General features: G+C 66.1%; 56 protein-coding genes and 1 pseudogene (1 of these 57 cut by a window edge). 29 read left to right on the top strand and 28 right to left on the bottom strand.

The genetic code is table 11. The features are described 5' to 3' along the window. The 5 genes from GTK09_RS10405 to GTK09_RS10385 form a co-directional block, all read left to right on the top strand. Positions 1 to 544, top strand: partial view of an ABC transporter substrate-binding protein gene (locus GTK09_RS10405; protein WP_163463095.1) — the 3' portion only. It extends 398 nt beyond the left edge of the window; 544 of the gene's 942 nt are visible here — the last part of the coding sequence; its start codon lies off the left edge, out of view; its stop codon occupies positions 542 to 544. A gap of 91 nt (positions 545 to 635) precedes the next feature. After that, on the top strand, positions 636 to 1,412 hold the full coding sequence (locus tag GTK09_RS10400) for an ATP-binding cassette domain-containing protein (RefSeq protein WP_203560972.1): 777 nt from the start codon (positions 636 to 638) through the stop codon (positions 1,410 to 1,412). Beyond that, positions 1,409 to 2,422: a zinc-binding alcohol dehydrogenase family protein gene (locus GTK09_RS10395; protein ID WP_376767979.1), complete on the top strand. Its 1,014-nt coding sequence runs from the start codon at positions 1,409 to 1,411 to the stop codon at positions 2,420 to 2,422. The genes GTK09_RS10400 and GTK09_RS10395 overlap by 4 nt, the downstream gene beginning before the upstream one ends. A 14-nt stretch (positions 2,423 to 2,436) precedes the next feature. Then, the gene (locus GTK09_RS10390; protein ID WP_163463094.1) at positions 2,437 to 3,948 is read left to right on the top strand and encodes a D-arabinonate dehydratase; all 1,512 of its coding nucleotides are present in this window, start codon (positions 2,437 to 2,439) and stop codon (positions 3,946 to 3,948) included. A gap of 313 nt (positions 3,949 to 4,261) precedes the next feature. Beyond that, a complete protein-coding gene (locus tag GTK09_RS10385; protein WP_312869783.1) occupies positions 4,262 to 5,962 on the top strand; it encodes a mechanosensitive ion channel family protein in 1,701 nt (566 codons plus the stop codon). Positions 5,963 to 5,969: 7 nt separating this feature from the next. Here GTK09_RS10385 and GTK09_RS10380 read toward each other — a convergent pair whose 3' ends face one another. Next, on the bottom strand, positions 5,970 to 6,644 hold the full coding sequence (locus GTK09_RS10380; protein WP_163463093.1) for a YitT family protein: 675 nt from the start codon (positions 6,642 to 6,644) through the stop codon (positions 5,970 to 5,972). A gap of 135 nt (positions 6,645 to 6,779) precedes the next feature. Between GTK09_RS10380 and GTK09_RS10375 the strand changes: the two genes are divergently transcribed. The 3 genes from GTK09_RS10375 (at position 6,780) to GTK09_RS10365 (ending at position 9,057) form a co-directional block, all read left to right on the top strand. After that, on the top strand, positions 6,780 to 7,793 hold the full coding sequence (locus GTK09_RS10375) for a ligase-associated DNA damage response exonuclease (protein ID WP_163463092.1): 1,014 nt from the start codon (positions 6,780 to 6,782) through the stop codon (positions 7,791 to 7,793). A 153-nt stretch (positions 7,794 to 7,946) separates the two neighbouring features. Further along, positions 7,947 to 8,735 (top strand): SDR family NAD(P)-dependent oxidoreductase, encoded by a 789-nt coding sequence (locus GTK09_RS10370; protein WP_163463091.1) that lies wholly within the window; start codon positions 7,947 to 7,949, stop codon positions 8,733 to 8,735. Between the two features lie 121 nt (positions 8,736 to 8,856). Next, positions 8,857 to 9,057: a CsbD family protein gene (locus tag GTK09_RS10365; protein ID WP_163463090.1), complete on the top strand. Its 201-nt coding sequence runs from the start codon at positions 8,857 to 8,859 to the stop codon at positions 9,055 to 9,057. A 68-nt stretch (positions 9,058 to 9,125) separates the two neighbouring features. Here GTK09_RS10365 and GTK09_RS10360 read toward each other — a convergent pair whose 3' ends face one another. Further along, positions 9,126 to 9,812, bottom strand: a complete 687-nt coding sequence (locus GTK09_RS10360; protein ID WP_163463089.1) for a sel1 repeat family protein — start codon at positions 9,810 to 9,812, stop codon at positions 9,126 to 9,128. 163 nt (positions 9,813 to 9,975) lie between these two features. On the opposite strand from GTK09_RS10360, the gene GTK09_RS10355 reads away from it, so the two are divergent. Beyond that, on the top strand, positions 9,976 to 10,932 hold the full coding sequence (locus GTK09_RS10355) for a D-2-hydroxyacid dehydrogenase (protein WP_163463088.1): 957 nt from the start codon (positions 9,976 to 9,978) through the stop codon (positions 10,930 to 10,932). 51 nt (positions 10,933 to 10,983) lie between these two features. Here the strand turns inward: GTK09_RS10355 and GTK09_RS10350 are convergent, their stop codons facing one another. The 5 genes from GTK09_RS10350 to GTK09_RS10330 all read right to left on the bottom strand — a co-directional run bounded on the left by GTK09_RS10350 (position 10,984) and on the right by GTK09_RS10330 (position 14,743). Beyond that, a complete protein-coding gene (locus tag GTK09_RS10350) occupies positions 10,984 to 12,369 on the bottom strand; it encodes an ATP-binding protein (protein WP_163463250.1) in 1,386 nt (461 codons plus the stop codon). 166 nt (positions 12,370 to 12,535) lie between these two features. Beyond that, complete coding sequence (locus tag GTK09_RS10345; RefSeq protein WP_163463087.1) at positions 12,536 to 12,949, bottom strand: HEPN domain-containing protein; 414 nt, start codon at positions 12,947 to 12,949, stop codon at positions 12,536 to 12,538. Next, positions 12,946 to 13,335: a nucleotidyltransferase family protein gene (locus GTK09_RS10340; protein ID WP_163463086.1), complete on the bottom strand. Its 390-nt coding sequence runs from the start codon at positions 13,333 to 13,335 to the stop codon at positions 12,946 to 12,948. Before GTK09_RS10340 ends, GTK09_RS10345 begins: the two co-directional genes overlap by 4 nt. A gap of 125 nt (positions 13,336 to 13,460) precedes the next feature. Continuing rightward, positions 13,461 to 14,198 (bottom strand): response regulator, encoded by a 738-nt coding sequence (locus GTK09_RS10335; protein WP_163463085.1) that lies wholly within the window; start codon positions 14,196 to 14,198, stop codon positions 13,461 to 13,463. After that, positions 14,195 to 14,743, bottom strand: a complete 549-nt coding sequence (locus GTK09_RS10330; protein WP_163463249.1) for a MarR family winged helix-turn-helix transcriptional regulator — start codon at positions 14,741 to 14,743, stop codon at positions 14,195 to 14,197. Before GTK09_RS10330 ends, GTK09_RS10335 begins: the two co-directional genes overlap by 4 nt. A 210-nt stretch (positions 14,744 to 14,953) precedes the next feature. Between GTK09_RS10330 and GTK09_RS10325 the strand changes: the two genes are divergently transcribed. Beyond that, on the top strand, positions 14,954 to 15,844 hold the full coding sequence (locus GTK09_RS10325) for a branched-chain amino acid aminotransferase (protein ID WP_163463084.1): 891 nt from the start codon (positions 14,954 to 14,956) through the stop codon (positions 15,842 to 15,844). 139 nt (positions 15,845 to 15,983) lie between these two features. Here the strand turns inward: GTK09_RS10325 and GTK09_RS10320 are convergent, their stop codons facing one another. After that, entirely contained in the window at positions 15,984 to 16,910 is a 927-nt protein-coding gene (locus GTK09_RS10320) for a DMT family transporter (RefSeq protein WP_163463083.1), read from the bottom strand. A 324-nt stretch (positions 16,911 to 17,234) separates the two neighbouring features. Between GTK09_RS10320 and GTK09_RS10315 the strand changes: the two genes are divergently transcribed. The 3 genes from GTK09_RS10315 to GTK09_RS10305 all read left to right on the top strand — a co-directional run bounded on the left by GTK09_RS10315 (position 17,235) and on the right by GTK09_RS10305 (position 20,029). Continuing rightward, positions 17,235 to 17,906, top strand: coding sequence for a spermine/spermidine synthase domain-containing protein (locus tag GTK09_RS10315; protein ID WP_163463082.1), 672 nt, complete (start codon positions 17,235 to 17,237; stop codon positions 17,904 to 17,906). Between the two features lie 155 nt (positions 17,907 to 18,061). After that, positions 18,062 to 19,288, top strand: coding sequence for a hypothetical protein (locus GTK09_RS10310; protein ID WP_246217835.1), 1,227 nt, complete (start codon positions 18,062 to 18,064; stop codon positions 19,286 to 19,288). A gap of 99 nt (positions 19,289 to 19,387) precedes the next feature. Further along, positions 19,388 to 20,029 (top strand): MBL fold metallo-hydrolase, encoded by a 642-nt coding sequence (locus tag GTK09_RS10305; RefSeq protein WP_163463081.1) that lies wholly within the window; start codon positions 19,388 to 19,390, stop codon positions 20,027 to 20,029. Positions 20,030 to 20,101: 72 nt separating this feature from the next. Here the strand turns inward: GTK09_RS10305 and GTK09_RS10300 are convergent, their stop codons facing one another. The 13 genes from GTK09_RS10300 to phnK all read right to left on the bottom strand — a co-directional run bounded on the left by GTK09_RS10300 (position 20,102) and on the right by phnK (position 33,430). Further along, entirely contained in the window at positions 20,102 to 20,851 is a 750-nt protein-coding gene (locus tag GTK09_RS10300; RefSeq protein ID WP_163463080.1) for a hypothetical protein, read from the bottom strand. 236 nt (positions 20,852 to 21,087) lie between these two features. Beyond that, on the bottom strand, positions 21,088 to 22,212 hold the full coding sequence (locus tag GTK09_RS10295; RefSeq protein WP_163463079.1) for a DUF1513 domain-containing protein: 1,125 nt from the start codon (positions 22,210 to 22,212) through the stop codon (positions 21,088 to 21,090). Positions 22,213 to 22,240: 28 nt separating this feature from the next. Beyond that, positions 22,241 to 23,413 carry an imelysin family protein gene (locus GTK09_RS10290; protein WP_163463078.1) on the bottom strand — a complete coding sequence of 391 codons (1,173 nt, stop codon included), beginning with the start codon at positions 23,411 to 23,413 and terminating at the stop codon, positions 22,241 to 22,243. Continuing rightward, the gene (locus tag GTK09_RS10285; RefSeq protein WP_246217844.1) at positions 23,410 to 24,903 is read right to left on the bottom strand and encodes a di-heme oxidoreductase family protein; all 1,494 of its coding nucleotides are present in this window, start codon (positions 24,901 to 24,903) and stop codon (positions 23,410 to 23,412) included. Before GTK09_RS10285 ends, GTK09_RS10290 begins: the two co-directional genes overlap by 4 nt. A gap of 150 nt (positions 24,904 to 25,053) precedes the next feature. Beyond that, positions 25,054 to 26,337 (bottom strand): imelysin family protein, encoded by a 1,284-nt coding sequence (locus tag GTK09_RS10280; RefSeq protein ID WP_163463076.1) that lies wholly within the window; start codon positions 26,335 to 26,337, stop codon positions 25,054 to 25,056. 164 nt (positions 26,338 to 26,501) lie between these two features. After that, entirely contained in the window at positions 26,502 to 27,095 is a 594-nt protein-coding gene (gene phnN / locus GTK09_RS10275; protein WP_163463075.1) for a phosphonate metabolism protein/1,5-bisphosphokinase (PRPP-forming) PhnN, read from the bottom strand. Continuing rightward, on the bottom strand, positions 27,085 to 28,224 hold the full coding sequence (locus GTK09_RS10270) for an alpha-D-ribose 1-methylphosphonate 5-triphosphate diphosphatase (protein ID WP_163463074.1): 1,140 nt from the start codon (positions 28,222 to 28,224) through the stop codon (positions 27,085 to 27,087). The genes phnN and GTK09_RS10270 overlap by 11 nt, the downstream gene beginning before the upstream one ends. Before the next feature lie 60 nt (positions 28,225 to 28,284). Next, on the bottom strand, positions 28,285 to 29,127 hold the full coding sequence (phnE, locus tag GTK09_RS10265; protein ID WP_246217834.1) for a phosphonate ABC transporter, permease protein PhnE: 843 nt from the start codon (positions 29,125 to 29,127) through the stop codon (positions 28,285 to 28,287). A gap of 118 nt (positions 29,128 to 29,245) precedes the next feature. After that, the gene (gene phnD / locus GTK09_RS10260) at positions 29,246 to 30,256 is read right to left on the bottom strand and encodes a phosphonate ABC transporter substrate-binding protein (protein WP_163463073.1); all 1,011 of its coding nucleotides are present in this window, start codon (positions 30,254 to 30,256) and stop codon (positions 29,246 to 29,248) included. Between the two features lie 60 nt (positions 30,257 to 30,316). Then, positions 30,317 to 31,186, bottom strand: coding sequence for a phosphonate ABC transporter ATP-binding protein (phnC, locus tag GTK09_RS10255; RefSeq protein WP_163463072.1), 870 nt, complete (start codon positions 31,184 to 31,186; stop codon positions 30,317 to 30,319). A 121-nt stretch (positions 31,187 to 31,307) separates the two neighbouring features. Beyond that, positions 31,308 to 31,922, bottom strand: a complete 615-nt coding sequence (locus tag GTK09_RS10250) for a DapH/DapD/GlmU-related protein (protein WP_163463071.1) — start codon at positions 31,920 to 31,922, stop codon at positions 31,308 to 31,310. Beyond that, positions 31,922 to 32,650 carry a phosphonate C-P lyase system protein PhnL gene (gene phnL, locus GTK09_RS10245; RefSeq protein ID WP_163463070.1) on the bottom strand — a complete coding sequence of 243 codons (729 nt, stop codon included), beginning with the start codon at positions 32,648 to 32,650 and terminating at the stop codon, positions 31,922 to 31,924. The genes GTK09_RS10250 and phnL overlap by 1 nt, the downstream gene beginning before the upstream one ends. 3 nt (positions 32,651 to 32,653) lie before the next feature. Continuing rightward, on the bottom strand, positions 32,654 to 33,430 hold the full coding sequence (phnK, locus tag GTK09_RS10240; protein ID WP_163463069.1) for a phosphonate C-P lyase system protein PhnK: 777 nt from the start codon (positions 33,428 to 33,430) through the stop codon (positions 32,654 to 32,656). Between the two features lie 26 nt (positions 33,431 to 33,456). Here phnK and GTK09_RS10235 point away from each other — a divergent pair, with 26 nt between their 5' ends. Next, positions 33,457 to 33,804, top strand: coding sequence for a BrnT family toxin (locus GTK09_RS10235; protein ID WP_312869779.1), 348 nt, complete (start codon positions 33,457 to 33,459; stop codon positions 33,802 to 33,804). Next, positions 33,782 to 34,093, top strand: coding sequence for a BrnA antitoxin family protein (locus GTK09_RS10230; protein WP_312869778.1), 312 nt, complete (start codon positions 33,782 to 33,784; stop codon positions 34,091 to 34,093). The genes GTK09_RS10235 and GTK09_RS10230 overlap by 23 nt, the downstream gene beginning before the upstream one ends. A 52-nt stretch (positions 34,094 to 34,145) precedes the next feature. On the opposite strand, the gene GTK09_RS10225 is transcribed toward GTK09_RS10230, so the two are convergent. After that, the gene (locus tag GTK09_RS10225) at positions 34,146 to 35,024 is read right to left on the bottom strand and encodes an alpha-D-ribose 1-methylphosphonate 5-phosphate C-P-lyase PhnJ (RefSeq protein ID WP_163463066.1); all 879 of its coding nucleotides are present in this window, start codon (positions 35,022 to 35,024) and stop codon (positions 34,146 to 34,148) included. A gap of 56 nt (positions 35,025 to 35,080) precedes the next feature. Here GTK09_RS10225 and GTK09_RS10220 point away from each other — a divergent pair, with 56 nt between their 5' ends. After that, positions 35,081 to 35,251, top strand: a complete 171-nt coding sequence (locus GTK09_RS10220; protein ID WP_163463065.1) for a hypothetical protein — start codon at positions 35,081 to 35,083, stop codon at positions 35,249 to 35,251. A 14-nt stretch (positions 35,252 to 35,265) separates the two neighbouring features. Here GTK09_RS10220 and GTK09_RS10215 read toward each other — a convergent pair whose 3' ends face one another. Genes GTK09_RS10215 through phnG form a run of 3 tightly spaced genes read right to left on the bottom strand, consistent with a single transcriptional unit; the run spans position 35,266 to position 37,488 of the window. Next, complete coding sequence (locus GTK09_RS10215) at positions 35,266 to 36,405, bottom strand: carbon-phosphorus lyase complex subunit (RefSeq protein WP_163463064.1); 1,140 nt, start codon at positions 36,403 to 36,405, stop codon at positions 35,266 to 35,268. Between the two features lies 1 nt (position 36,406). Further along, positions 36,407 to 37,015: a phosphonate C-P lyase system protein PhnH gene (phnH, locus tag GTK09_RS10210; protein ID WP_163463063.1), complete on the bottom strand. Its 609-nt coding sequence runs from the start codon at positions 37,013 to 37,015 to the stop codon at positions 36,407 to 36,409. Further along, positions 37,015 to 37,488: a phosphonate C-P lyase system protein PhnG gene (gene phnG / locus GTK09_RS10205; protein ID WP_163463062.1), complete on the bottom strand. Its 474-nt coding sequence runs from the start codon at positions 37,486 to 37,488 to the stop codon at positions 37,015 to 37,017. The genes phnH and phnG overlap by 1 nt, the downstream gene beginning before the upstream one ends. 157 nt (positions 37,489 to 37,645) lie before the next feature. Here phnG and phnF point away from each other — a divergent pair, with 157 nt between their 5' ends. Further along, positions 37,646 to 38,395: a phosphonate metabolism transcriptional regulator PhnF gene (phnF, locus tag GTK09_RS10200; RefSeq protein WP_163463061.1), complete on the top strand. Its 750-nt coding sequence runs from the start codon at positions 37,646 to 37,648 to the stop codon at positions 38,393 to 38,395. A 48-nt stretch (positions 38,396 to 38,443) separates the two neighbouring features. On the opposite strand, the gene GTK09_RS10195 is transcribed toward phnF, so the two are convergent. Next, positions 38,444 to 39,376 (bottom strand): CehA/McbA family metallohydrolase, encoded by a 933-nt coding sequence (locus tag GTK09_RS10195; protein WP_246217833.1) that lies wholly within the window; start codon positions 39,374 to 39,376, stop codon positions 38,444 to 38,446. A 150-nt stretch (positions 39,377 to 39,526) separates the two neighbouring features. On the opposite strand from GTK09_RS10195, the gene GTK09_RS10190 reads away from it, so the two are divergent. The 6 genes from GTK09_RS10190 to GTK09_RS10165 all read left to right on the top strand — a co-directional run bounded on the left by GTK09_RS10190 (position 39,527) and on the right by GTK09_RS10165 (position 45,826). After that, complete coding sequence (locus tag GTK09_RS10190; RefSeq protein WP_163463060.1) at positions 39,527 to 40,675, top strand: extracellular solute-binding protein; 1,149 nt, start codon at positions 39,527 to 39,529, stop codon at positions 40,673 to 40,675. A 120-nt stretch (positions 40,676 to 40,795) separates the two neighbouring features. Beyond that, positions 40,796 to 41,734: a lysophospholipid acyltransferase family protein gene (locus tag GTK09_RS10185; RefSeq protein ID WP_163463059.1), complete on the top strand. Its 939-nt coding sequence runs from the start codon at positions 40,796 to 40,798 to the stop codon at positions 41,732 to 41,734. A gap of 61 nt (positions 41,735 to 41,795) precedes the next feature. Then, positions 41,796 to 42,899, top strand: coding sequence for an ABC transporter ATP-binding protein (locus GTK09_RS10180; RefSeq protein WP_163463058.1), 1,104 nt, complete (start codon positions 41,796 to 41,798; stop codon positions 42,897 to 42,899). A gap of 2 nt (positions 42,900 to 42,901) precedes the next feature. Continuing rightward, positions 42,902 to 44,164, top strand: a complete 1,263-nt coding sequence (locus tag GTK09_RS10175; RefSeq protein ID WP_163463057.1) for an ABC transporter permease — start codon at positions 42,902 to 42,904, stop codon at positions 44,162 to 44,164. Further along, the gene (locus GTK09_RS10170; RefSeq protein ID WP_246217832.1) at positions 44,161 to 45,039 is read left to right on the top strand and encodes an ABC transporter permease; all 879 of its coding nucleotides are present in this window, start codon (positions 44,161 to 44,163) and stop codon (positions 45,037 to 45,039) included. The genes GTK09_RS10175 and GTK09_RS10170 overlap by 4 nt, the downstream gene beginning before the upstream one ends. An 82-nt stretch (positions 45,040 to 45,121) precedes the next feature. Beyond that, entirely contained in the window at positions 45,122 to 45,826 is a 705-nt protein-coding gene (locus tag GTK09_RS10165; protein ID WP_163463056.1) for a hypothetical protein, read from the top strand. Here GTK09_RS10165 and GTK09_RS10160 read toward each other — a convergent pair. Further along, entirely contained in the window at positions 45,801 to 46,406 is a 606-nt protein-coding gene (locus tag GTK09_RS10160; RefSeq protein WP_163463055.1) for a tetratricopeptide repeat protein, read from the bottom strand. The two genes, GTK09_RS10165 and GTK09_RS10160, sit on opposite strands and share 26 nt — an antisense overlap. 230 nt (positions 46,407 to 46,636) lie before the next feature. On the opposite strand from GTK09_RS10160, the gene ccoG reads away from it, so the two are divergent. Genes ccoG through ccoS form a run of 4 tightly spaced genes read left to right on the top strand, consistent with a single transcriptional unit; the run spans position 46,637 to position 51,248 of the window. Next, the gene (gene ccoG / locus GTK09_RS10155) at positions 46,637 to 48,202 is read left to right on the top strand and encodes a cytochrome c oxidase accessory protein CcoG (protein ID WP_163463054.1); all 1,566 of its coding nucleotides are present in this window, start codon (positions 46,637 to 46,639) and stop codon (positions 48,200 to 48,202) included. Continuing rightward, positions 48,199 to 48,681 carry a FixH family protein gene (locus GTK09_RS10150; RefSeq protein ID WP_203560970.1) on the top strand — a complete coding sequence of 161 codons (483 nt, stop codon included), beginning with the start codon at positions 48,199 to 48,201 and terminating at the stop codon, positions 48,679 to 48,681. The genes ccoG and GTK09_RS10150 overlap by 4 nt, the downstream gene beginning before the upstream one ends. Before the next feature lie 12 nt (positions 48,682 to 48,693). After that, positions 48,694 to 51,084 carry a heavy metal translocating P-type ATPase gene (locus GTK09_RS10145; RefSeq protein ID WP_163463053.1) on the top strand — a complete coding sequence of 797 codons (2,391 nt, stop codon included), beginning with the start codon at positions 48,694 to 48,696 and terminating at the stop codon, positions 51,082 to 51,084. Then, positions 51,081 to 51,248 carry a cbb3-type cytochrome oxidase assembly protein CcoS gene (gene ccoS / locus GTK09_RS10140; RefSeq protein WP_163463052.1) on the top strand — a complete coding sequence of 56 codons (168 nt, stop codon included), beginning with the start codon at positions 51,081 to 51,083 and terminating at the stop codon, positions 51,246 to 51,248. The genes GTK09_RS10145 and ccoS overlap by 4 nt, the downstream gene beginning before the upstream one ends. A 314-nt stretch (positions 51,249 to 51,562) precedes the next feature. On the opposite strand, the gene GTK09_RS10135 is transcribed toward ccoS, so the two are convergent. Continuing rightward, positions 51,563 to 52,051, bottom strand: coding sequence for a YciE/YciF ferroxidase family protein (locus GTK09_RS10135; RefSeq protein ID WP_163463051.1), 489 nt, complete (start codon positions 52,049 to 52,051; stop codon positions 51,563 to 51,565). Between the two features lie 186 nt (positions 52,052 to 52,237). Here GTK09_RS10135 and guaA point away from each other — a divergent pair, with 186 nt between their 5' ends. Both guaA and GTK09_RS10125 read left to right on the top strand, forming a co-directional pair. Next, complete coding sequence (gene guaA, locus GTK09_RS10130) at positions 52,238 to 53,794, top strand: glutamine-hydrolyzing GMP synthase (RefSeq protein WP_163463050.1); 1,557 nt, start codon at positions 52,238 to 52,240, stop codon at positions 53,792 to 53,794. 293 nt (positions 53,795 to 54,087) lie between these two features. Then, a pseudogene (locus tag GTK09_RS10125) lies at positions 54,088 to 54,312 on the top strand (Arm DNA-binding domain-containing protein); the annotation flags it as partial. Between the last annotated feature and the right edge of the window lie 163 nt (positions 54,313 to 54,475).

Genomic DNA, 54,475 nt, shown 5'->3' with positions numbered 1-54,475 from the left:
CTGCGCCGCCGGCGAGGAGGTCGCCAAGCGCATGATCAAGGACGCCGGCGAGACCGGCAAGGTCGCGATCATGTCCTATGTCGCGGGCGTCGGTTCGGAGATCGGCCGGGTGGGTTGCTTCACCGACTATCTGAAGAAGAACTCGAAGCTCGAGATCGTCGGCCCGCTTTACTCCCAGAGCCAGATGGCGACGGCGCTGAACCAGACGACCGATGTCCTCTCGGCCAATCCCGATCTCGTCGGCATCTTCGGCGCCAACGAGCCGACCGCCGTCGGCATGGGCCGTGCCATCGTCCAGGCCGGCAAGGCCGGGCAGCTGACGGCGCTCGGCTTCGACGGCAATGCCGACCTGCAGCAGTTCGTCCGCGACGGCGTTCTCGAGGCGACGGCGGTGCAGGGCTCCTTCGCCATGGGCGAGAAGGGCGTTAAGACCGTCATCGACCTTCTCGCCGGCAAGACCGTCGAGGACTTCATCAACACCGGTGTGGTGCTGGTCGACAAGGAGAACATCGACTCCGACGAGGCCAAGAACGTCCTCTACTAATTGGCCGCCAAGGGCGGGTCGCTACTGATCGGCAGCCGGGGCGGATTTGCCTGTCCCAGCGCCACCAAAAGACTGAACGCAGGCGAAACCCATGTCTCAGACGCCGTTGGTCGAGATGATCGACATCGAGAAGCATTTCGGCGGCATTCGCGCCGTCGACCACGTGTCGGTCGATCTTCGCGAGGGCGAGGTCGTTGGGCTGCTCGGCCATAACGGCGCCGGCAAGTCCTGCCTCATGCGGATCCTGTCGGGCGCCATGGCGCCGAGCGGCGGGGAGATCCGCATCAGGGGCGAGGCGGTGCATTTTTCCGAGCCGAACGATGCCCGCGACATGGGGGTCGAGACGATCTATCAGACCCTGGCGCTGGCCGACCATCTCGACGCTCCCGCCAACCTCTTTCTCGGGCGGGAACTGAAGACGCGCTTCGGCAATCTCGACGACAAGGCGATGCTGAAGGCCGCGCGGGAAGTGCTCGCCCGGCTCAATCCCAACTTCAAGAACCTGCACGACCCGGTGTCGAGCCTGTCCGGCGGCCAGCGGCAGGTGATCGCGATCGCGCGGGCGATCTACTTCGACACCAAGGTGCTGATCATGGACGAGCCGACCGCCGCGCTCGGGCCCTCCGAGACGGCGATGGTGGCGGGTCTCATCAAGGAATTGCGCTCGGCGGGGATCGGGATCTTCCTCGTCAGCCACGACATCCACGACGTCTTCGATCTCTGCGACCGCGTCGTCGTCATGAACAAGGGCCGGCTCGTCGGCTCCCATCACATCGACGAGGTGTCGAAGGACGACGTCCTCAGCCTTATCGTCAAAGGCGAATTGCCGATGGACTGGTCGGCTCGCAATCTGAAGGCGGCGCAATGACGGGATCCGAAACGCCGATGATGGACTGCGGCCTCTGTGTCGAGCCGGGCTCCTTCGTGCTGCAGTCCCGCCCGCTGCCTGACACGGCGCCGGAGGGCTGGGTGCTGGTCGACATTGCCGCGATCGGCATCTGCGGCACCGACTACCACATCTTCGAGGGCAAGCATCCGTTTCTCGCCTATCCCCGGGTGATCGGCCACGAACTCTCCGGCCACATCGCGGCGGGGCCGGATGCGGGCCGGCTGGTGGTCATCAATCCCTATCTCTCCTGCGGTAAGTGTCGGGCCTGCCGGCGCGGCAAGCCCAACTGCTGCGCGGCGATCGAGGTCCTCGGCGTTCACCGCGACGGCGGCATGTGCAAGCGGATCGCCGTACCCCGGGACAACCTCTATTTCGCGGACGGGCTGGCGCCGTCCCAGGCGGCGATGGTGGAATTCCTCGCCATCGGCGCCCATGCGGTCGCGCGATCGGGGACGGGAGAAGGCGACGTCGTCCTCGTCACCGGCGCCGGGCCGATCGGCATCGGCACCGCCTTGTTCGCGCGGCTCGCCGGCGCAAAGGTTCATCTCCTCGACCAGAGTCGAAAGCGGCTCGATCTCGTCCGCGATCTCTTCGGCTTTGCCGACGTCCATCTCGTCGGCGACGGCGATCTCCTGACCGGCTCTAGGGCGGAAGGCTTCGACGTCGTTTTCGACGCGACCGGCAACGCCAAGGCGATCGAAGCGGGCTTCCCCCTGGTCGCCCATGGTGGGTCCACCGTCCTCGTCAGCGTCGTCAAGGACGACATCCGCTTCACCGACAGCGAGTTCCACAAGCGCGAGATGCGGATCATCGGCTCGCGCAACGCCTTGAAGGCGGATTTCGAGGCGGTGATGGCCGCGATCCGGGCCGGCGACATCCCGACGGACGCCATCGCGTCGGAGACCGTCGCCCTCGCCGATCTTCCCCTTCGTTTTCCGCAGCTTGTCGAAGACAGGGAAGCCGTGGTCAAAGTGCTCGTCACCCCATGAACGGCGAGACGAGCATGACCGTAACGACCCTGAAGCTCAACGAGCGCGACGACGTCGCCGTCGCCATCAAAGACGTCCCCGAAGGCTTCCAATTCGCCGAGGGTATGGCGACGATCGAGCGGATCCCGGCCGGGCACAAGCTCGCCCTTCGCCGGATCGGCGTCGGCGAACCGGTGGTCAAATACGGCCAGATCATCGGCGCGGCGACAACGGAGATCGCGCCCGGCGCCCATGTGCACGTCCACAATCTCGGCATGGGCACGCACAAGCAAGACTATGCGTTCGGCATGGGCGTAGAGCCGCTGCCGCCTGCGCCGGGCGAGGCGACGTTCCAGGGCTTCCACCGTGCGTCCGGCCGGGTGGGGACGCGCAACTATATCGGCATTCTCACCACGGTGAACTGCTCCGGCTCGGTCGCCCGCTTCGTCGCCGAAGAGGCAGCAAGGCGCTGCCTTCTCGACAATTTCCCCAATGTCGACGGGGTCGTGCCGATCGTCCATGGGTCCGGCTGCGGCATGTCGGGCAAGGGGGAGGGCTACGAGACTCTGTTCCGCACCCTCGCGGGCTACGGCCACAACCCGAATTTCGGCGCCATCCTGATGCTCGGGCTCGGCTGCGAGGTGATGCAGGTCGCCGATCTCGTCGGCCGGGACGTGCTGAAGGACAGCGCGCGGTTCCGCTACATGACCATTCAGGGAAGCGGCGGGACGAAGGCGACGATCGACAGCGCGCTCGGCGCGCTTCAGGAGCTTGCCGTCGAGGCCAACAAGGCGGTGCGCGCCGAGGCGCCGGCGTCGAAACTCGTCATGGGCATGCAATGCGGCGGCTCCGACGGCTATTCCGGCATCACCGCCAATCCGGCGCTCGGCGTCGCCTCGGATCTTCTGGTGCGCCATGGCGGCATTTCCATCCTCTCCGAAACATCGGAAATCTACGGCGCCGAGCACCTGCTCACCCGGCGCGCTGTCGACGAGCCGACCGGGCGCAAGCTGATCGACCTGATCGAGTGGTGGGAGGACTATACCGCCCGCAATCACGGCGAGATGGACAACAATCCGTCCCCCGGCAACAAGCGCGGCGGGCTGACCACCATCCTGGAAAAGAGCCTTGGGGCCGTCGCCAAAGCAGGCCACGCGCCGCTCTCCGGCGTCTACAAATATGGCGAGCCAATCGACAGCCCCGGCTTCGCCTTCATGGACAGCCCCGGCTACGACCCGTGCTCTGTCACCGGCCAGATCGCCTCGGGGGCGAACCTGATCACCTTTACGACCGGGCGCGGCAGCGTCTCCGGCTACATGCCGGTCCCCTGCATCAAGATCGCCTCCAATCCCGATCTCTGGCAGCGGATGGAGCCCGACATGGACGTCGACTGCGGCGCCATCCTCGGCGGCGCGACGCTGGAGGAAAAGGGCCAGGAGATCTTCGCGATGGTGCTGCGCGTCGCCTCGGGCGAACAGACCAAGAGCGAGGCCCAGGGCTTCGGCACGGTCGAATTCGTGCCCTGGCAGATCGGTGCGACGATGTGAGGCGTTCCGCGCCGCGCAGCCGGCGCGGCGCTGCGGCAACCGACGCGATCGGTTGGCGGTGCCGGCCGAGCCTCGACCGCAACGAGCCGGCGATGGCGTTTCGTCATGAGCCTCTGCGGCAGACGGTTCGAGACACCTCGTCCCTCCATGCCGAGCGCCTGAACGAAACGCATCGGACCGAAAATTCGCCGCTCTGAACGTAGACGACTGCGGATAGAGATTTTCCGCAACCGCATTCCGCGCTGTTCCTTGCCTGTCCGAGTTCTATGTCCGGTGTTGCGGCTCAACCGGATAGAAAAGGCAGCGCGATCACGTGAGAACTTGGCCGGCGATACTTCTTCATCTGGCAATCCTTCTGTCGCTCGGGTGCCCAGCCCTTGCTCAGGATTCCGCCTCGGGCCGCTATTTCAAGGTCGATGCCATTCATTCCGGGCTCGAACCGGCCAGCGGCTACGTCGATCTTGAGACGCCACAGTCGATGATGGAAACCTTCATCTTCGCCGCCCGGGGCGAGGACTGGAACACCGCCGCCTACACACTCGATCTCTCCAACGTTGATCCGGACATCCAGCCGAAGATGGGGCCGGTTCTCGCCAAACGGCTCTACGAGGTGATGGAACGGGCGATGTGGCTCGACTGGGGCAGCCTGCCGGACCGACCGGACGCGATGCTGGCCAACGCCTCCAGCAAGAATCCCATGGCCGGCGAGCCCCGCCGGGCCATCCGCCTGACGATCCTCGAACTCGACAGCCGTCCCGTCTCGATCCGCATCGCCCGGGTCAAGCCGGAGGGCGAGGATCCCGTCTGGGTGTTTCCCAGCCAGACGGTCGACAACATCCTGGCCATGCATGCGACTTACGGGCCGACCGGGTTCGAGCGCGCCCTGCCGGAGTTCCTGCAACAGCGGGCCTTCTGGACCCTCGCCGTGTGGGAGGTGATCGCCCTGCCGCTGATCCTGATCGGCGCGATCCTGGCGGCGGCGCTCGCCTATCGCGGCCTCGGCATGGTGCAGGCGAACCAGCCGACGCGGATCGGCACGCGGATCATCGACATGATCAAGGTGCCATTCGCCCTGATGGTCTGCGTCGGCACGTTCTCGCTGGTGAAGACCATGCTCTTCACCTTCTCCGGGGCCGTCAACATGTTCCTCGGGCCGCTGCAGTCGGCGCTTTTCGTCATCGCTCTGGCGCTGGTCGCGGTGAGGGTCGTCGATGCCATCCTCGACCGGGTGGTGCGGCAGAACATGGACCAACTGACCGAATCGGGCGCGGCGACGGAGCGCGATCTCTACACCAACATTTCGGCGGCCCGGCGGGTGACGATCGTCATCGCCTTCCTCCTCGGAACGGCGCTGGTCCTCATCCAGATCAACGCCTTCCAGACCCTCGGCTTCTCGCTGCTTGCCTCGGCCGGCGTCATCGGTCTGATCCTTGCCTTCGCCGCCCGCTCGATCCTCGCCAACATCATGGCCAGCCTGCAGATCGCGCTGGCCAAGACGGCCCGCATCGGCGACGCGGTGCTGTTCGACGACCAGTGGTGCTACGTCGAGAAGATCAACTTCACCTATGTGCAGCTGAGATCCTGGGACAATCGCCGGCTGATCGTGCCGGTCAGCGAATTCGTCTCGACGCCATTCGAGAACTGGACCAAGCAGGACGCCAAGCTGACCAAGACGGTCGAGCTGAAGCTCGATCACCGGGCAGACGTCGACAAGCTCAGGGCCGCTTTCGAGGCATTCGTCGATCAGGCCGAGGACGTCACGGACAAGGACCAGGCCAAGGTCCAGGTGATCGGCCAGGACGGTGCGGGAATGGTCGTCCGTTTCATGGCCGCGGCGGAGGATCCTTCGACGGGCTGGACGATGCAGTGCCGGCTGCGCGAAGAGATGCTGAAGGAGGTCGTCCGGCTCGAGGCGGAATACTCGCAGACGCCGGCCGAGAGGCCATCCTATCTGCCGCGCGAGCGCGAGATGATCGTCGGCGAGTTCGACGCCCGCAAGCAGGCGGCCGAATAGCGAGACGTCACGTCGCGATGTAGCGGTCCGGCCGGTGGTTGATGGCGAGGAAGCCGTTGAGCACCAGCGCGCCGACCAGCGAGAAGATCACCGCCGAAAGATCGACGACGAAGAGCGCGATGACGAGGATCGCCATGTCGAAGGCGAGCTGCACGAGACCGGCCCGGAAACCGAAGCGGTCTTGCAGATAGATCGCCAGGATCCCCGCCCCGCCGAGGCTTGCTCGGTGACGAAACAGCGCGAGCAAGGCAAAGCCGATGAGCAGCCCGCCGATGACGGCGCCGGCAAGCGGGTCGATATAGGCGATCGAAAAGACCAGCGGCAGCCAGTAGGAGACCAGGGACAGAAGCGCGATCGCGATGAAGGTCTTGATCGTGAAGGCGCGGCCCATCCGGCCGATGGCCAGCGCATAGAACGGGATGTTGATCAGGAAGAAGGCGAGGCCGACATTGATGCCGAAGACGTAGGAGACGATCAGCGCCAGCCCGGCGACGCCGCCCGTCAGGAACTCCAGATGGGCGAGAATCGACAGGCCGAGCGCGGCGAGGAGGACGCCCGTCAAAATCGCCTGGGCATCCTCGGCCGGCGTGTGATGGGTCGCCGTCGCGCTCCAATCGCCGAAGCGGGAGCGCCGCCGCGCGGTCGTCTCGGCGCTTTCGTTGGCTTCGGCGGATCGGCTCATGGGCGTATCCCAAGCGATGTTGCACTGCAAGATCGAGACGCTAGCGCGCCGGAGCCGCGAGGGGAAGTGCGCGAGCCTATGGGCAGGCTTGCAAATCGGCCTATCGGATGGCGCAAGCCGCACTAGCTTTGCCGCATGATCAGACCCGAAGACCTGCTGCGCCCGATGCCCGAGGGCCTCTACTGCCCGCCCGGCGATTTCTACATCGATCCCGTTCGCCCGGTCGAGCGGGCCCTCGTCACCCATGGCCATGCCGACCACGCGCGGCCCGGCAACGCCAGGGTGATGGCGACGGGTCAGACGCTCGACATCATGGCGCTGCGCTACGGGGAGGAGTTTTGCGCCGAACGGCAGGTGGCCGAACTCGGCGAGAAAATCCGGATCGGCGACGTCACGGTGTCGTTCCACCCGGCGGGCCACGTCCTCGGCTCGGCCCAGATCGCCGTGGATTGGAAGGGCACGCGCATCGTCGCCTCAGGCGACTACAAGCGCCGCGCCGACCCGACATGCCTCTCCTTCGAACCGGTCCCCTGCGATGTCTTCATCACCGAGGCGACCTTCGCGCTGCCGGTGTTCCGCCATCCCGATACGGTCGCAGAGATCGGCAAGCTGCTCGATTCGCTGAGGCACTTTCCCGAGCGGGCGCATCTCGTCGGCGCCTATGCGCTGGGCAAGGCGCAGCGGGTCATCAAGCACCTGCGGGATGCGGGCTACGACGAGCCGATCTACATCCACGGCGCCCTGAAGAAGCTCTGCGACTACTATCAGAGCCAAGGGATCGATCTCGGCGTCCTCAAACCGGCGACCGTCGAGGGTGGGAAGAAGGGCGATTTTTCCGGCGCGGTGATCGTCGGGCCGCCCTCGGCCTTTGCCGACAAATGGGCGCGGCGCTTCCCCGATCCGGTGGCGAGCTTTGCTTCCGGCTGGATGCGGGTGCGTCAGAGGGCCCGCCAGCGCGGCGTCGAGCTGCCGCTTATCATCTCCGACCATTGCGACTGGGACGAACTGACCGAGACGCTGGACGAACTGGCGCCGCGGGAGGTCTGGGTGACGCATGGCCGGGAGGAGGCGCTGCTGCGCTGGTGCGAGCTGCGCCAGATGCGGGCAAAACCGCTGCATCTCGTCGGCTACGAGGACGAGGCGGAGTAGGGCGGCCTCAGTGGCGGCGGGTTCACGGGAGTGAACGCGAGCCGCTCCACTTCCTTGATCGAGCCCTTGGCGGGAGAGTTCGCCGCTCCGCCGAATCGGATACCTTCCCGGTCCTCGACGATTTCGAAAAAAAACGCGCGGAGGAAACGCATCATGGATCTCGGATTGAAGGGCAAGGTCGCGGTCGTCACCGGCGGCTCGGTCGGCATCGGGCTGGCAGTGGCCGAAGGCTTGGCCGCGGAAGGTGCCGACGTCGTTCTCGCCGCGCGGGGCAAGGAGCGGGCCGAAGCGGAGGCCGCCCGGATCGCCGCCGCTCATGGCGTCCGTGCTCTCGGCGTCGCGGCGGACGTTGCGACCCTTGCCGGCACGGACGCGGTGATCGCCGCGGCGGGTGAGTTCGGCGGCGCGGACATTCTGATCAACAATGCCGGCACCGGCTCCAACGAGACGATCATGCAGGCGCCGGACGAGAAGTGGCAGGCCTATTGGGATCTCCACGTCATGGCGGCGGTGCGGCTGTCTCGCGGGCTCGTGCCGCAGATGCGGGCGAAGGGCGGCGGGGTGATCCTCAACAACGCCTCGATCTGCGCCGTCCAGCCCTTGTCCTACGAGCCGATCTACAACGTCACCAAGGCGGCGCTGATGATGTTTTCCAAGAACCTCGCGACCGAGGTGATCGGCGAGGGCATCCGGGTCAACTGCGTCAATCCCGGCTTGGTGCTGACGCCCGACTGGATGAAGACCGCCAAGCAGCTGACCGCCGATACCGGCGGCGACTGGGAAGGCCATCTTCAGGGCGTCGCGGAGGAATACGCCGACATCAAGCGCTTCGCCTCGCCCGAGGAGATGGCGCATTTCTTCGTCTTCCTGTGCTCGGACAAGGCCAGCTACTCTGTCGGCTCCACCTATTTCGTCGACGGTGGGATGCTGAAGACAGTCTGACCGGCTCATCGAGCGGCATTGCCGCGGGCTGTTCCGGTTGCCGAGATTTCACGGAACACTCCCGTGATCGCCGCGTTTGTCCTGCGAATGTCACCTCTCGAAAGACAAAGGAGACGACGCGATGAATTGGGATCAGATCCAGGGCCAGTGGAAGCAGTACAAGGGCTCCGCCAAACAGCAGTGGGGCAAGCTGACCGACGACGACATGGACAGGATCGACGGCAACAAGGACATCCTCGCCGGCCGTCTGCAGGAGCAGTACGGCATCGAGAAGGAAGAGGCCGAGCGCCAGATCGACGACTGGGTCAAAGGCCGCCAGTAGGCGCGGCCAAGCGCGGCGACGTCGCGCGAAGGCACATTCAAGGCCCCGCACCCGCTGCGGGGCCTTTTCTATTGCCCGTCGCTGTCGATCGGCGAAGACGGCGGCATGGAACCGGGCGATGCCACGCCCGGCTGGCCGACACCGGTCCTACGCAGCGCTGCGAGGTTGCTTGCGGCGAGTGCCAATCCGGCTTCGGCTGCCCGCCGGTAAAGGCTTTCGGCTCGGTCGAGGTCGCGGACAAGGCCGTCGCCGGTGGCAAGTCGGACCGCAAGATCGTTCATCGCAAAGGTGTTTCCCCTCGCCGCGGCTTCCTCGAGGGCGCTGAGCTGGTCGATTGCGACGACCGTCCTGCCATCGGCCGCGACGTTGAGCCCCCAGCCGCTGGCATCGACGACGACGTTGCGAAGGCCGGCGAGACGAGTCTCGGCTCCGTCGAACCGGATCCCCTCCGGCGAAACGACGATCCGATGATCGCCGATGGTGACGAGAATACCGTTGCCGGCCTTGTGGAGGCAGCCGGGTCCAGCACCGAGGAGCGCCACATGGACGCCCCCCGCCGTTGCTTCGACGCTGGCGCTGCGCGGAAGAGCAGGGACTGCTCCGGGCGGAAAGGCAAAAGCCGACAGCATGAAGAGACCGACGAAGCGGGCGCCGCGTGGGCTGATGATCCGCCGGGCGGGCATGGGGCGCGATGCCGGAGCGACCGGCACGGGGGCGCTCGCGTCTTGCCCGGCTCGTTCCCTCCTCTGCGTCATCTCCGCCCTCGCTCCCTCTCAGAGACTGTCCTCGAAATTCGTGAACACTGAGCTAAACGCCATCCTTGTCCCGGCACCGCCTCGTGCTCTTGCGATAGACAGGCTTCGAGTGATCCGGCACTACGGAGCCTGACAGCATCCATGAGACCGGAGGACGCGCCGCATGACCAAGATCGTCTTTCTCGACCGCCAGACCATCGGCCCCGACATTGCGCTGAACAAGCCGTCGGCCGAGCACGAGTGGGTCGAATATGCCGCGACTGGGCCCGAGGAGGTGGTCGAGCGGCTTGCCGGCGCGACGATCGCGGTGACCAACAAGGTGCCGATCCGTCGCGACGTCCTGGAAAAGCTGCCCGATCTGAAATTCGTCACCGTCGCGGCGACGGGCTACGACGTGATCGACGTCGAGGCCTGCCGCGAGCGGGGCATTCCGGTTTCCAACGTGCGCGGCTACGCCGAAAACACCGTGCCGGATCACGCGATGGCGCTGATCCTCGCCCTCTCGCGCTCGCTCCCCGGCTACAGGCAGGACGTGATCGACGGAGCCTGGCAGAAGGCCGGGCAGTTCTGCTTCTTCAACCACCCGATCTTCGATCTTGCCGGCCGCCGGATCGGCATCATCGGCGAGGGCGTCATCGGTCAGGGTGTGGCGAGGCGGGCGAGAGCCTTCGGCATGGAGGTGATGTTTGCCGCCCACAAGGGCGTTTCGGGGATGGGGCCGCTCTACACGCCCTTCGAGGAGGTGATCGAGACCGCCGACGTCATCACCCTCCACGCGCCCCTGACGCCGCACACGAAGGGGGCGATCGCCATGCCGGAGTTCCGGCTGATGAAGAAGAAGCCCCTGATCATCAACACCTCGCGCGGCGGTCTCGTCGACGAGGCGGATCTCGTCCAGGCGCTGGAGGCGGGGCTGATCGCCGGCTTCGGCTTCGACGTCCTCACCAAGGAACCGCCCGCCCCGGACAATCCGCTGCTGAAGGTTCTCGGCCGCCCGAACGTCATCGTCACTCCGCATGTCGCCTGGGCCAGCAACGACGCGCAAGGCGAGGTCTGGCGCCAGGTCGTCGAGAGCATCGACAGGTTCGTCGCGGGCGAACCGGTGCGGCGGGTGGTGTGAAGGATTGGTGCGCCAGCTGGCTCCGTCGCCGCCCGTTTGCTGGTTTGCCTCTCACGCCGGGATACGGATGAGCGCCCTGAGGCCGCCGAGGGCGCTGTCCGACAACAGGATGTCGCCGCCATGGGCCCGGGCGATGTCCCGGGCGATGGCGAGGCCGAGGCCGGTACCGCCGGCGTCGAGATTGCGCGCCGTGTCGAGCCGGACGAAGGGCTTGAACACCGCCTCGCGCTGCTCCGGGTCGATCCCCGGACCGTCGTCCTCGATGGCGATGGAGAGCCAGCGGGAATCGTGGCTGACGGTCGCCCGCACCGCATCGCTGTGGCGGATGGCGTTGGCGACGAGGTTGGAGATCATCCGGGTGAAGGCGTCCGGCCTGACGGTGACACGGGAATCGCCGTTGATCTCGTAGGTGAGGGACTTGCCCTTCAGTTCAGCCTCGGCCTGATAACGCTCCAGCAAAGGTTCGAGGTCGATCTCGCCGACGTCCTCGCCGGCCTCACCCTTGGCGAAGGCGAGATAGCCTTCGAGCATGCGCTGCATCTCGTCGATGTCGGAGTTCAGCGCGTCCTGATCCTCGCCCTCGCCGAGAAGCGCCAGTTGCAGGCGAAAGCGGGTGAGGACGGTGCGCAGGTCGTGGCTGACGCCGTTCAGCATGCGCGTGCGCTGTTCGATCTGGCGCTCGATGCGGTCGCGCATCTGGATGAAGGCGACGGAGGCCTGGCGCACTTCGGACGCACCCCGCGGCCGGAACTCCGGCGGCATCGGCTTGCCCCGGCCGAAATCGTCCGCCGCGGCGGCGAGCGCCTGGATCGGCCGGATCTGGTTGCGCAGGAACAGGACGGCGATCAGCAGCAGTACCAGCGAGGTGCCGACCATCCAGATCAGAAAGATGTGGGTATTCGACGCATAGGCGGAATTGCGCGGCGCGAAGACGCGGAGAATTCCCTCGTCGAGGCGGATTCGGATTTCGACGATCTTGGAATTGCCGACCGTGTCGATCCAGAACGGCCGTCCGATCTGCTTCGTCAGTTCGTCGGAGAGGATCCCGTCGAGGATGTTGAAGAACGGCTTCGGCGCCGGCGGCGGAAGCTCGCCCTGCGGCAGCAGCGAGACGTTGAGGTCGAGCCGGCGCTGGGCGACGTCGAGGATCTCGTCGAAGTTGCCGTCCGTCCGGTTGCGTTCGATCAGGTCGACCACCGCCCCGATGTCCTGCACCACGGCCTGGGACAGACGCTCGGTGACCATCGCCCAGTGCCGTTCCATGAAGACGACGGTGACGACGCACTGAAGCAGCACCATCGGCGCGATGATGATGATCAGCGAGCGGGCATAGAGCCCCTTCGGCAGGAAGCGCCGGATGATCCGGGGAATCGGCCGGAGCGGCCCCTGCCAGGGATCGATCCGACGCGGCCGGCGGCTGACCAGCGCCTCGAACATGCGGGCGATGCGCTCCGCCGGCAGCCGCCGGCGCATCTCGCGCAGGCTGGGCGCCCCGGAGCGTCGGTGGCGCGTTCGAAAGAGGCGGTCGATCAGGGTCATGGGGGGAAACGCCAAACGGTGAAAGGCGAGCCTTGGCTCGAACGTCCCAAATCTCAGTCCGCGGCTATGATTCCTGAGCCGGGTCGATCAGGTTGACCAATCTGTCACGGAAATTGCCGACAGCGATCGACGCAGACTCGAGTTCGGACCTTGTCGGCAGCGGCGCAGCTGTTGCCGGATCATCGTCAGGATATCGGAAGGCCGTGCCCCACGGAGAAAATGGCACGAGAATGCCAGCTTCATGGCGAAGCTCAAAGTTGACCGGAAGGAGTTTCGCGCACAACCGGAGATCATGACCACCGGATCCGCGAGGATAGGCGATTCCATGGTGGACCAAGGCCGCCTTCAGGAGTTTTTCCGCTGCCTGCTGGATATGGTAGGCTGCAACCTCTTCGTTGATGTCCGGGTCTGGGACGAGCGACCTGCGAACTGCGTCGAGGTCCCCGTCCGCTTTCCTGATCCATTCCTTTGCGTTCACGCCGCCTCGATTCGATAAGCGCCTTCCAAGCGTCCGACGATTGGAAGACCGTCTCTCAGGACATCGTGGCTCAAGCTGTTGATGTCCGACGATCGCTCGATAAAGGCTGATCGGCGGATCGGGAAAACCTGGATGGGGAGCCCGAAGTTCGAAGCCTCGAGCCACAGATTCACGGCGTTGTACCGTCCCGGTTCTACGTCGTCGGGAAGGATCACGCAAAGGTCCCAATCGCTGTCTTGAGCGTTGTCGCCGCGAGCCCGGCTGCCGAACAATACGACTGCTTCGGCACCCGTACGAGCTGCCAAGTGCTCGGCAGCTCGTCTCAACTGCCGGGTTTCGTCACTGCTCCAGCTGCGGCCGCTGGAGTGATGATCGGTATCCGTCATGATCCTCACTCTCCGTCGATGCCGATATCACTAACATATTCCGAATTGGCGATCGGTCCAAACGGCAACCAGATCTCGACGACGATTTCGACTTCGAAGCATGACCCGCCGCCGACGCCGCCCCTTCAATCGATGTTCAGCCGATAACCGATGCCGCGCACCGTCTGCAGCCACATCGGGTTGGTCGGGTCCTGCTCGATCTTGCGCCGCAGCCGGTTGATCTGGACGTCGACGGTGCGCTCGCCCACCTCGCTCTCCTCCCCGAGGAGCTCCAGCCGCGGGATGGTTTCCCCGGCCTTGGCGGCGAACTGCGCCATGATTTCCTGTTCGCGTTCGGTCAGGCGGATGATCTCCGCGCCGCGCTTCAGTTCGCGCTTGGAAAGCGAGAAGGTGAAGGGCCCGAAGCGGACGTGTTCGAGCTTCGTCACCGGCTGCGGGCCGCCGCGTTTCAGGATGTTGTTGATCCGCAGCAGGAGTTCGCGCGGGTCGAAGGGCTTGGGCAGATAGTCGTCGGCGCCGGCCTCCAGCCCCTCGATCCGGTGTTCGGTCTCCGAGCGGGCGGTCAGCATCAGGATCGGCGCGTCGCGGGTCTTGCGGATCGAGCGGACGAGGTCGATGCCGTTCTCGCCCGGCATCATCACGTCGACGACGACCAGATCGAAGTCGAGGCCGGAAAGGATCCGCCGCGCCTCGGCGGCGTCTGCGGCGACCGAGACGCGGAAGCGCTTTTCGGCGAGGAAGCGGGAGAGCAGCGAGCGGATACGCCGGTCGTCGTCGACGATGAGAATGTGCGGGGCGTCGTCGCCGATGCCGTTCGGGACGATCTCTGCGATGCTTTCGGTCTCGGGCTCGAGCTCGGTCATTCCGGATCTTTCCACGTGATGTCCTTGCGCTCGAACCAGTCGCGGGCGGAGGCGCGATCGGATGCCATGGCCTTCAGGAAGGAGGCGATCGGCCGCATGTCCTCGTCCGTGGTCTTGGCGAGCGAGGCGTCGATGCGGCGGGCCTGCGCCTCGGAGAGTTCGACCGCCAGCGCGCGCCCCTTCTTCGTCGGATACAGCCGGCGCTGGCGCCGGTCTTCGTCGCCGGGAAGCTGGCAGATGAAATCCTCGTCGATCAGCTGACGCAAGACCCGCGACAGCGATTGCTTGGTGATCTGCAGGATCTCCAGGAGTTCGGCGATGGTCAGGCCCGGATCGCGGTTGACGAAATGCAGGACCCGGTGATGCGCCCGGCCGAAGCCGTAACGCTCGAGGATCGAATCGGCATCCGCGGTGAATTCCCGATAGGCGAAGAAGAACAGCTCGATGACGCGGAAGTCGAGCAGGCCCTGCGTCGGCAGCGGATCACGCACGATGGCGCGCTCGCCTTCGCGTGCCGCCTCGCTTCGAACGGCCGGAATGTCCATAAGATAGGTCAGCACCATTGACGTAATTTTCGTTTATTGTTACACCGGCATTCTGGATGTGGAAACCGCGCGATACCGCTTCGCGGCACCGAGCAGATATCATCAATCGCCGTCCTTTCGCATTGCGTCCGCGTCAATTCTGCCCGCAGTGTGATGCCACGTCCAACGGCAATCTAGGGAGAGCGCCCGGCTAGTGGCGCTGGAAACACCATGAGCGCGGTTCCATTCGATCAACTCGATGGCGAAATCTGGTTCAACGGCGAGTTCGTCGCCTGGAAGGACGCCAAGATCCACGTCCTGACGCACGGTCTGCACTATGCGAGCGCCGTCTTCGAAGGCGAGCGCGCCTATGGCGGCGAGGTCTTCAAGCTGCGCGCCCACACCGATCGGCTGATCGAATCGGGGCGGATCCTCGGCTTCAAGGTGCCTTACACCGCCGACGAGATCGACGCGGCGACGAACGAGCTGTTGTCCCGCCAGGGCCTTTCCGACGCCTATGTCAGGCCGATCGCCTGGCGCGGCTCGGAGATGATGGGCGTTTCCGCCCAGAACAATCGCATCAACGTCGCCATCGCCAGCTGGCAGTGGCCGAGCTATTTCGACCCCGAGCAGAAGATGAAGGGCATCCGGCTCGATCTCGCGCAATATCGCCGGCCGGACCCGATGACCGCGCCGTCGAAGTCGAAGGCGGCCGGCCTCTACATGATCTGCACCATCTCCAAGCATGCGGCCGAGGCGAAGGGTTACGCCGACGCCCTCATGCTCGACTGGCGCGGCCGGGTGGCCGAGGCGACCGGCGCCAACGTCTTCTTCGTCAAGGACGGCGTCATCCACACGCCGACGGCCGACTGCTTCCTCGACGGCATCACCCGGCGCACGGTCATCGACCTTGCGAAACGCCGCGGCATCGAAGTGGTCGAGCGGGCGATCATGCCGGAGGAGCTGTCGGGCTTTTCCGAGTGCTTCCTCACCGGCACCGCCGCCGAGGTGACCCCGGTCTCGGAGATCGCCGACTGGCGGTTCACGCCGGGGGCGATCTCCAAGCGTCTGGTCGACGACTATGCCGACGAGGTGATGCCAAAGCGTGCGGCGGCGGAATAAGCAAGGCCGATTGCAATTCGAAGAAAAACGACGGGCTTCTGCCGGATCGGCGGGGGCCCGTTCTCATTCCCGGTATCTTCCCGCCTGCGACGCCCCTGACGCGGACGCCGACGAAGCATACCGCCGGCCGCGCGGCACCTCAATGCAGTGTGCGCGGCACGGTCTTCGGCGGAACGCCGTCGTCGACCACTTTCTGGCGATGGATCAGGAAGAGGCCGGCGACGATGATGATCACCGCGCCGACGAGCACCTGCGGCGTCGGCAGATTGCCGAAAAAGACGAAGCCGAACACCGCGGCCCACAGCAGCAGCGTGTATTGCAGCGGCGCCAGCGTCGAGGCGGGGGCGAGCTTCAGGGCGCGGGTGATCAGCATGTGGGCCGAACAGGAGACGATGCCGAGCAGCAGCAGGGCGCCGAGATCGAGGGCCGAAGGCGTCACCCATGTCGTAGCCAACGTCATGACGGCCCCGGCGACGAGAGCGGCGAGCGTCTGCCAGCCGACCAGGGTCGCGTCGCTGGTCTTGCGCAGCGTCCGGGCGAGGATCAGCGTCATGGCGAAGGTGATGCTGCCGAAGAAGGCGAAGAGCGAGGCGAGAGAGAGGGAGGCCGAGGAGGGCTGCAGCGCGACGACCACGCCGGCGAAGCCGACGATGATCGCCAGCCAGCGCCGCCAGCCGACCTTTTCGCCGAGAAAGACGTGGGAGATCGCCGCGACGTAGATCGGCCCGGCCATGTAGAAGGTCATGACGTCGGCAAGTGGCATGGTCGCGACGGCGGCGTAGAACAGGCCGGTATCGGCCGTGGCGCATGCTGTGCGAGCCGCCTGGAGCCACGGCCGCTCGGCCTTGAACAGGGCGGCCTTGCCCTGGCGCACGAGCAGCGGCCCGAGGATCAGAAACGCCCCCAGCGAACGGATGAGCAGGATCTGCCCGACCGAGAAGCTGGCGACCAGCCATTTGCCCATGGCGTCGTTCAGCGCGAACATGAAGTCGCCGATCAGCATCAGGACGACGCCGAGGGTGACGGTGCCGACGAGCGGGGCGGCGGAATGGATGCGGGCGGTCATCGTTCGGCTCGATTTCCTGCGTGCCAGTGGCCGGCGACGCTGGTCGCCGCAGCCAATCCGGGCGCCGGATCGGCCGAAGGCTCTGGCTAGCAGACTGCTTGATGAAAGTGCACGCCCGGCGCGAGCTCTATGGCGCTTTGCGGCGGGCGGCAACTGCAATCGTGACAGAATGTCAGGGACCTCGCCGGGATCGGCCGGCGGGATGGGCGGGCGGGCGAATCGACACCGCACCCCTTGGCAGTGCAGCCGTTTCGATGACAAGAGGGCGGCTTGCAATGTGGCCGAGCGGCCGATGCGATCCTCCAATGACGAAGACCTTTGCCGATGATCCCCTGGGAACACCTCGCGACGACGCAGATCCCCGGCGCCAGCGGCGATATGAAGCTGATGCGCCGCGGCACTGAGTATTCGATCATGCTGGGGCGGATCGAGCTGATGAACAGCCGGCTGTCGGGCTCGGAAGAGGCGCTGGCGAAGCTCTCGGTCGAGAAGATCGCCGGGCGCCCGTCGCCGACCATCCTCGTCGGCGGCCTCGGCATGGGTTTTACCCTGCGCGCGCTTCTCGCCGTCGCTCCCGCTGACGCCCGCATCGTCGTCGTCGAGCTGGTGCCCGCCGTGGTGGAATGGGCCCGCGGGCCGATGGCGCACCTCCATGCCGGCAGCCTCGACGATCCGCGTGTCGAGATCGTCGTCCGCGACGTCGCGGCGGTCATCGGCGAGGCGACATCACGCTTCGACGCAATCCTGCTCGACGTCGACAACGGGCCGGAGGGGCTGACCAGCGATGCCAATGACGCGCTCTATACGGGCAAAGGGCTCGGCGAGGCGCGCCGGGCGCTGAAGTCCGGCGGCGTCCTTGCAGTCTGGTCGCAAGGGCCCGACGAGCGCTTCGCCGCAAGGTTCAGGCGCGGCGGCTTCGCGGTGGAAGAGATCCGCGTCAAGGCCCACCGCGGCAAGCGAGGGGCGCGGCACCTGATCTGGTTCGGGGTGAAATAAGCCCGGCCTTCGGTGCGGCAACGATGTGCCTTGGGACGATTGACGCGGAAGCTTCGAAAGCAACCCGCAACTCTCTTTCGGCAACTCTAAATAGCTGATATTCAAGGCTGTGGCCGCTTAGTGATGGCCGTCACTTCTGCATATTGGAGTCTATTTTGACGCGGCAGCAACGCAGCCCTGTTTTCCTCGGCCAAGGTGCTTCGAAGGCAGCGACGCTGGAACCGATCTCCCTCGTTGAACGCATCGGCGCCGTCAGCGAAGCGGACATACAGGCTCTGGTACACCAATTTCCCGAGTGCCTGCCAATTTCGGAGATCGATGCGACCTTCGAGGGCCCGGTGCCAATTTGTCGCGAACTTTACACCCCTGCCGGCGCTATTGATAATTTGATGGTCACCCCCTCCGGGCTGCCGGTGATCGTGGAATGCAAACTTTGGCGAAACCCGGAAGGCCGAAGAGAAGTCGTCGGGCAGATTCTCGACTATGCCAAGGAGCTAAGTCGTTGGTCCTCTTCCGATATGCAGCGTGAGGTAAACAAGCGGCTGGGATTGCAAGGCAACTCGCTCTTCGCGCTGGTTCAAAAGGTGTCACAGGATGTCGATGAGGTGACCTTCAACGATTCGCTGACTCGAAACCTCCGGAACGGCCGGTTTCTCCTGCTGATCGTCGGCGATGGAATTCGTGAAGGCGTCGAAGCGATCACCGAATATATTCAACGCTACGCTGGTCTTCACTTCTCACTCGGCTTGGTCGAGTTGCCGATCTACAGAATGCCGGATGGCGCTCGCTTGGTCGTTCCGCGGCTCTTGGCCCGCACGGTAAATCTCACCCGTGAGGTCGTCTCACTACCCGATGGTTACAAACTCAACGAGATCGGGGCCGAGGCAGACGGAGCGGAGATCGATCCCGAACGCCTTGCCCTCGGGACGGCACAGCAACAATTCTGGAAAGAGTTTCTCACGGGGTTGAAGCTTGATGATCCCGAGCAGCCAATCCCAAATCCGGCTCGCTTGGGCTATCTGGCGTTTTCTCTACCCGCACCTGGCGGGAGCTGTTGGTTGACAGTCTACCGCGACATCAGGAAATCGGAGGTGGGCATTTTTCTCTCGGCGCAGCGCGATACACCCGGTGAAGCGGCTATGTTTGCAGTGGTCGAGAACTGGCAGGCCGTCGAAACAGAGCTTGGCGGTCACGTCCGGAGGGAGCAAGACCGGTACCACCGGCCGCGGATTATCGATTCATTGGCGACCGGGCCTCTGGAACAGGCAGAGGCTCGTTCTGCAGCGTTCGAGTGGCTTCGAGAACGCGTCAACGCATTCATCAATGTATTGCGGCCAATGATAAGATCTGCTGTGGCGGACGCCGAGACCCGGGGAGGCTAGGCGGCCTCGCGAGCACCTCTTGAGCATTATGCAAGGGTGTGCATTTCGGTAAACGCGTCGCGCGATGAAAATCATCCGCCCATGAGTGAAAGGACGCCGATGACCCAACTCAGCGCCCAGATCGTCCCGGTCACCCCGTTCCAGCAGAATTGCTGCATCCTGTTCGACGCCGACGACAAGGTCGGGGTGGTGATCGATCCCGGCGGCGATGCCGATCAGGTCTTTGCCGCGTTGAAGGTACTCGGGATCGCGCTGAAGGAGATCTGGCTCACCCATGGCCATCTCGACCATGCCGGCGGGGCGATGGACCTCAAGGCGCTGACCGGCGTTCCCATCGTCGGCCCGCACGAGGACGACCAGATGCTGCTTTGCTCGATCGAGGAGCAGTCGAAGATGTTCGGCCTCGGCGGCGGCATGAAAAACTGCACGCCCGACCGCTGGCTGGAGGAGGGCGAGACGCTTTCCTTCGGCAGCCATTCCTTCGAGGTTTTCCACACGCCCGGCCATGCACCGGGGCATGTGATCTTCTTCCATCGCGCGGCGAAGTTCGCCCATCTCGGCGACGTGCTGTTCGCTGGCTCGATCGGCCGCACGGACTTGCCGGGCGGCGACCATGCGACGCTTCTCAGGTCGATCAAGGAAAAGGTGCTGCCGCTCGGGGACGACGTCGGCTTCCTCTGTGGCCATGGGCCGGGAAGCCGCATCGGCGACGAGCGGCGGACCAATCCGTTCCTGCTCTGATGCGCGGCTGCCGGGCCGGCGAAGTCCGCGGCGAGGGCGTCGCCGTGCGTCATCGGCCGGTCGGTAGTCCTGTTATTTCAGTGAGGCGGCCTCGTCGCCGCGCCGGTAGTCTCTGGCAATGCGGATGATCTTAGCGCCGCCGGTCCAGATCGTCTCGATCCCCGAGGTCGGCATCGGCCGCCGGTCGAGCCGCTCGGCCTCGACGTCGATGATCTTCGGGCCCGACAGGGTCCGCACGCTGCCGGTCCGCGCGTTCAGCCCGGGCCGATAGGAGCCCCGGTTGCCGCGCTCGTATCCGACATCGGAGGTGAGGAAGCTGACGGAGCCGCGGTTGCTGATGTCCACCGGTTGGACGACGACGTGGCGCCAATGGCCGGCGGCGGGCCCGCGCAGGGTCCGGATGCCGCCGCGATAGATCACCGGCGCGTCGTCGCGATAGGTAACGGAGGTATCGATGCTGCCGCCGTCTTCGAGAAACTCTTCCCGCTCGCTCGTCGAATAGATGTCCGGCGCGGTGTTGAGATTGTCCTCGTCGAACTCCTGCAGCGTATCGGCGGTCGAGGCGCCGCCGGTCAGGCGGTCGATCCCGTTGACCGCGCGGACGTCGCCTGCCCTCAGCGGGTCGCCGCGATGTTCGCCCGAACGGCGCTCCGATGGCAGGCGGACGGCGCCGCCGTCGCGCAGGTAGCGCTGCTGGCCGGCATCGCTTTGCGCGAATTGCCGGCCGGCATCTTCCGCGCCGGCGCGTTCGATGGTGAAAGGCACGCTCGTCGCGGCGACCGCGAGGATCGTCGTCACGGCGAAGAGGCTCTGGCGGGCCATAGATCTCTCTTTCGAAGAGTAACGATTTCTTAACTCTTCGGAGGAGTAGCAGGTTTCGTGCCAGGCTATTGCGGGCCAGAATGGCACGAATGGGAGTGCTCCGCCCCAGAATGGGACAGTGGTTAACGGCCTGGTAACGAATTGGGACGTGCGGTCAGGGCGTTCTCATCGCGATGCGATGGCACCCTTCCGGCAGCCTGCCGGCCGGCGGGAAGCCGGACCATGCCGGCCGCTCGTCAGAGCGCCAGGATATGGTTATCCCATTCGAGGTCGGCCATCGCCGTGTCGTCGTCTTCTTCCAGGCGCAGGACGGCGCCCGTGCCGGAGGTGGCGAGGAAGCCTGAGCCATCCGGGGCGAGGCCGCAGCCGTCGGTGAGGCCGATGCGCTCGAGGACGTTGCCGGTCTTCGCCTCGAGGATCATCACGGTGCCGCCGACGGGCGAGGAGACGGCGATGCGCTCGCCGTCGCGGCTGGCCGCGACGGAGCCGATGTAGTTCGCCAGAGAGGCGAGGTCGGTCGGGGCGAGTTCGGTCAGCGCCAATGGCTTGCCGGCCTCGGCGAAGCCGACGAGCGGCGGGGCGTCGGACGCCGCGCCCTGATACTGGCCGCCGAACCAGACCCGGTTCCCCGCGTCGATGGCGATGTGATGCAGCGACAGCTTGTGGAGGTCTTGCGGCAGCAGCTGCTTGTCGATCAACTCGCCGGTTTTCCGATCGAGGAAGACGATCGAGGGCTCCATGGTAGGCAGGTTGAGCATCTGCCTGCCATAGTCCGGATGGGTCTCGATGCCACCATTGGCGATGACGATGGTCTCGCCGTCCGGCATCAACAGCGCTTCGTGGGTGTCCATGCCGTGGGCATCGAACTCGCCGATGCGGGCATAGCCGGCCTCGACGTCGTAGACGGCGACGAGACCCCTGGCGGCGTCGTAGTCGTGCTCGGTCGCATACATCAGCCGCCCGTCCGGCGAGAAGAAGCCGTGGCCGAAGAAGTGCCGGCCTTCGGGCGAGGTCAGCGTCTTGATGGTCTCGCCGGAGGTCGGATCGAAGACGATCGCGAAGGTGCGCGGGCGCCGGGCGAAAACGACGGCACGGCCGGAGACTTTGTCGAAGGCGACGTCGTGGCCGCGATCGGGCAGGGCGACCGCCGAGACGATCTCGCCGCGGTCGGTGAAGACGGCGCAGCCGAAGCTGCCGTCGGGGCGAAGGCACGAGGCGCCGAAGAGCGCATCGGCCCGATCGAAGGCCTCTGCCCCCCGCGGCGACAGGCCGGCGGCGAAGGCCGCGCCCGCACCGATCAGGAAGCTGCGACGGTCGAGGAAGGCGCCGCGCGCGACCTTCGTTCCGGGAAAGAGGCGCATCGTCCGCTTCCTTTCTTGGAGCTCTCGCTCAGTCGCCGTCGAGCGCGGAGAAACCGGCCGACAGGCCGAGCAGCGGCGAGAGCTGGCCGGCGAACTGGCTCTGGAGGCTGTCGGTGACGATCAGGAGATAGGTCAGATTCTGGCGCTTCGACGTATCGCCGACCACCTCTGTCAGCGGCGGCGAGAGCTTGCCGAGCGCCATGTCGGCATTCTCGAATTCGAAGAGGATCGAATCCTTCAGATAGGCGTGCGTCTCGGGCAAGAGCGAGCCGACGTTCGACACGGTGAAGAGATCCTTCATCCCGGCGAAGTTCGCCCGGAGTGATGCGAGGGCGAGTTCGGATCTGTAGAACAGGAAGAGCTTCGGCTTCGCAGCCTTCTCGCTTTCGCCCATCCCGGGATTGAGTCTGAGATCGCGGATCGCCTCGAAACCGTTGATGAAGACGCCGACGATCTCCTTCAGCGAATCGTCGGCGGTGCGATAGGCGGGATCGCTGGCCTTCGGATTCGTCATCCGCTCGGCGATGCCGCCGGCATCCTTGGTCCAGTCCGCGGTGATCGCGTCGCCGAGCTTGGTGAGATTGGCGGTGATCGCCTTGCCGAAGCGGCAGCGGAAGTCGCCGTCCTTCGTCGCCAGCGCGTCGGCGCCGGTTCCGTGAAGCACGTATTCGAGGGCGCCGAGCCCCTGCACGGCGACGGACTTTTCGGCAAGGCCGGCCTGCGTCGTGGCACTCTCGTCCTTGTCGGCCAAGATCGCCTGGACCTGCCGGAGGCCGATGCCGCGCCGATCAGGGAAGAACAGGATGCGTGCGCCGCGATTGTCCTCCATCACCGGCCCGAACTGCACGAACTCGATCCGCGACCAGGCGCGGACGAGATCGGCGAAGGCTTCGCGCGCGCCTTCGAGATTTTCGCCGGCCGGCAGCGTGCAGAGATCGCCCATTGCCGAATTCGCCTCGTCGGCGGCGTCGGCAAAGGCGGCGTAGCCGGGGCGAATGGCACCGTCGATGGTGTTCCAGACGACGTCGAGCTTCTGCTCCCGCGTTGCCTTGGTGATCTCGGGCGGGCCGTCTTCCTGGGCGAGGGCAGACAAGGGCGAAAGCGGCAGCGCGAAGACGGCTGCGAAGGCGGCTGCGAGCAGCCGGCGACGCGCCGGTCGGGGATGCGTCTCGGCCGGGCGGGAGATCAGGGCGAAGCTCATAAGGACTCCAGAAAACGGTGCAGCGCGGCGCGATCGGCGGAGTCCATCGCGGCATAGGCGTCGCGCGACGCCTTGGCCTCGCCGCCATGCCACAGGATGGCTTCCGCGAGACTACGCGCCCGTCCGTCATGCAGGAACAGGGTGTGGCCGTTCACCGTCTCGGTGAGGCCGATACCCCACAGCGGCTGGGTGCGCCATTCGCTGCCCGACGCGTCTCCCACGGGGCGGTGGTCGGCGAGGCCCTCGCCCATGTCGTGGAGAAGGAAATCCGAATAGGGCCAGATCAGCTGGAAGCGCTGGGCCTTGTCCGGGGCGTCCTTCGAGGTGACGAATTTCGGCGTGTGGCATGCGGTGCAGCCGGCGTCGTAGAACAGCTTCTTGCCGCGCAGGACTTGCCGGTCGCCGACGTCGCGGCGGGCCGGCACGGCGAGATTCTGCGAATAGAAGGTGACGAGGCCGAGGATCGGATCCGGCGCCTCGACCTCGCCGAGCCGCTCCTGTACGCCGGAGGGTGCGTCGCGGCAGACGGTCTGGGCGATCGAGCACTCTCCGAACGCGTCGGTGACGAGCGGCGTCGAGATACCGATGTCACCGGCAAAGGCTTCGGCGCTCTGCACCTTGATCGAGGGGGTCGTCGCCTTCCAGCCGAAGCGGCCGAGGACGAGTTCGCCGGTGTCCGGATCGCGCGCCATCGAGGCCTTGCCGGAGATGCCGTCGCCATCTGCGTCGTTGGGGTCGGCTCGGGCGAGAATGTCCGCCGGCTCGATCTGCTCGACGAGGCCGAGGCCGATCATCGGCGGCGCGACCCGCGGCGACAGCATCACGTCCTCTTGCATCGGGCCGTAGGCGAGATCCTCGACCGAATAGGTCGGGTGGCGGAGGCTCACCACGGTGCCGTCGGCGAGGGTGACGGGTTCCTCACGATAGGCGATCGCCATCTTGCCCTCGGGCTTCAGGCCGGGCACGGCGAAGTTCTGCAACTGGCCGCCATAGGCCGGCTCGGGAATGCGCGTCGATTCGTGGGTGGCGAGCTTCTGGCGTTCCTCTTCGGTCTTCGGCGGCACCGACAGCCGCAGGAACATCGAGACCGCCGGCTCGCCATGCTCCGGCGGATGGCCGCGCCCGTCCTTCAGGTGGCAGGACTGGCAGGAGCGGGAGTTGAACAGCGGCCCGAGCCCGTCCGAGGCCTCGGTGGAGGAGGGGGAGGAGACCCAGAGCTTGCGGAAGAGGGCGTTGCCGAGCTTGAAGCGGTCCTCGCCCTCGAAGGTCTGGTTGGCCGAGACATGGCTGAAGGAATCACGGTTGACCAGCTTGGTCGAGGTCGCGCCGCCGGCCTGCATCGCCTCGAATTTCTCCGGTTCGGAAAAATCCGTCGTCGGCTTGGTGACGGCGCGGACGCGGGTGAGATCTTTCTTGGAGAGATCCTGCCGGAGGGGCCGGTCGATGCCGTAGCTGGCGGAAATCGGAATTGCAGCCGGCAGAAGGACCATGCCGGCCAGAAGCGTCACTTTCGTGGCGAAACGCATGTCTTGCGTCCCCATCCGTAGTCGCGGTGCCATGACCGCAAATGGCGAAAAGGGCCGCGGACGGCCCTTTGCAATTCTGTCACCCGACCGTTTGGAGCCAGCCCCTCTCGCGCCTTACTGGAAGACCGCCTGGGTATTGTCCAGCGAATCCGAACCCTCGATGGTCACGCCGCCGAGATCGAGGGCGGCGACGGCCCGCTCGATCGCCCTCGTCTGGGTGATCAGCGCGTCGATGCCGGCCTGGACGCGGGCATTGCCCTCGTCGTTGCCTTCGCCGATCTGCTGGTCGTAGGCTTCGCCGTTCTCGGCGGCTTTCGCGATCGCTTCGAACTTCTCGACGCTGTCGTCGAGATCGGCGCGGATCTCCTTGTCGATCTCCGGCGCCTTGGCGGCGACGAGATCTGCGATCGCCGGGCCTTCGACCGTCTTGCCGTCCACCCGCTCGTACTTGCCGGTATAGACGTTGCGGATGCCGAGAACGTCGTTCAGATGCGACACGTGGGTGTTGTCGGAGAAGCAGTCGTGCTCCTCCTCCGGATCGTGCAGCAGGAGGCCGAGCTTCATCCGCTCGCCGGCGAGTTCGCCATAGGAGAGCGAGCCCATGCCGGTGAGGATCGCCGAAAGGCCCTTCGTGGGATCGTCCAGCAGCGCCTTGCGAGCGGCGCCGTCGTCCTTCCAGTTGCCGACCATCTCTTCGAGGTCGGAGACGAGAAGGTCGGTTGCGGCATCGAGATACTGGCCGCGGCGATCGCAATGGCCGCCGGTGCAGTCCTCGCCCGTCGCATAGTCGGTGTAGGGGCGCTCGCCGGCGCCGGCATCGGTGCCGTGGAGATCCTGGCCCCAGAGCAGGAATTCGACGGCATGGTAGCCGGTGGCGACGTTCGCCTCGATGCCGCCGGCCTCCTGCAGCTTGTCCTGCAAGAGCTCAGGCGTGATCGTCGAGACGTCGACCTTCTCGCCGTTGACGGTGATCGTCTGGTTGGCGATCACATTGGCGGTGTAGAGAGAGTTCTGGTCGGACTCGGCGCCGTAGCTGTCGTCGACATAGTCGATCAGGCCCTCGTCGAGCGGCCAGGCGTTCACCCGGCCTTCCCAATCGTCGACGATCGGGTTGCCGAAGCGGAAGGCCTCGGTCTGCTGATAGGCCGGGCGGGAGGCGCGCCAGGCGTCCCGGGCGGCCTGCAAGTTCGCTTCGCTCGGCTTCTCGATCAGGGCGTCGGTGGCCGCGTCGAGTTCCTTGGCCTTGGCAAGAGCGTCCTCGTAGCCGGCGAGCGCGATGTCGGCGTAGTTTTCGAGCACGGCCTTCGGGGCCGGCGCCTCGGCCAGCGCGACCCCGCTCGAAAGCACCGCGACGGCGGCTACGAGGGTGAAGGTTGCGGAGCGGGCGGAAGAATTCATGACGACAGGTCTCCTCCCGGGCGTGGAAACACCCAGTGAACGGTGCGGCAAGTTGAGCTTGGCGTGTGCGGATCGTTTGCCCAATCTTGGCTATGATGGTCAAGTTTATCTGTCAACCGCGCAAGCAAAGATTGGAATTGGAGGAATTCCAAACAGATGCGCGATCAGGCGCTGCTCGTCCCGCAGCTTTCCAGAAAGCCGATGAACCGCGCCACGCCCTGTTCGACCGGGCCGGAGTTGTCGATCTCAGCCACCCGCCAGACCATTGACGGCAGGTCCAGCGGCGCTTCGCGCTCGACGCGGGCGATAGCGCCTGCCCGGTCTTCGCGGCCGCGTCGGATGATGCGTTCGACCAGCAGCGGCCGGGGAACCGTCACATGGGCGACGGCGAGCCGCGGGAAGACCGCCGCCGCCTCGGCGATCTGGCGCCGCGAGATGTTGGCGATCACCGTCTGGCCGTCGGCGATCCTGGCGAGAAGGCTGCAATCGAGGCCGTAGCCGAGGCCATGGGCGCGCCAGGCGAGGGCAAAGCCCTCCGCCTCGCGGCGGCGCTCGAACTCCGTCTCGTCGAGTTCGGCGTGATCCTCGGCGTCGGGATCGGCCTTGCGGGTGACGAACCGCCGGGCGAAGTGGAAGCGCTCGTCGCCGGCGAAATGGCGGGCGGCGAGGCGGATGAGCGTGTCCTTGCCGGCGCCTGACGGCCCCACGACGGCAACGAAGGCGCCGCGAATGTCGGCGCTTCGCTCTTCAGGCGACACGGCGGCCGGCCCGATGGACGCTGGCGACGAGCGGCGGGCGGTTCGGCCGCGGCTCGCGGATGCGCACGAGGTCGGCGCGCTTGCCGAGGGCGATTTCGCCGCGATCGGCAAGGCCGGCCGCCCTCGCCGGATTGGCCGTGACGAGGCGAATGGCGGCCGGCAGGTCGAGCGTCCCCTCTCGCGCCAGGAGAAACGCCGCCTGCAACATCGAAAAGGGGATGTAGTCGGAGGACAGGATGTCGAGCTGGCCGGCGGCCAGAAGATCGTGGGCGGCGACGTTGCCGGAATGGGAGCCGCCGCGCACGATGTTGGGCGCGCCCATCAGGACGCCGAGGCCGGCGCCATGCGACGCCCTGGCCGCCTCGATCGTAGTCGGGAACTCGGCGATCTGCGTGCCGAGTTCGAGCGCCTCCGCGACATGGGCCTCCGTCGCGTCGTCGTGGGAGGCGAGCGCGATACCGCGCTCCCGCGCCCCGGCGGCGATCGCCCGGCGCGAGCGGTCGCTGTTCAGCTCGGACTCGGCGATGCGTCGCTGGGTGAAGCTCTCGAAGGCCTCGTCCGAAAGCGCCTTCTTCTTCTGGTAATAGATCCGGTAGGTCTCCAGGCTGACGAACTGGCGCTGGCCGGGCGCGTGGTCCATCAGCGAGGCGAGGCGCACGCGCGGGTTCTTCGACAGCCGCTCGAAGCCTGCGACCGCATCGGGCGCCGAGACCTCGCACCTGAGATGGATGAAGTGTTCGGCCCGGGTGTCGTCGTTCGAAGCGGCCTCGGCGATGACGTTCGAGAGCTTCTCCATCGTGTCGACGGTCAGCGTCGCATCCTCGTCGGTGCCGACGCGGATCGCGTCGAAGACGGTGGTGATGCCGGAAGCGGCGATCTGCGCGTCATGGGCCTGGAGCGCGGCGAACATGTCCCAGAAGACCTTCGGCCGCGGCATGAAGTGGGTCTCGATATGGTCGGTATGGAGCTCGACGAGACCCGGGATGAGGACGTCGCCCTCCATGTCCTCGCCGCTTGCCGCGCCTTCGCCGATCTCCGCGATCCTGCCGTCGCGAATGACCAGATGGCCGCTGATCACTTCGTCCAGAAGGACGATGCGGGCGTTCGTGAGAATCGTTTCGGCGGGCATTGGAGGCTCTTTCGGGCAGTGCGGACGGGCGATCCCGTCACTGCGGAGCTTGGCGGCGCGTCAGGTGACGAACTTGCGAAGCTGCTGGGAGAGAAGGTCGGTGAGGACGACGGTGACGACGACGATGATGAGAATCGCCGACGACTGCGGATAATAGAAGCCGCGGATCGATTCGAACATCACCTGGCCGATGCCGCCGGCGCCGATGACGCCGAGAATCGTCGCCGTGCGCACGTTCGTCTCGAGACGGTAGAGGGTGTAGGACACCCAGAGCGGCAGCACTTGGGGGATGACCCCGAAGACGACCTCCTGAATGCGTGTCGCTCCGGTGGAGCGTATGCCCTCGACCGGCCGCGGATCGATCGATTCCACCGCCTCGGAAAACAGCTTCGCCATGATGCCGGTGTTGTGGATGAACAGCGCCATGACGCCGGCGAAGGGGCCGAGGCCGACGGCGACGACGAAGAGCACCGCCCAGACCACCTCGTGAATCGCCCGGAAGACGTCCATCAGTCGCCGGCAAGGGTGGAGCACCCACCATGGCACCATGTTGTGGGCGCACAGGATGCCGAAAGGGATCGAGACGATCAGCGACAGGAAGGTGCCCCAGACGGCGATCTCGACCGTGACGATCATCTCCTGGACATAGTAGCGCCAGTCGGTGAAGTCGGGATGGAGAAAGCCGGAGGCGTATTCCGCCATGTTGGCGGAATCGGTGAAGAGGAACGTCCAGCGCCCCATCTCCGCCGGGCCCCAGCTGATGGCGAGGGCCGCGATCACGCCGGCGAGGATGACGAGGTTCCAGAACGAGCGCGACCAGTCGCGGCCGGCATTGATGCCTGGCATCGCCTGTTGCCCACGGGATGGTGAGGCGGCGGGAAGGGGTTCGCTCGTCGTCGACATCGAGGGCTCCGCTCGGCAGGAAGGCATCGCATCAAAACGGCCGGCCACCGGTTCGGCGGCCAGCCGCGAGGTACGGCCCGCCCGGAGATGGGGGCGAGCGACCGTCTTCGGGTTCAGATCAGGCGCCGGACTTCTTCTCGTTGGCCTCGATCTTCTTCTGGTACTCGGCCTTCTCGGCCTCAAGCTTTTCGATCTCGGCCTTCTTGGCGGCGGCGTCCATCTTGTCGTCGGCCTGCAGCTGGCCGATCTTCTTCGACACTTCCATCACGCGGATCGGCAGCAGCTGGTCGTCGCTGGACTTCTTGAACGGCGCCCATTCGAGGCCGGCGAGGACCTCCTTCTCCTTGGCGGCATCACCCTGCGACTTGTCGGTGCCGTAGTTGAGGACGAAGGTCTCGATCTTCTCGCGGGTGGCGTCGTCGACCTTCTTGGAGATCACCAGCGGATCGGACGGGATCAGCGGCGATTTCCAGATGATCTTGATCTTCTTGAAGGCTTCCGGCTGGTTCTTTTCGATCAGCGCGAGGTTCTCGGTGTTGTTCGAGGCCGCGTCGACCTGGCCCATGGCCACCGCCATGGCGTTGGTCTCGTGGTTGGCGTTGGTCACCGTCTTGAAGCATTCCTTCGGGTCGATGCCGTTCTGGGCGAAGACGAAGGTCATCGGCACGAGATAGCCCGAGGTCGAGTTCGGATCGCCGAGGCCGAAGTTCAGCGTCTTGTCGCATTTCAGGAGGTCGTCGAGCGAGGTCAGCTTGGAATCCGCCGGGGCGAGGATCAGCGACCAGTAGCCGGGGCTGCCGTCGAGGGCGACGGTCTGGGCGAAGATCTGGCCGTCGGCGCGATCGACCGCTTCCATCGCAGACTTGTTGCCGTACCAGGCGAGCTGGACCTTACCGAAGCGCATGCCTTCAATGACGCCGGCATAGTCGGAGGCGAAGAACGGCTTCACGGTGAGGCCGGTCTGCTCTTCCATGTCCTTCAGGAACGGCTCCCACTTCGGACGCAGATTCTGCTGGCTCTCGGTGGAGATGATGCCGAAATTGATGGTCTCGCTCTCCTGCGCCACGGCCGTGCCGCCGAGCGACAGGGCGATCGTCGCCGCAGAGAGCATTTTCGAGATGAGCTTCATGGGTTCTTGGTTTCCCTGTTGGTGGTCTCGGGGATCGTCGGCCGGGCGTCCAGACGGTTGTCAGGCCGGCTGAAGGGTCTTTTTTCTGGCGCCGACGACCGGGCGATCGACGGGCTCACGCGTGCCGGTCGGTCGAGCCTCGCCTTTCACCGGCAGCTTTTGCGGCAGCACCAGCTCTTCGTAGGCGGCGCCGTAGAGTTCGGTCAGGAAGCTGTCGGACAGGGCGTCGGACGGGCCGTCATAGACGACCTTTCCGTCGCGGAGGGCGACCGTCCTGTCGCAATAGACACGGGCGTATTCGACCTGATGCAGCGAGACGAGGACGGTCATGCCCTCGCTCCGGTTGATGTCGGCGAGGACGTCCATCACCCGGCGCGCCGAGGCCGGATCGAGCGAGGCGATCGGCTCGTCGGCGAGCAGGATCTTCGAGCGCTGCACGAGCGTCCTGGCGATCGCCGCGCGCTGCTGCTGCCCGCCGGAGAGCGTCGAGGCGCGCTGCCAGGCGACCTCGGGAATGCCGACCCGGCCGAGCGCCTCGATGGCCGCTATCCTTTCGGCTCGGGTGAAGAAGCCGAAGGTTCCGCGCCAGGGCGAGATGCGGCCGAGGATCCCGCAGAGGACGTTGGTGATCACCGGCAGCCGGGCGACCAGATTGAACTGCTGGAAGATGACGCCGATGTTGCCCCGCAACTCGCGCATCTTGGGGCCGTACCGACCGTCCTTCTGCTGGACCTCGCCGAGGATCTCGATGAGCGAGCCGGCATCGCCGCGCTCCAGGCCGGCGATATGGCGTATCAGCGTCGACTTGCCGGAGCCGGATGCTCCGATCAGCGCCACCATCTCGCCTTTGCCGATGGTCAGATCGACCCCGGCCAAGGCCTGTTTCTTGCCGAAACGCTTGCAAAGGTTTTCGACTGCGATCGCCGTCATCGGTTGCTCCTGATGGGTGTCGCGCTGTCGCGTCACCAGAGCTTTAGAGACCTTCCATGAGAGTTGGATGACGGCTTTACGATGCTTCGATGACGATTGAATCGATAGTGATCAAAGCGGCTTACGAGGCATGCTTGGCGAGAAACGCCTCGCCGTCGAGCGTACGGAAGTCCTCGAGCGCCGCGTGCAGGGCGGCATGCGGCCAGTCCCACCATGCGAGCCGTTCCATGCCCGCCGCGACCTCTTCGGAAAACCGCCGCCGGATAGGCTTCGCCGGTACGCCGCCGACGATCGTGTAGGGCGCGACGTCCTTCGAAACGACCGCTCCGGCCCCCACGACGGCGCCGTTTCCGATCGTGACGCCCGGCAGGATCGTGGCGCCGTGGCCGATCCACACGTCGTGGCCGATGCGCACCGAATGGGCCCGCCGCCAGTCGAAGAACTCGGCCTCGTTCTCCTCGCCGTCGAAATAGTCGCCGGCCCGGTAGGTGAAGTGATGCAGCGTCGCGCGCCAGGTCGGATGGTTGGTGGCGTTGATGCGCACGGCGGCGGCGACGTTGACGAACTTGCCGATCTCGCTCGCCCAGATGCCGCAGTCCTGCATGACGTAGGAGTAGTCGCCGAGCCGGGTCTCGGAAATGCGGCAGCGCTCGGCGATCTCGGTGTAGCGGCCGAGATGGCAGGCTTCGACCTCGGCGGTCTGGTGGATCAGCGGCGTCTCGGAATATTTCGGCATCAGGCGGCCTTTTCTCGCGCGGAAAATCCGGAGACGTCGACGATGCGGCTGGCGACGCGCCCGCGAACTTCCTCGTCGTGGAAGATGCCGAGGATCGCCACGCCCCGCTGGCGCTTCTCCGCGATCAGCTCGCAGACGACGTCGCGATTGGCGTTGTCCAGCGAGGCGGTCGGCTCGTCGAGGAGGAGGATCGGGTGATCGGTCAGGAAGCCGCGGGCGATGTTGACCCTCTGCTTCTCGCCGCCGGAAAAGGTCGCCGGGGGAAGGTCGTAGAGGGCGGCGGGCAGGTTCAGACGTTCGAGGAGAACCGCTGCGCTTTCCCGAGCGGTGGCAGGTTCGACGCCGCGGGCGAACAGCGGCTCGGCGACGACGTCGAGGGCCGAGACACGCGGGATCGCCCTGAGGAACTGGCTGACATAGCCGACGACGGTTCGCCGCAGCGCGCCGACCTCGCGCGGGCTCGCCGTCGCGAGGTCGGCGAAGGGATCGCCCGCCGCCCCACGCATGAGGATATGGCCGGCTTCGACGCCGTAATTGCCATAGATCATCCTGAGGATCGACGACTTGCCCACCCCGGACGGTCCGCCGAGGACGACCACTTCGCCGGCATCGACCGCGAAGGACACGTTGCGGACGACCGGCAGGTGGATGCCGCCGCGCAGATGGTTGGTGAAGCTCTTGGCGACGTCTTCGAGGACGAGCCGCGTCTTTGGTGAGTGGTCGCGCATGGCTCAGACCTCCAGGATCGAGGCGACGAGAAGCTGGGTATAGGCATGTTGCGGGTCGTCGAGCACCCGGTCGGTGAGGCCGTGTTCGATGACGTGGCCCTGTTTCATCACCATGATGCGGTGGGACAAGAGCCGCGCGACGGCCAGATCGTGGGTGACGACGATCGCCGACAGTCCCATCTCGCCGACGAGGCCGCGGAGGAGGTCGAGGAGACGCGCCTGAACCGAGACGTCGAGGCCGCCGGTCGGCTCGTCCATGAAGACGAGGCGCGGCGCGGTGACGAGATTGCGGGCGATCTGCAGGCGCTGACGCATGCCGCCGGAAAAGGCCGTCGGCCGGTCGTCGATGCGTGCGCCTGGGATCTCGACGCGGGAGAGCCAGTCATTCGCCGTTTCGCGGATATGGCCATAGTGGCGGTTGCCGACGGCCATCATCCGCTCGCCGATATTGGCGCCGGCCGACACGCGCATCCTGAGGCCGTCGGCCGGGTTCTGGTGGACGAATCCCCAGTCGGTGCGCATCAGGAAGCGCCGTTCGGCCTCGGTCAGGGTGGCGAGGCCGCGCATTTCGCCGTCGCGCATCCGGTAGGAGACCGCACCGCTCGTCAGCGGCATGCGGCAGGAGAGGCATTCGAGGAGGGTCGACTTGCCCGAGCCGGATTCGCCGACGATGGCGAGGATCTCACCGGTATAAAGGTCGAAGGAGACGTCCTCGCAGCCGACGTGGCTGCCGTAGAGGCGGGTGAGGGATCGGGCGGAGAGGAGGGGAAGGTCGGTCATGGGTTTGCAGGCCCTCGGTCGGACGTGTGGCACCAGAATACAACCTGAGCTATCGTCGCGTCATGAGTGGTGAGGTCAGCTTCGAGTGGGATCCGGCAAAAGCCGAAGCGAATGTCGCGGCCGGGCGTCCACCCTTTGCTGACGTCCTTCGGTTCGATTTTGCCACGGCTGCCATCTTCCGCGATGAGCGACGCAACTATGGCGAGGTGCGCAAGATCGCCATTGGCATCATCGGCGAACGCCACCATGTTCTCGTCTATACGGAACGTGGTGGCCGAGTTCGGGTGATCTCGTTTCGTAAGGCCAATCAGAGAGAGGTCGACATCCATGATCGTTACACGGAACGTGTTCGTGAAGACGGAAGCGACCGCTGAAGACTGGGCGCATGTACGAGAGAAGACGCGGCGAGCACGGGAAGCCATGACGCCGGATGAAGACGCTGCAATCACGGCGGATGCGCTCCAGGATCCAGACAATCCGCCGATCGAGGATGGCGACCGTCTGGCGCCTCTCAAACGGCCCTTCGATTTCGTTCCCGAAGAGCGTGCCATTGTGCGCATCGACCGCGATGTCATCGAACGTTTTCGCAAGGCGGGCGACGACTGGGAGGAGCGGATCAACGCGATCCTGCGCGAGGCTGCGCCGGCCGACGCGGCCGAGTGAGCCGGCCGCGGTCGCACGAAGGCGTTTGCCGCATGGCTCGTTGCCGATCCGATCATTGCGCAGCAAGTCCAGCTACGTCTTCCGCCCCCACATGCCCGGCCGCCCGCCGCTCCTCGCAATAGTCCGTATCGGAGCAGGCATAGAGCCGGCCGCCGCGGTCGTCGGTGACGATCTCGTCCAGATAGACGTCCGTCGCGCCGCAGAGCCCGCAGGGCTGGGAGAATGTCTGGACGCTGAAGGGATGGTCCTCGAAATCGAGGCTGGCGACCTTGGTGAAGGGCGGAATGGCGTAGATCCGCTGCTCCCGTCCGGCGCCGAAGAGCTGCAGCGCCGGGCAGTCGTCCATCTTCGGATTGTCGAATTTCGGGATCGGCGACGGGTCCATCACATAGCGCCCCTCGATCTTCACCGGATAGGCGTAGGTGGTGGCGATGTGACCATGCTGGGCGATGTCTTCGTAGAGCTTGACGTGCATCAGCCCGTATTCTTCCAGCGCATGCATGATTCGCGTCTCGGTCTCGCGCGGCTCGAGGAAGCGCAGGGGCTCGGGGATCGGCACCTGGTAGACCAGCGTCTGGCCTGCCGACAAAGGTGCTTCGGGAATGCGGTGGCGGGTCTGGATGATCGTCGCCTCGCGGGTCTTGGTGGTGACCGCGACATTGGCGACGCGGGCGAAGAAGGCCCGGATCGAGACGGCGTTGGTGGTGTCGTCGGAACCCTGGTCGATGACCTTCAGGACGTCGTCCGGCCCGATGATCGCCGCCGTCACCTGCACGCCGCCGGTGCCCCAGCCATAGGGCATCGGCATCTCGCGCGAGGCAAACGGCACCTGGTAGCCGGGGATCGCCACCGCCTTCAGGATGGCGCGACGAATCATCCGCTTGGTCTGCTCGTCGAGATAGGCGAAGTTGTAGCTGGGCAGCGCAGTCATCGGCTTGATCCCCCAAGTGTTGGATGGGCCGGTAAAGACAGGGAAAGGCGAGTTGCATGGCCTGGATGGCGCTCGGCGAACTCTTTGCAATTCTCTTCGGTCTCGCCCTTGGCTGGTTTTTCCTGATTTATCGCGATCCGGTTACCGGCGAGTTCGGGCGCGGCATATCGGGGCGCCCGCGTGTGCCGAAGGACGAAGGAGAGGGCGACGCCGGCAGGCCCGAGTGAGCACGACGGCTGGCTCATTCGTCTACGTCCTCGCCACCTTCGCCTACGGGCTGGCCGGCACCGCATGGCGAGGTTCCATCGGTCGACCTTGCGACGTGTTCGCGCTGCATAGTCCGCAACAGGCCGAGTTCCGCCTGGAAGTCGACGTAGTGCGGCAGCTTCAGGTGCTCGACGAAGCCGGTCGCCTGGACGTTGTCACAATGAGCGAGGACGAATTCCTCGTCCTGTGCCGGCGCCCGGCGCTCCTCGTCGAACTCGTCGGCGCGCAGGGCCCGGTCGACCAGGCTCATCGCCATCGCCTTGCGCTCCATCTGCCCGAAGACCAGGCCGTAGCCGCGGGTGAACTGCGGCGGCTGTGATTTCGACCCGAAAAATTGCGAGACCATCTGGCATTCGGTGACGCGCACCCGGCCGATCACAACGGGAAAACCGAATTCCGGCAGATCGACCTCGACCTCGACCTCGCCGATGCGGATTTCGCCGACGAAGGGGTGGGTGCGGCCGAAGCCGCGCTGGGTGGAATAGCCGAGGCCGAGCAGGAAGCCTTCGTCGCCGCGGGCAAGCGCCTGGAGCCGAAGATCGCGCGGGGCCGGGAAGGCCAGCGGCGAGCGGGTGAGATCGGTCGGTTCGACGCCGTCATCGGCGCCGTCGCCCTCGATCAGCGCTTCGTCGCCAAGAATGTCCATCACCCGGGGCGCCGGACCGGCTTCGCCCGGATCGCGCCGGACCGGCTCCGCGACCAGGCCGTCCCCGGCCATGTCCGGCTCGATCAGCCGATGGGTGTAGTCGAAGGTCGGGCCGAGCAACTGGCCGCCTGGCAGGTCCTTGTAGGTCGCCGAAATCCGCCGCTCGATCAGCATCCTGCCGGTATCGATCGGCGAGGAGGCGGCGAAGCGGGGGAGGGTCGTGCGATAGGCGCGGATCAGGAAGATCGCCTCGATCAGGTCGCCGCGCGACTGGCGGACCGCCATGGCGGCGAGTTCGGGATCGTAGAGCGAGCCTTCCGCCATGACCCGGTCGACTGCCAGCGCAAGCTGGCCGGCGATCTGCTCGAGCGTCAGCGCCGGAACGGATCGGTCGCCGCGCCGCCGGTCGGCAAGCAGCCGGTGGGCATTGGCGATGGCGGCTTCGCCACCCTTCACCGCGACATACATCTCACGCCTCCTCGACGATGGTGGAGCGTGGCAGGCCGAGGATCTCTCTCCCGCAGGTCAGGACGAGATCTAGACCGCAGGGAAACAGCGCGCGGTTCGCCCGCCGGGCTGCGACGAAACCGTCGCCGAGGCCGTCGACGCGAATGGTCGTCACCCCGGATATCCCCGGGCCGGACAGCCGCAACGCCTCGCCCGATCCGAAGGAGGCGACCTCGACCAGCAGCGTCGCCGAGCGGTCGGGAAAGCTGAGGGTGCCGAGCGGAAAGGTTTTGAGGCAGGCGCCGTCGAACCGGCCGACGACCGCAAACCGTGCATCGGCCGCCTCGCTGAGCCGGGCGCCGGTCTGGAAGCCGAGCCAGGCGCCCAGCGTTTCGCCCGCGGCTGGAACGTGAACGGGCGTATCGGCGTCGCAGAGGGCGAGGAGAGCAGCAGCCTGGGCCGGCGAGAGCGGCGCTGGTGGAGCGGCGCGCGCGCCGGTGTCGAGGATCGTTCCGGGCCGCGACAGGGCTTTGAGGATCGCCGAAAACACCGCCTGGGCGTCGAACACCGGATCGGCGAAGCCACCGGCGACGGCAAGGCGGGAGAGGTCAGGCGTGGATGTTCCGACCATCAGTCTTCTCCGCGCATCATGGTGAAGAAGTCGACCTTCGTTGCCTCGGTCTCGGAACGTCGCTTCGCGTCGGTCTCCGCCAGCGCGGCCTCGATCACGGCGACGATCTCCCGCTCGACGGTTTCCCGCATCGTCTCGTCTTGCCAGAGTGCGTCGAAGACGGCGGCAAAGTGGGCGCGAGTCCCGTCCCGGCCGAGCACCATCGCGTGGCCGACGGCGCCGTCGTCGAGGGTGACGCTCGCCCGCGTCACGCTTGCCTCGCCGAGATTGAACGGCGCGCCGCCGCCGCCCGCCCGGCCGCGCACCATCACGAGGCCGCTTTCGGGGCCGCGCAACGCGCCGACCCTTCGGCCCGCGCCGAGTCTTTGCCACGCCGCATCGAGAAAGCCGGCATCCGCCTGCGCAAAGGCCGAAACAGCGCGGCGGCGGGCTGCCTGGGGATCTGGAGTGGAGTTGCGCGAAGCTTCCGACATGTCGCTGCCATCCGTCGTTCATTTAATTGTCTATTTGTGTAGACAACTATATAAGACCCATCTAGCATGATTTTCGTGACATGGAAATGACGGGTGCCTCGGTCATTCGAGGGGAGCCGCGCGGCGACGGCGGCTCAGCAAGCGGCGAGCGGAGGGAATGCAGGTGACGACCCACGAGAGCGCGGGCATCGCGCGCTGGCGGCAGATCGCCGACAGCTTGCGCGCCGACATCGCCGAGGGGCGTCTTGTCGACGCGCTGCCGAGCGAGATGCGGCTGGCCGAGCGCTTCGCGGTCAACCGCCATACCGTGCGCCGGGCGATCGCCGCGCTCGGCGAAGAAGGGTTGCTCACGGCCGCGCGGGGCCGCGGCACCTTCGTTGCGCCGCGCCCGGGGCGCATCGCCTATCCCGTTGGGCCGCGCAGCCGCTTTTCGGAAAATATCGGCGCCGCCTCCCGCGAGCCGGGCGGATCGATGGTCGGGGCCACGAGGGAGCCCGCGTCGACCGAGATCGCCGGCCTGCTCGGTTGCGGCATCGCCGCGCCGCTGGCACGCCTCGATCTCCTGCGCGTCGCCGACGGGGCGCCGGTGATCGTCTCGACGCTGTGGTTCGAGGAGGCGCGGGTGCCGGGCATCGTCGCCGCCTTCGCCGAACTCGGTTCGATCTCCCGGGCGCTTGAAGCTCTCGGCCTGGCCGGCTGCCGGCGGCTCTGGACGCGGGTCTCGGCGATCGCCGCCGAGGCGCGGGACGCCGAACGGCTGCATTGCCCGTTGGCGACGCCGCTGATCCAGACGACGAGCCTCACCGCGGCGGCGACGGGCGAACCGGTCCAATACGCCCGCTCGCGTTTCCTCGGCAGCCGGTTCGAGCTCCTCTTCGACCACACGGCCGGGCCCGCGGCGGACTGACCGGCCGCCGCAGGCTGCGTGATCGTCCGCAGCCAAGGAAGAACAGGCTCAGCCCGGGAAGATCGGGTTCGACCAGGCGTGCCGGCCTTCGCCGTCGCTGACGATCAGCCGGCACCAGTCGCCGACAAACCGCTGCAGGGAAAGCTCTGCGGAGGTCAGGGAGCCGTCGTCGGAAAAGGCCGTCTCGGCGCGGCTGCCCCGGCCGACGAGGGAGATCATGCGGGCCGGTGAGGTGCGGATGGTGAGGGTGTCCCCGACCGTCTGGATCGCCGCGATCGCCGGCCCCTGGCTGGAATAATAGAGCCCGGCCTTCATCGCCGAAAGAAGCGCCCGGGGCTCGTTGCGCTCCGCTTTCACCATCATCCAGCCGCCGCCCGAGTCGGGTATCTTCAGATGCGCGTCGTCGGTGGCGTAGCCGGACAGGTGCCGGTGGCCCTCGTTGAGAAGCTGGTCGAGCAGCGCCGTGCCGTCGCCGCGACCGGTTTCGAGCGCGCAGCCGGTGTTCCAGATCTCCACCGCATGGGCGACGTCTGCCAGCGCCCGCCCGTCCTCGATGGTCAGCGACGACCATTGCGGATGGGCAATGCCGACGAAGGCGCCGGCATCGCGGGCCCTCGCCGCCAGCGCTTCCATCCGCTCGTCGGGGAAGGGCGGGTCGAAATCGGCCGGCAGGCCGCAGGCCAGCACGTGCCAGATCTCGCCCTGGCTGTTCTGCGGGGCGTGGATCTCGGCGCCGAGGATCGTCATGAAGTCGTCGCCGCGATAGTCGTTCGTGTCGGTGATCGGGAAGTCGAACTTCGCCAGGAAATGGTCCGACAGGCACAGGAAGTCGTAGCCCATGTCACGATAGTGGGCACAGACGTCGCCGGGCGATCTCGCCCCGTCGGACCGCGTCGAGTGGGTATGGACGTTGCCGCGAAGGAACCGTCCCCCGGCCGAAAAGACTTCGCGCCCGTCCATGTCGTCATCCCCGTTGATCATCGGCCGCAATTCTTCGGCTTGAACCATGACGGGGCTGTGACACAGTGTTTTCCACCGTCACCTTGCCGTCATCGGCACGATAACGAAACGTCATCCGAGACGTCTACAAGGCGCCGGCAGATCCGCAATTTCAACGGATGGGAGCTTTCCATGACCTTCGTCACTCCGATTTCGCGCCGCTCGATCTTGAAGGCCGGCGCGGCCTCAGCCACGCTTCTTGCCGCTCCCGCCGTGCTGACGCGCCCGGGCTTCGGCCAGAGCTCGGGCACCGTCAACGTCTTCACCTGGGGCGACTACGTCCAGCCGAACATGATTTCGAAGTTCGAGAAGGACACGGGCATCAAGCTCAACCTGTCGACCTACGGCTCGAACGACGAGGCGACCCAGAAGCTCAAGGCCTCCGGCGGCAAGGGGTTCGACGTCATCTTCCCGTCGGTGACCAACATCGCCAACTACCAGGACGGCGACCAGTTCCTGCTGCAGCCGATCGACGAGGAGAAGGCGAAGGTCGGCAACGTCATCCAGTCGATGTACCGCGACTCCATCCAGCTGGGCGCGGTGCAGAACGGCAAGCGCGTCGCCATCCCCTTCAACTGGGGCACCGAGGCGATCACCTACGACGCGTCCGTCTTCGACGATGCCACCGATGCCGACGTCTCCTACGGCATGCTCTGGGACCCGCGCGCCGCGAACAAGGCAGCCTTCCGGCAGAAGTCCGTCCTGATCGGCACCGGTCTCTATCTCGACGCCATGGGTGAGCTCCAGTCGAACCGGATGCTCGACGTCTACAAGAGCGAAGAGGACATGCGCCGCGTCTTCGACAAGATCGCGGCCTTCATCGTCGAGCACAAGCAGAACTTCGGCGCGTTCTGGAACAATGCGACGGAAGCGCTCAACGCCTTCCAGCAGTCGGGCGCCGTCGTCGGTCAGACCTGGGATTCGACCGGCCTCCTGCTCAACCGCGACAACGAAAAGCTGAAGTATCGCATGCCGAAAGAGGGCGGCATGACCTGGATGGATTCCATGGCGATCCCCTCCGGCGCCGAGAACCTCGAGCAGGCCTATGCCTTCGTCAACGCCATGCTCGACCCGGCCATGGCCGGCATCATGAGCGCCAACACCGGCTACAACTCCTGCGTCGACGGCGCCGCGCAGCATGCCGGCGAGACCTACGCCAAGCAGTTCCAGGAAGTCTACACCTCCGAAAACCTCGCCAATCTCTGGTGGTGGCAGGCGGACGCGCCGTTCTTTGCGGCCGGCCAGCAGGAATATGCCGAGCGCATCACCAACGCCTCCTGAGAAGGGCGACGGCCGGACGAGACGGCCATGGCAGATCCGCGGCGTGCGAGCCTGATGGCCTCGCGCGCCGCCACTCGATCCGGAGCCGTTCGGGCGGCTCGTTCGGGAAGGTGACGAGACTTGGACGACCTGAAACCGATCCAGAACCACGACGAAGACCGGATGAGGACGATGCCTCGACCGGCTGTTCGAATGTCCTATGCCGCGACGATCGATCATCGCCTGATGCGGCCCTTGTGCCTCGCACTCGAGGCGGCGAGCGGCCGCGCCCGGCTCGAAAGGCTCTACCGGGAGTTCCTGGGGGATCCGGCGAGCGGCGACTTCTTCGCCGAGGCGATCGCGCGCATGAACATCCGGCTCGCCGTCCACGGCACGTCGCAGATCCCGCGGACGGGGCCGCTCGCCGTGGTCGCCAACCATCCCTATGGGGCGATGGACGGCATCGCTCTCGGCTGCTTGCTCGGGCAGCTGCGCGGCGACGTGAAGATCATTGCCCATTCGGCGCTGGCCCGTGTGCCGGAATTGGCCGAGAAGCTGTTTTCGATCGACTTTTCCGGGACGAGAGAGGCCGAACGGGCCAACATCAAGGCCCGTGCCGAAGCGCTGGCCCATCTGAAGGGCGGCGGCTGTCTGATGGTGTTTCCGGCCGGCGCGGTGATGACGACGCCGCGGCCGCTCGCCCGCCGCGCCGTCGAGCTCGACTGGGGTCCGCTGTCGGCACGGCTGATCATGCGTTCCGGCGCGACCGTGCTGCCGGTGCACCTGCCGGGGCAGAATTCGCGGCTGTTCCAGATCGCCAGCCACATGTCGCAATCGCTGCGCTATGCTCTGCTATTCCATGAAGCGGCGCGGATGATCGACGGGCGGATCGCCCTGACGGTGGGCAAGCCGATCGAGCCCGGCGTGATTGCCGGTTTTCAGGATGCCGTCGCGCTGACACAGTGGCTGCGTCGCCAGGTGTTCTCGCTCGGCGAACGGGGCGTGCCGGACGAGCCGGACTTCTTCGCCGGCATCTTCGAGGACGAGGCGGGCGAGAGCGAGGCAATGCCGGCGATCTGACGATCGCCGGGGAGGACGGGCCGATCGTGGCGCGTCGAAGCAAGGCGAGGGAATTATCGGCATGGATGGAAAGAGCGTCGAGCTCGCCGGCGTCACCATGGTCTTCGATGGCTTCACCGCCGTTCACCCCACCGATCTCGTGATTCCGGCCGGCGAGTTCCACTCGATCCTCGGTCCCTCCGGCTGCGGCAAGACCACGCTGTTGCGGATCCTCTCCGGGTTCCAGCGGCCGAGCGCCGGCCATGTCCTCATCGGAGGTGAAGCTGTCGACCATCTGCCGGCCAATCGCCGGCCGACGGCGATGATCTTCCAGAGCCTGGCGCTGTTTCCCCGCATGAGCGTGCGCGAGAACGTCGCCTTCGGCCTCGAGGCGCGGGGCATTTCGAAGCGCGAGCGTAACGGCCGGGCCGACGAACTGCTGGCCCTCGTCGCGCTGGAGGCCCATGCCGACAAAAGGCCGGACCAGTTGTCCGGCGGCCAGCGCCAGCGCGTCGCCGTGGCGAGGGCGCTGGCGGTCGAACCCGCCGTCCTCTGCCTCGACGAGCCGCTCTCCGCGCTCGATCTGAAGCTGCGGCAGCACATGCGCAGCGAGTTGCGCTCCCTGCAGAAGCGGACCGGCGTCACCTTCATCTACATCACCCACGACCAGGGCGAAGCGCTCACCATGTCCGACCGGATCTCGGTGATGAACAAGGGGCGGATCGAGCAGGTCGGCACCCCCACCGCCGTCTACGACGCTCCGGCGACGGCCTTCGTCGCGGGCTTCGTCGGCGAGCAGAACGTTTTCACCGGCAAGGTGACGTCGGTCGAAAAGGAGTTCGCCAGGATCGACGGTCCGGGCGGCACCTTCACCGGCCGGCGCACGCCGGACGTCGTCCTCGGCGATCAGGCCGTGCTGATGGTTCGCCCAGAACGCACCGGCCTCGTCGATGGCGACGGCACTTGCGTCAACCGCCTGACCGCGCGCGTCGAGGGCCGGGAACTCGAAGGCCCCTATCTCAACCTCGTCACCCGCGACGCCACTGGCCGCCGCATCGTCCTGCACCTCGCCAATGACGGCAGTGTCCATCCCGCCACGGGGCCGACGGTGATCGGCTTTCGGCCGGAAGACGCGATCGTCATGCCGGTGGCGGAAAGACCCGTCGCCGCGGCAGTGGAGCACTGATCGTGGGCGCGCTGCTTCGCACCTATGGCGGGCCGCTGACGACGGTGATCGTCCTCCTCGTCACCGTCTGGATCGGCGGCATGATCGCCGCCCCGCTGCTCACCATGGGGGAGCGCTCCCTCGTCCATGTCGACCGCAACGACGAACTCAGCCAGACCGAAAACGCCATCAACCGCCTGTCGCGGGACATCGCGACGCTGGATTACGATCTTGTGGCGCGTGAGAAGGAACTGGCCGAACTGAGCGAGCCGCCCTCGTCGGACCCTGCCGGCGCCGGCGCCAGTTCCGGAGGAGGGGGAGGCGGCTTCATGGTGCCGGGGATGAGCGTCCCCTCCGCCGGCAACCGGGCCGACGGCGGTGCGGCGTCGCCTCCGTCGCCGCTGTTTCCCTCCTTCGGTCGGGGCTCCGGCGGCGCAGAGACCGCCGAAAGCCTCGCCGAGGAGCTCGAGGGGCTGACGGCGAGGCGCGACGCCGCGCAGGGGCAGATGGCAGCCCTCAAGGAGAAACAGGCGGTGCTGATCGAGGCCGCGGCCAACGCGCCACGCTATTCGTTTCAGAACTACACGTCGATCGAGCCGCTGCACCTGAAGATCTTCGTCAAGACGATCCTCTATGCCACCTTGGTGACGGTGATCGCCTTCGTCGTCTGTTATCCGGTCGCCTATTTCGCCTCGAACCTGAAGGGCGCGCTCGGGGCGGGCGCGATCCTGCTCCTCCTCGTCGTCCCCTATTCGATCAACGAGCTTCTGCGCGTCTATGCCTGGGTGATGATTCTGGCCCGCGAAGGCGTCCTGAACTCGGGGCTGCAGGCCTTGGGGGTCGTCGGCAGCGATCCGCCGCAATGGGTGGCGTCGAACAATTCGGTCTTTCTGGTGATGGCCTACGCCTACATCCTGTTCATGATGTTTCCGCTGATGAACACGCTCGGCACCCTCGACCGCAGCCAGGTCGAGGCGGCGCGCGATCTTGGCGCTTCGGTGTGGCGGGTGCATTACCGGGTCGTTCTGCCTCACGCCAAGCCCGGCATCGCCATGGGGGCGATCGTCGTCTTCATGCTGTCGGCCGGCGTCATCACCGTGCCGGAGCTCGTCGGCCGCGGGCTGCATCCGGACTGGTTCAGCCAGGTCATCTATCGCCGCTTCTTCGACACCGGGGACTGGAACCAGGGCTCGGCCTATTCGCTGATGCTGCTCGCCAGCTGCATCGTCTTCATCCTGATGGTGCTGTCGGCCTTCCGCGTCTCGATCCGGGAGATCGCCAAATGAGCACGACGATCGGAAGGCCCGCCGCGATGGATCGGTCCGCGGCTTCCTCCGTCCCGGCCGAGCGCGGCTATGGCCGCGGCATCGGCGACACGCTGCTGAGGGTCTATCTCGGCCTGTTCTTCTTCGTCCTCTTCGCCCCGATCGCGATCATGGTCGCCGCCGCCTTCAACGCCTATCCCTCGCCCTCGATCACCATCTGGCAGGGCTTCACGCTGAAGTGGTTCGCCGCGATCTTCGAGGATGCGCGGATGATGACGGGGCTGTTCAACTCGCTCCTGATCGCCTGCGGCGTCATCGCCATCGCCATCCCGCTCGGCCTTGCCGGCGCGCTGCTTCTCACCCGGCTCGAAAGCCGGGCGAACGGCATCCTCTACACCATCCTGGTCGCGCCGATCATGATTCCGGGCATCGTTCTCGGCGTGACGACGATGATGTTCTGGCGCGACGCCTTCGGCGTCGATGCGGGACTGTTCACCGCGATGATGGCGCAGACGGCCTTCATCGCCTCCTACTGCCTGTTGATGTTCATGGCCCGTCTCGCCCGGCAGGACCGCAGCCTCGACGAGGCGGCGGCCGATCTCGGCGCGACGCCCTTCTTCACCTTCCGGCGCGTGACCCTGCCGTTTCTGGCCCCGACCATCGGCATGGCCTCGGTTCTCGCCTTCCTCCAGTCGATCGAGAATTTTCCGACGACCTTCTTCGCCATCGGGCCGGACTATACGCTGGTCACCGAGATCGCCAGCCGCATGCGCTTCGGCCTGTCGCCGATGATCAACGCCATCGGCGTGATCTTCATCGTCGTCACGGTGATCGCCGCGCTCGTCTGGGCGAGCGGACGGGTCCGGGCGGAAAGGCAGAACCGCGCCGACGCCTGATCCCCTAGCACCGGCGGCGCCTCATCGGGCGCGCCGCCCTCCGTCCTTGCCCGGCGTCGCGGCATTCGCCACAGTCGAACCCATGACCATCGAATTTCGCTGCCTGCCCGGCTGGAAGGGCAGGCTCCCCGAGCCCAAGCCCGCCATGGGCGCCTTGCCGGACTGGCTGAAGACGATGCCGAAAAGCGCCGTCTCGGAGCTTCTCGGCGGCGGCGCGGTGCGCACCGTCAAGCAGTGCCCGCCCTTCGTCGACGCGATGGGGGCGGGGATCGTCTTCCCGCTGATCGCCGATCTGAAGGTGACGGACGGCGTCTTCGAATGGGACAGCGGCCTGCCAGCCCATCCTCTGGCGCGGCTGACGCGCTCGCCGGTCGGCGTGCATCTGCCCGAGCAGTTGACCGGCTTTCCCGGCGTCGATCCCGATCGCTTCGCCGTCAAGTTCACCAATGGCTGGACGATGCGGCTGCCGGAGGGCTGGTCGATGCTGTTTTCCCATCCGCACAACCGCTTCGACCTGCCGTTCCGCACGCTGACCGGACTGGTCGACGACTTTGCCGGCGGCTTCGTGCATTTTCCGGCGCTGTGGGTCGATCCGGCGTTCGCAGGCGTGCTTGCGGCCGGAACGCCGGTGGCGCAAGGCGTGCTCGTCCGCCGGACGGCGCTGGCGATCTCATGCCGCGAGATGGACGCGGCGGAACTCGCCGAGAGCCTGGAATTGCAGGACGCGCTCGACGCCGATCCCGGGGTCTATCGCAAGCGCTTCAGGGCGAAGACCGCCCAGGAGTGAGCGCCAGCCTTCCCCGCGCCCCCTTGGAGCGCAGGGAGAGGACGATCCCGCCGAGGGCAGCGGGAAGCTCGGCCCAGGCCGCTTCCGCCGCGTCGAACCGGCCGAGATCGCGCAGCGCCTCGCCCCGGCAGAGGCGGTGCTCATCCGCAAGCTCCCTCTCCGCGACCTGATCCAGAAAGGCGAGAGCCTCCATCGGACGATCGAGGAGCAGCGCCGCGCGCGCCGCGTTCAACGCCGCGTCGCCGTCGCCTGGGTGCTTCTCGAGATAGGCGGTGCCGGCATCCAGGGATGTCTGCGCTTCACCGGCTTCGAGGCCGCAGGCAGAGACCTCGAACAGCGCCTTGGCATTTGCCGGATCGAGCGTGCGGGCATGGATTGCCGCCGCCAGCCCGTCCTTCGGCCGGCCGGACAGCCGCAGGGCGAGGGCGCGGTTGTAATGCAGCACGGCGTTGCCCGGATCCGCCGCGAGAAGGGGGTCGAGGGCCGTTGCGGCGGCGGCGAAGTCGCCGCGCGAGACGGCGGCCGAAAAGGCGGCGGCTGCCGCCGTCAGGTCAGGCGCGGCGATCCTGGCGCGGATCATTCTTTTCTCGCGCTTGGTCACGGTCGGGTCCCCGTCGGATGGCGAAGGAGCGGGCGTCTTGCGCCGCCCGGAATGCCTTTGGTCTACGGCATATGCGGCATCGGTCGCAATCTGGCGAATGGCGGCTCGGCCGCGCCGTCTTGACCGAGATCAAGGACACCGGCGAACGGCACCGGTAGACGAACGGCACCATGGCCCCCCGAAAGTGGCGGCCAAGCGGGAATCGTTCGATGCTGCAAGGCCCAGAGATCAACCAATACGACGTCGAGCCGGTCAATGCGCCGGCGCGCCAGCAGAGCCAGCCGCTCTATGCCAAGCGCGAGAAGATCCATCCGAAGCGCGCCGAGGGGAATTTTCGGCGGCTGAAATGGATCGTCATGGCCGTCACCCTCGGCATCTACTACGTCACCCCCTGGCTGCGTTGGGACCGGGGCCCGTTCGCGCCGGACCAGGCGGTGCTGATCGATCTCGCCCACCGCCGCTTCTACTTCTTCTTCATCGAGATCTGGCCGCAGGAGTTCATCTTCGTCGCCGGGCTTCTCGTCATGGCCGGCGTCGGCCTGTTCCTCGTCACCTCCGTCGTAGGCAGGGCCTGGTGCGGCTATACCTGCCCGCAGACCGTCTGGACCGATCTCTTCCTCGTCGTCGAGCGGTTCTTCGAGGGCGACCGCAACGCCCGGATCAAGCTCGACAAGGCGCCCTGGAGCTTCGACAAGCTTCGCAAGCGCGCGATGAAGCACGTCGTGTGGATCGTCATCGCGGTCGCTACCGGCGGCGCCTGGATCTTCTACTTCGCCGACGCGCCGACGCTCCTGCAGAACTTTCTCGAAGGCGACGCCCCCTTCGTCGCCTATTCCACCGTCGCCATCCTGACCGCCACGACCTACGTCTTCGGCGGTTTGATGCGCGAGCAGGTCTGCATCTACATGTGCCCGTGGCCGCGCATCCAGGCGGCGATGCTCGACGAGGAATCGCTCGTCGTCACCTACAACGACTGGCGCGGCGAGCCGCGCAGTCACGGCGCCAAGAAGGCAAAGGCCGCCGGGCTCGCCGTCGGCGACTGCGTCGACTGCAACGCCTGCGTCGCGGTCTGCCCGATGGGCATCGACATCCGCGAGGGCCAGCAGATGGCCTGCATCACCTGCGCCCTGTGCATCGACGCCTGCGACGGAGTGATGGACAGGCTTGGGCGCGAGCGCGGCCTGATCGCCTATGCGACGCTGAAGGACTACGACGCCAACATGGCGCTGGCGACGAACCCCGTGAGCGGCGCGATCGAGCCCGAGCGTGTGCGCGGCGCCGACGGCCGTTTCATCTCTGCCGTCCGGCATTTCGACTGGCGCGTCTTCCTGCGGCCACGCACGCTGATCTACACCGGCCTGTGGGTGGCGATCGGCCTCGGCATGCTGGTCATGCTGAACGCCCGAGAGCGCCTCGAGCTCAACGTTCAACGGGATCGCAACCCAGTCTATGTGCAACTCAGCGACGGCTCGATCCGCAACGGCTATACCGTCAAGCTGCTGAACATGATCCCCGAGCCGCGCGAATTCGTGTTGAAGCTCGAAGGACTGCCCGGCGCGGCCATGTTCTCCGACGAGCTGAATCAGCCGGAAGGGCGCAGCTTCGCCGTCTCGGTCGATCCGGATCGCCTCAGGACCCTGAAGCTCTTCGTCGTCCAGCCGAAGGACGAGGTCCAACCCGGCACGACGGATTTCCGCTTCGTCCTCAACGACATGAGCAGCTCCGAGAGCGCCGCCTACGAGGCCGCCTTCGAAGCGCCGGAGAAAGCCAGATGAGCATGAAGTCCTCCGCTCCCCGCGAATTCACCGGCCGTCACATGGCCCTCGTCATGGTCGCCTTCTTCGGCACGATCATCTCGGTGAACCTCACCATGGCCTATTTCGCCAGTTCGACCTGGAGCGGGCTCGTGGTGCCGAACAGCTACGTCGCCAGCCAGACATTCGACGCCGACACCTTGAAGCGCGAGCAGGAGCTTTCCCGCGGCTGGAACGCGCAGACCGCCTACGAGGGCGGCCGCTTTCGCATGCGGCTGATCGACGCAGAGCGACTGCCGGTGACGGGGGCGAAGGTCACGGTCACCATCGGCCACCCGGTCAATGCCAATTTCGACCGCACGCTGACGCTTCAATCCACCGGGGAGGGCGGCTATGTGGGCGAGACCGCGCTGACCTCCGGCCGCTGGGAGGCGCGGCTCATCGTGGAAAAGCCGGGGCTGAGCCCCTGGCACCGCGCCGTGCGTTTCAGCGTGCGCTGAGGGAGGCCCTCGATGACCTGCTGCAGTCCGGTCCTTGAGCTTGCCCAGAACGAGGAGCGCGTAAAGGCCGTCGACCTTCGGGGCGAGGAATTGAAACACGCCGGGCGCCTCGGTGTCGACGGCACGGTCACCTACGTCTTCTCGGTTCCGGCCATCCACTGCGGGGCCTGCATCGCCGCCATCGAGGACGCGCTGCGGCCGCTGCCGGGCGTCGTCTCGGCACGGGTCAACCTGACGCTCCGCCGCCTGACCGTCATCCTCGCCCCCGAAAACGCCCCGTCCGGCACCACGCCGCTTCGGCTCGTCGAGACGCTGGAGCGTCTCGGCTATCCGGCCACCCCTGTCGATCTCGGCGACCTCGACCAGCTGGCGCGCGAGCGAGAATCCGGCAAGCTCTTGCTGGCGCTCGGCATCGCCGGCTTCGCGGCGGCGAACGTCATGCTCCTGTCGGTCTCCGTCTGGTCCGGGGCGGACGAGGCGACGCGCGATCTTTTTCATCTGATCTCCGCGCTGATCGCCGTGCCGGCCGTGGCTTTTTCCGGCCAGGTGTTCTTCCGCTCGGCCTTCGTCGCCCTCAGGGCAGGGCGGCTCAACATGGACGTGCCGATCTCGCTGGCGCTGCTGCTTTCCCTCGGCCTCAGCCTCTACGAGAGCCTTTCCGGCGGCGCGGAGGCCTATTTCGACGCGGCGGTGACGCTGACCTTCTTTCTGCTCGTCGGGCGCTATCTCGACCAGTTGATGCGCGAGCGGGCCCGCAGCGCCGTTCTCGGTATCGCCCGGCTTGCCGCCAAGGGAGCGACGCGGATCGTCGCCGGCGAGATGGTCCTCGTTCCGATCGACGAGGTCCGGCCGGGCATGCTTCTGAGAGTGCCGGCGGGCGAGCGCATGCCAGTCGACGCGCGGGTTCTTTCCGGCGCGAGCGACCTCGACCGCTCCCTCGTCACCGGCGAGAGCGAGCCGGTTCCGGCCGGCCCGGGCCTGCGTGTCGAAGCCGGCGTCCTCAACCTCACCGGCCCGCTCGACGTCGAGGCGCTCAGCGGCGCCAAGGACTCGTTTCTGGCCGAGATGACGGCGATGATGGAGGCGGCCGAGCAGGGCCGCGGCGCCTATGTCCGCATCGCCGACCGCATGGCGCGGCTCTATGCGCCGGCCGTCCATCTTCTTGCCGCAGCGGCGTTTCTCGGCTGGCTCGTGGCCACCGACGGCGACTGGTACCAGGCCGTCACCGTCGCCATCGCCGTCCTCATCGTCACTTGCCCATGCGCCCTTGGGCTCGCCGTGCCGGTCGTCCACGTCGTCGGCGCCTCTCGGCTGTTTCAGGCCGGCATCCTGATGAAGGACGGGTCGGCGCTGGAGCGGCTGGCCGAGATCGACACCGTCCTGTTCGACAAGACCGGGACCCTGACCACCGGCACGCCGCGTCTCGCGCGGACCGACATCCTCTCCATCGAAGAGAGTGCCGCGGCACGGGCGCTCGCCGCGCGGTCCCACCATCCGGCCTCGCGGGCCATACGGGCCGGGCTCGAAGCCGTCGCGGAGCCCGATCTGGAGGCCGTGCGCGAGGTCGCCGGCTCCGGCGTCGAGGCAATGATCGCCGGGCGGCGTGCCCGCCTCGGCCGGCCCGGCTGGGTGGCCGAAATCGCTGCACCCGACCGGCTTGGTCACGATGGGGGGGGCGGCAATGGCATTGAGGAAGAGCGTGCGGGCGGTGAGAAAGGCAGTGTCGCCTTTGCCTTCGAGGGCGCTCCGATCACGACCTTCAGCCTCGACGAGGTCGTTCGCCAGGGAGCGGCGCCGGCGCTTGCGGCGCTTCGTCCGGCGGGGCTTTCCGTCGAGCTTCTGTCCGGCGACGGCGAGGCGCCGGTGCGGCGGCTTGCCGGCATGCTCGGCATCGAGGACGCCGCCTTTCGTCAGAGCCCGGCCGACAAGATCGCCCGCATCCGCACCCTTCAGGCGGAGGGGCATGTCGTGCTGATGGTCGGCGACGGGCTGAACGACGCGCCGAGCCTTGCGGCCGGCAACGTCTCGATGGCGCCGGCCTCGGCCTGTGACGCCGGCCGGCTGGCCGCCGACTTCGTCTTCACCCGCGAGAGCCTGGAGGCCGTGCCTTTCGCCTTCGACATCGCCAGGCGGGCGAAATCCCTGGTCAGGAGCAACTTCGCCCTCGCCATTCTTTACAACGCCATCGCCGTTCCGCTGGCGATGGCCGGCCTCGTCACGCCGCTGGTTGCGGCGATCGCCATGTCGGCCTCATCGATCGTCGTCGTCGCAAACAGCCTGCGCCTGACGCAGCGAGGGCGAGCGACCAAGGCCAAGGCGCGGGACTTTCGTAGACGGGAGACGGTTCCTGCCTCTGGCGCCGAGCCGGCGCGACGAGCCGAGCGGCTGGAGATTCCGGCATGACCGCACTCGTCTTTCTCGTCCCGATCGCCCTCTTCCTGGGACTTCTCGGCCTCGGCGCCTTCTTCTGGGCGCTGAAGAGCGGCCAGTACGAGGACGTCGACGGCGCCGCCTGGCGGGCGTTGCAGGACGAGGAGGGTGCCCGAATCAAGGAGGCAAAGGACTAACATCCGGCCCTGGATGATAGTGCCCGGCGCGGACGCCCCATCGGGCTCGTTGATCGGCCGCCCTCTGCCGTCGGGATAACCACTCACGCGGCGCTTCAGCCAGAAGTGGGCGTCCCCCTTTGACTACTGCAATAGAAGACGCATCCAACGTTTCACCGCGGCGTCGCCACAACTGGCATTCTTCGCGATCTCTGCCAGGCTCGGCGCCACGATTGTAACGCCTTGCCACGACCCGCGCATGTGTCCTGGCCAGAAGGCCGGACAAGCCGACGCCCGGGTCGAGACCCGGGCGCTGACCGTCCTTCGGTCGGCGATTATGCCGCCTTCTTGTTGACGCTGCTCTTGCCGAGCTTCGACAGCTTGTCGTCGGTGGCCTTCTCCTCGCCGAGGGTGGCTTCGAGAGTCTTGACCGCATCCTTGTGGCCGAGAATGCCGGCCCAGGCGGCGAGGGTGCCGTAGCGGGCGATCTCGTAGTGTTCGACCGCCTGGGCGGCGGCGAGCATCGCGGCGTCGAGGGTTTCGGGATCCTCGACCTCGTCCATCAGTTCCGTCGCCTCGTGCAGGATGCCGACGATGGCGTCGCATTTGACGGCCGACGGCTTCTTGCCGATCGCCTCGAAGACGCTTTCGAGGCGGGTGACATGTTCCTTCGATTCGGTCAGATGCTGTTCGAAAGCTGCCTTCAGCTCTTCCGAGCCGGCCTTCTTGGCCATCTTCGGCAGGGCTTTGACGATCTGTTTTTCGGCGTAGTAGACGTCTTTCAGGGTATGCAGGAAGAGTTCTTCGAGATTGGTGACGCTCATGGTCGTGGTTCCGTGGCGGCGGAAGTGCCGTGGCGACTCAATGAGATGCCTGCCACTGCGTTCCCCGCCTTCGCCGCCCGTATGAGTGGTTGGCTAGAGGTCGGCATTCGGCCTCGGCGAATGCGCCGCGCCTTCTGGACACCCCGCCTTCTGGACAATCGCGCCACTCTTGCCTAAAGCCTCGCCATGACAGCCCATCCCGACACCGTCCTCATCATCGACTTCGGCTCCCAGGTCACGCAGCTGATCGCAAGGCGCGTGCGCGAGGCCGGGGTCTATTCGGAAATCGTGCCCTTCCAGTCGGCGGAAGAAGGCTTCCATCGCCTGAAGCCGAAGGCGGTGATCCTTTCCGGCTCGCCCGCTTCCACCGGCGACATCGGCGCGCCGCGTGCGCCGCAGGCGATCTTCGAAGCCGGCATCCCGATTCTCGGCATCTGCTATGGCCAGATGACCATGTGCGTCCAGCTCGGCGGTCGGGCCGAGCCGTCGGCTCATCGCGAATATGGCCGGGCCTTTCTCGAGATCGAGAAGAACTGCTCGCTGTTCGAGGGGATCTGGCCGGAGGGCACCCGTCATCAGGTCTGGATGAGCCATGGCGACCGGGTGATCGACATGCCGGAGGGCTTTCAGATCTTCGCCCGCTCGCCCGGCGCGCCCTACGCCGTCTTCGGCGACGAGGCGCGGCGCATGTACGGCATCATGTTCCACCCCGAGGTGGTCCACACGCCGGACGGGGCGAGGCTCCTGTCGAATTTCGTCCACCGCGTCGCCGGGCTGTCCGGCGACTGGACCATGGCCGCCTTCCGCGAACAGGCGGTCGAGGAAATCCGCAGGAAGGTCGGCGACGGCAAGGTGATCTGCGGCCTCTCGGGCGGCGTCGATTCCTCGGTGGCCGCAGTCCTCATCCACGAGGCGATCGGCGACCAGCTGACCTGCATCTTCGTCGACCACGGTCTCCTCAGGATGAACGAGGCCGAGGAAGTCGTGACGATGTTCCGCGACCATTACAACATCCCCCTTGTCCACGTCGAAGCGCAGCATCTGTTCCTGGACGCGCTGGAGGGCGAGCTGGACCCCGAGGTCAAGCGCAAGACCATCGGCCGGCTGTTCGTCGAGACCTTCGAGGCCGAAGCGAAGAAGCTGGGCGGGGCGGATTTCCTCGCCCAGGGCACGCTCTATCCGGACGTGATCGAGAGCGTCTCCTTCACCGGAGGCCCGTCGGTGACGATCAAGTCCCACCACAATGTCGGCGGCCTGCCCGAGCGGATGAACATGCAGCTCGTCGAACCCTTGCGCGAGCTCTTCAAGGACGAGGTCCGCATCCTCGGCAAGGAGCTCGGCCTGCCGGAGCATTTCATCGGTCGGCAGCCCTTCCCGGGGCCGGGCCTCGCCATCCGCTGCCCGGGCGGGATCACCCGCGAGAAGCTCCGCATCCTGCGCGAGGCCGATGCGATCTATCTCGACGAGATCCGCAAGGCCGGGCTCTACGACGCGATCTGGCAGGCCTTCGCCGTGCTTCTCCCCGTCCAGACGGTCGGAGTGATGGGCGACGGGCGCACCTACGAATTCGTCTGCGCGCTGCGCGCCGTCACCTCGGTCGACGGCATGACAGCCGACTTCTACCCCTTCGACATGGACTTCCTCGGCCAAGCTGCGACCCGCATCATCAACGAAGTCAAAGGCATCAATCGTGTCGTCTACGACGTCACATCGAAGCCTCCGGGAACGATCGAGTGGGAATGATTCAGGCCCATCCGAACGCCGCCGAATTTACGCTGAAATACGATCTAAGACACTGAAAATAAAAATAAATTCCTCCTATGCCTATCGACATCTATCGGTGGGCATAGATCGCGTTCGTCGGCCTCGCTAACGGGCCTCGCCCCCATTGATCAACCGGGAAAACGAAAGTACCGTCAGGTCAAACGAGGCAATGACGGTACTTTTTTCGAACTAATACGCTGAAATATAAGCGTTTTCGACTCCATTGGCCTCTAAAAGCCGCGTGACGGTACTTTTCCGCAAGGAGGCCCGAAATGTTGACCGATGCAGCACTTAAGTGCCTGAAACCAAAAGCCAAAATGTACAAGGTATCTGATCGTGACGGCATGTATGTGCGCGTCGCACCGTCGGGCGCCATCTCGTTCAGGCTCGACTATCGACTGAATGGCAGGCGGGAGACCGTCTATCTCGGTAGGTATGCCCGTGACGGGATATCGCTCGCCAAGGCTCGAGAGCTAGAGCGTCCGGTAAGAAGTCTGAATCGCATAGTTTCGTTTGGAAGCGTATTCTGATTCCCTGGAGCGTGGGAGGATGCGCACCATGGGAAAACCGGTTTCATCGGACTTGCGGCTTAGGATCGTTCGCGATGTTGCAGCCGGCCAGACGCGGCGTGGGGCGGCGGCCCGGTTTGAGGTGTCCCCC

It is taken from the genome of Jiella pacifica (genome assembly GCF_010500815.1).
Classification (GTDB): Bacteria; Pseudomonadota; Alphaproteobacteria; order Rhizobiales; family Rhizobiaceae; genus Jiella; species Jiella pacifica.
This window is presented reverse-complemented; position numbering and strand designations above follow the sequence as displayed.

Excerpts from the sequence above, each read along its gene's own strand:
- GTK09_RS10400 (WP_203560972.1), top strand. The coding sequence starts at position 636 with ATGTCTCAGACGCCGTTGGTCGAGATGATCGACATCGAGAAGCATTTC.
- GTK09_RS10395 (WP_376767979.1), top strand. The coding sequence starts at position 1,409 with ATGACGGGATCCGAAACGCCGATGATGGACTGCGGCCTCTGTGTCGAG.
- GTK09_RS10390 (WP_163463094.1), top strand. The coding sequence starts at position 2,437 with ATGACCGTAACGACCCTGAAGCTCAACGAGCGCGACGACGTCGCCGTC.
- GTK09_RS10380 (WP_163463093.1), bottom strand. The coding sequence starts at position 6,644 with ATGAGCCGATCCGCCGAAGCCAACGAAAGCGCCGAGACGACCGCGCGG.
- GTK09_RS10375 (WP_163463092.1), top strand. The coding sequence starts at position 6,780 with ATGATCAGACCCGAAGACCTGCTGCGCCCGATGCCCGAGGGCCTCTAC.
- GTK09_RS10370 (WP_163463091.1), top strand. The coding sequence starts at position 7,947 with ATGGATCTCGGATTGAAGGGCAAGGTCGCGGTCGTCACCGGCGGCTCG.
- GTK09_RS10365 (WP_163463090.1), top strand. The coding sequence starts at position 8,857 with ATGAATTGGGATCAGATCCAGGGCCAGTGGAAGCAGTACAAGGGCTCC.
- GTK09_RS10360 (WP_163463089.1), bottom strand. The coding sequence starts at position 9,812 with ATGACGCAGAGGAGGGAACGAGCCGGGCAAGACGCGAGCGCCCCCGTG.
- GTK09_RS10355 (WP_163463088.1), top strand. The coding sequence starts at position 9,976 with ATGACCAAGATCGTCTTTCTCGACCGCCAGACCATCGGCCCCGACATT.
- GTK09_RS10350 (WP_163463250.1), bottom strand. The coding sequence starts at position 12,369 with ATGTTCGAGGCGCTGGTCAGCCGCCGGCCGCGTCGGATCGATCCCTGG.
- GTK09_RS10340 (WP_163463086.1), bottom strand. The coding sequence starts at position 13,335 with ATGACGGATACCGATCATCACTCCAGCGGCCGCAGCTGGAGCAGTGAC.
- GTK09_RS10335 (WP_163463085.1), bottom strand. The coding sequence starts at position 14,198 with ATGACCGAGCTCGAGCCCGAGACCGAAAGCATCGCAGAGATCGTCCCG.
- GTK09_RS10330 (WP_163463249.1), bottom strand. The coding sequence starts at position 14,743 with ATGGACATTCCGGCCGTTCGAAGCGAGGCGGCACGCGAAGGCGAGCGC.
- GTK09_RS10325 (WP_163463084.1), top strand. The coding sequence starts at position 14,954 with ATGAGCGCGGTTCCATTCGATCAACTCGATGGCGAAATCTGGTTCAAC.
- GTK09_RS10320 (WP_163463083.1), bottom strand. The coding sequence starts at position 16,910 with ATGACCGCCCGCATCCATTCCGCCGCCCCGCTCGTCGGCACCGTCACC.
- GTK09_RS10315 (WP_163463082.1), top strand. The coding sequence starts at position 17,235 with ATGATCCCCTGGGAACACCTCGCGACGACGCAGATCCCCGGCGCCAGC.
- GTK09_RS10305 (WP_163463081.1), top strand. The coding sequence starts at position 19,388 with ATGACCCAACTCAGCGCCCAGATCGTCCCGGTCACCCCGTTCCAGCAG.
- GTK09_RS10300 (WP_163463080.1), bottom strand. The coding sequence starts at position 20,851 with ATGGCCCGCCAGAGCCTCTTCGCCGTGACGACGATCCTCGCGGTCGCC.
- GTK09_RS10295 (WP_163463079.1), bottom strand. The coding sequence starts at position 22,212 with ATGCGCCTCTTTCCCGGAACGAAGGTCGCGCGCGGCGCCTTCCTCGAC.
- GTK09_RS10290 (WP_163463078.1), bottom strand. The coding sequence starts at position 23,413 with ATGAGCTTCGCCCTGATCTCCCGCCCGGCCGAGACGCATCCCCGACCG.
- GTK09_RS10285 (WP_246217844.1), bottom strand. The coding sequence starts at position 24,903 with ATGGTCCTTCTGCCGGCTGCAATTCCGATTTCCGCCAGCTACGGCATC.
- GTK09_RS10280 (WP_163463076.1), bottom strand. The coding sequence starts at position 26,337 with ATGAATTCTTCCGCCCGCTCCGCAACCTTCACCCTCGTAGCCGCCGTC.
- GTK09_RS10270 (WP_163463074.1), bottom strand. The coding sequence starts at position 28,224 with ATGCCCGCCGAAACGATTCTCACGAACGCCCGCATCGTCCTTCTGGAC.
- phnE (WP_246217834.1), bottom strand. The coding sequence starts at position 29,127 with ATGTCGACGACGAGCGAACCCCTTCCCGCCGCCTCACCATCCCGTGGG.
- phnD (WP_163463073.1), bottom strand. The coding sequence starts at position 30,256 with ATGAAGCTCATCTCGAAAATGCTCTCTGCGGCGACGATCGCCCTGTCG.
- phnC (WP_163463072.1), bottom strand. The coding sequence starts at position 31,186 with ATGACGGCGATCGCAGTCGAAAACCTTTGCAAGCGTTTCGGCAAGAAA.
- GTK09_RS10250 (WP_163463071.1), bottom strand. The coding sequence starts at position 31,922 with ATGCCGAAATATTCCGAGACGCCGCTGATCCACCAGACCGCCGAGGTC.
- phnL (WP_163463070.1), bottom strand. The coding sequence starts at position 32,650 with ATGCGCGACCACTCACCAAAGACGCGGCTCGTCCTCGAAGACGTCGCC.
- phnK (WP_163463069.1), bottom strand. The coding sequence starts at position 33,430 with ATGACCGACCTTCCCCTCCTCTCCGCCCGATCCCTCACCCGCCTCTAC.
- GTK09_RS10225 (WP_163463066.1), bottom strand. The coding sequence starts at position 35,024 with ATGACTGCGCTGCCCAGCTACAACTTCGCCTATCTCGACGAGCAGACC.
- GTK09_RS10220 (WP_163463065.1), top strand. The coding sequence starts at position 35,081 with ATGGCCTGGATGGCGCTCGGCGAACTCTTTGCAATTCTCTTCGGTCTC.
- GTK09_RS10215 (WP_163463064.1), bottom strand. The coding sequence starts at position 36,405 with ATGTATGTCGCGGTGAAGGGTGGCGAAGCCGCCATCGCCAATGCCCAC.
- phnH (WP_163463063.1), bottom strand. The coding sequence starts at position 37,015 with ATGGTCGGAACATCCACGCCTGACCTCTCCCGCCTTGCCGTCGCCGGT.
- phnG (WP_163463062.1), bottom strand. The coding sequence starts at position 37,488 with ATGTCGGAAGCTTCGCGCAACTCCACTCCAGATCCCCAGGCAGCCCGC.
- phnF (WP_163463061.1), top strand. The coding sequence starts at position 37,646 with ATGCAGGTGACGACCCACGAGAGCGCGGGCATCGCGCGCTGGCGGCAG.
- GTK09_RS10195 (WP_246217833.1), bottom strand. The coding sequence starts at position 39,376 with ATGATCAACGGGGATGACGACATGGACGGGCGCGAAGTCTTTTCGGCC.
- GTK09_RS10190 (WP_163463060.1), top strand. The coding sequence starts at position 39,527 with ATGACCTTCGTCACTCCGATTTCGCGCCGCTCGATCTTGAAGGCCGGC.
- GTK09_RS10180 (WP_163463058.1), top strand. The coding sequence starts at position 41,796 with ATGGATGGAAAGAGCGTCGAGCTCGCCGGCGTCACCATGGTCTTCGAT.
- GTK09_RS10170 (WP_246217832.1), top strand. The coding sequence starts at position 44,161 with ATGAGCACGACGATCGGAAGGCCCGCCGCGATGGATCGGTCCGCGGCT.
- GTK09_RS10165 (WP_163463056.1), top strand. The coding sequence starts at position 45,122 with ATGACCATCGAATTTCGCTGCCTGCCCGGCTGGAAGGGCAGGCTCCCC.
- GTK09_RS10160 (WP_163463055.1), bottom strand. The coding sequence starts at position 46,406 with ATGATCCGCGCCAGGATCGCCGCGCCTGACCTGACGGCGGCAGCCGCC.
- ccoG (WP_163463054.1), top strand. The coding sequence starts at position 46,637 with ATGCTGCAAGGCCCAGAGATCAACCAATACGACGTCGAGCCGGTCAAT.
- GTK09_RS10150 (WP_203560970.1), top strand. The coding sequence starts at position 48,199 with ATGAGCATGAAGTCCTCCGCTCCCCGCGAATTCACCGGCCGTCACATG.
- GTK09_RS10145 (WP_163463053.1), top strand. The coding sequence starts at position 48,694 with ATGACCTGCTGCAGTCCGGTCCTTGAGCTTGCCCAGAACGAGGAGCGC.
- ccoS (WP_163463052.1), top strand. The coding sequence starts at position 51,081 with ATGACCGCACTCGTCTTTCTCGTCCCGATCGCCCTCTTCCTGGGACTT.
- GTK09_RS10135 (WP_163463051.1), bottom strand. The coding sequence starts at position 52,051 with ATGAGCGTCACCAATCTCGAAGAACTCTTCCTGCATACCCTGAAAGAC.
- guaA (WP_163463050.1), top strand. The coding sequence starts at position 52,238 with ATGACAGCCCATCCCGACACCGTCCTCATCATCGACTTCGGCTCCCAG.